Origin of the sequence: Nocardioides sp. NPDC023903, assembly GCF_040639295.1 — a bacterium.
Taxonomy (GTDB): domain Bacteria; phylum Actinomycetota; class Actinomycetes; order Propionibacteriales; family Nocardioidaceae; genus Nocardioides.
Genome location: NZ_JBEZZS010000032.1, coordinates 1 through 57,671, shown reverse-complemented (window position 1 = coordinate 57,671; position 57,671 = coordinate 1). Strand labels below are relative to the sequence as shown.

At 65.3% G+C, this 57,671-nt stretch carries 48 protein-coding genes; 12 read left to right on the top strand and 36 right to left on the bottom strand.

The features are described from left to right. Positions 1 to 279: 279 nt before the first annotated feature. Positions 280 to 975, top strand: coding sequence for a FadR/GntR family transcriptional regulator (locus AB0F44_RS24560; protein WP_357359283.1), 696 nt, complete (start codon positions 280 to 282; stop codon positions 973 to 975). Positions 976 to 1,076: 101 nt separating this feature from the next. Here AB0F44_RS24560 and AB0F44_RS24555 read toward each other — a convergent pair whose 3' ends face one another. The 6 genes from AB0F44_RS24555 to AB0F44_RS24530 form a co-directional block, all read right to left on the bottom strand. Next, positions 1,077 to 2,327, bottom strand: coding sequence for a multidrug effflux MFS transporter (locus AB0F44_RS24555; protein ID WP_357359282.1), 1,251 nt, complete (start codon positions 2,325 to 2,327; stop codon positions 1,077 to 1,079). A gap of 189 nt (positions 2,328 to 2,516) precedes the next feature. Next, positions 2,517 to 3,467, bottom strand: coding sequence for an aldo/keto reductase (locus AB0F44_RS24550; RefSeq protein WP_357359281.1), 951 nt, complete (start codon positions 3,465 to 3,467; stop codon positions 2,517 to 2,519). A gap of 51 nt (positions 3,468 to 3,518) precedes the next feature. Beyond that, positions 3,519 to 4,031 (bottom strand): lytic murein transglycosylase, encoded by a 513-nt coding sequence (locus tag AB0F44_RS24545; RefSeq protein WP_357359280.1) that lies wholly within the window; start codon positions 4,029 to 4,031, stop codon positions 3,519 to 3,521. 251 nt (positions 4,032 to 4,282) lie between these two features. Then, positions 4,283 to 4,699 carry a cyclophilin-like fold protein gene (locus AB0F44_RS24540; RefSeq protein ID WP_357359279.1) on the bottom strand — a complete coding sequence of 139 codons (417 nt, stop codon included), beginning with the start codon at positions 4,697 to 4,699 and terminating at the stop codon, positions 4,283 to 4,285. Between the two features lie 124 nt (positions 4,700 to 4,823). Next, positions 4,824 to 5,939 (bottom strand): PQQ-dependent sugar dehydrogenase, encoded by a 1,116-nt coding sequence (locus AB0F44_RS24535; protein WP_357359278.1) that lies wholly within the window; start codon positions 5,937 to 5,939, stop codon positions 4,824 to 4,826. Further along, positions 5,936 to 6,601: an SDR family NAD(P)-dependent oxidoreductase gene (locus AB0F44_RS24530; protein WP_357359277.1), complete on the bottom strand. Its 666-nt coding sequence runs from the start codon at positions 6,599 to 6,601 to the stop codon at positions 5,936 to 5,938. The genes AB0F44_RS24535 and AB0F44_RS24530 overlap by 4 nt, the downstream gene beginning before the upstream one ends. Positions 6,602 to 6,892: 291 nt before the next feature. On the opposite strand from AB0F44_RS24530, the gene AB0F44_RS24525 reads away from it, so the two are divergent. Next, positions 6,893 to 8,131, top strand: coding sequence for an MFS transporter (locus tag AB0F44_RS24525; protein ID WP_357359287.1), 1,239 nt, complete (start codon positions 6,893 to 6,895; stop codon positions 8,129 to 8,131). Between the two features lie 102 nt (positions 8,132 to 8,233). On the opposite strand, the gene AB0F44_RS24520 is transcribed toward AB0F44_RS24525, so the two are convergent. The 12 genes from AB0F44_RS24520 to AB0F44_RS24465 all read right to left on the bottom strand — a co-directional run bounded on the left by AB0F44_RS24520 (position 8,234) and on the right by AB0F44_RS24465 (position 24,480). Then, positions 8,234 to 10,693, bottom strand: coding sequence for a transglutaminaseTgpA domain-containing protein (locus AB0F44_RS24520; RefSeq protein WP_357359276.1), 2,460 nt, complete (start codon positions 10,691 to 10,693; stop codon positions 8,234 to 8,236). A 4-nt stretch (positions 10,694 to 10,697) separates the two neighbouring features. After that, on the bottom strand, positions 10,698 to 11,891 hold the full coding sequence (locus AB0F44_RS24515) for a DUF58 domain-containing protein (RefSeq protein WP_357359275.1): 1,194 nt from the start codon (positions 11,889 to 11,891) through the stop codon (positions 10,698 to 10,700). Further along, positions 11,888 to 12,940 (bottom strand): MoxR family ATPase, encoded by a 1,053-nt coding sequence (locus AB0F44_RS24510; RefSeq protein WP_357359274.1) that lies wholly within the window; start codon positions 12,938 to 12,940, stop codon positions 11,888 to 11,890. Before AB0F44_RS24510 ends, AB0F44_RS24515 begins: the two co-directional genes overlap by 4 nt. Positions 12,941 to 13,158: 218 nt before the next feature. Next, the gene (locus tag AB0F44_RS24505) at positions 13,159 to 14,397 is read right to left on the bottom strand and encodes an asparaginase (RefSeq protein WP_357359273.1); all 1,239 of its coding nucleotides are present in this window, start codon (positions 14,395 to 14,397) and stop codon (positions 13,159 to 13,161) included. Between the two features lie 59 nt (positions 14,398 to 14,456). Further along, entirely contained in the window at positions 14,457 to 16,967 is a 2,511-nt protein-coding gene (locus AB0F44_RS24500) for an amidase family protein (RefSeq protein ID WP_357359272.1), read from the bottom strand. 258 nt (positions 16,968 to 17,225) lie between these two features. Continuing rightward, positions 17,226 to 17,528, bottom strand: a complete 303-nt coding sequence (locus AB0F44_RS24495) for a MarR family transcriptional regulator (RefSeq protein WP_357359271.1) — start codon at positions 17,526 to 17,528, stop codon at positions 17,226 to 17,228. Next, on the bottom strand, positions 17,515 to 18,945 hold the full coding sequence (locus AB0F44_RS24490; protein WP_357359270.1) for an APC family permease: 1,431 nt from the start codon (positions 18,943 to 18,945) through the stop codon (positions 17,515 to 17,517). Before AB0F44_RS24490 ends, AB0F44_RS24495 begins: the two co-directional genes overlap by 14 nt. A 187-nt stretch (positions 18,946 to 19,132) precedes the next feature. After that, positions 19,133 to 21,340, bottom strand: coding sequence for a xanthine dehydrogenase family protein molybdopterin-binding subunit (locus AB0F44_RS24485; RefSeq protein ID WP_357359269.1), 2,208 nt, complete (start codon positions 21,338 to 21,340; stop codon positions 19,133 to 19,135). Further along, positions 21,337 to 22,317, bottom strand: a complete 981-nt coding sequence (locus AB0F44_RS24480) for a xanthine dehydrogenase family protein subunit M (RefSeq protein WP_357359268.1) — start codon at positions 22,315 to 22,317, stop codon at positions 21,337 to 21,339. Before AB0F44_RS24480 ends, AB0F44_RS24485 begins: the two co-directional genes overlap by 4 nt. A gap of 4 nt (positions 22,318 to 22,321) precedes the next feature. Continuing rightward, the gene (locus AB0F44_RS24475) at positions 22,322 to 22,939 is read right to left on the bottom strand and encodes a (2Fe-2S)-binding protein (protein WP_357359267.1); all 618 of its coding nucleotides are present in this window, start codon (positions 22,937 to 22,939) and stop codon (positions 22,322 to 22,324) included. A 79-nt stretch (positions 22,940 to 23,018) separates the two neighbouring features. Further along, positions 23,019 to 23,426: a cupin domain-containing protein gene (locus AB0F44_RS24470; RefSeq protein ID WP_357359266.1), complete on the bottom strand. Its 408-nt coding sequence runs from the start codon at positions 23,424 to 23,426 to the stop codon at positions 23,019 to 23,021. Between the two features lie 25 nt (positions 23,427 to 23,451). Then, positions 23,452 to 24,480 carry a zinc-dependent alcohol dehydrogenase family protein gene (locus AB0F44_RS24465; protein ID WP_357359265.1) on the bottom strand — a complete coding sequence of 343 codons (1,029 nt, stop codon included), beginning with the start codon at positions 24,478 to 24,480 and terminating at the stop codon, positions 23,452 to 23,454. 140 nt (positions 24,481 to 24,620) lie between these two features. On the opposite strand from AB0F44_RS24465, the gene AB0F44_RS24460 reads away from it, so the two are divergent. Further along, entirely contained in the window at positions 24,621 to 25,505 is an 885-nt protein-coding gene (locus tag AB0F44_RS24460; protein ID WP_357359264.1) for a helix-turn-helix transcriptional regulator, read from the top strand. 424 nt (positions 25,506 to 25,929) lie between these two features. Here AB0F44_RS24460 and AB0F44_RS24455 read toward each other — a convergent pair whose 3' ends face one another. From AB0F44_RS24455 to AB0F44_RS24440, 4 genes are read right to left on the bottom strand one after another with little or no spacing between them, the layout of a single operon-like run. After that, positions 25,930 to 26,760, bottom strand: coding sequence for a MaoC family dehydratase N-terminal domain-containing protein (locus AB0F44_RS24455; RefSeq protein ID WP_357359263.1), 831 nt, complete (start codon positions 26,758 to 26,760; stop codon positions 25,930 to 25,932). Beyond that, on the bottom strand, positions 26,760 to 27,962 hold the full coding sequence (locus AB0F44_RS24450) for a CaiB/BaiF CoA-transferase family protein (protein WP_357359262.1): 1,203 nt from the start codon (positions 27,960 to 27,962) through the stop codon (positions 26,760 to 26,762). The genes AB0F44_RS24455 and AB0F44_RS24450 overlap by 1 nt, the downstream gene beginning before the upstream one ends. A 15-nt stretch (positions 27,963 to 27,977) precedes the next feature. After that, positions 27,978 to 28,856, bottom strand: coding sequence for a CoA ester lyase (locus AB0F44_RS24445; RefSeq protein ID WP_357359261.1), 879 nt, complete (start codon positions 28,854 to 28,856; stop codon positions 27,978 to 27,980). Further along, the gene (locus AB0F44_RS24440) at positions 28,856 to 30,025 is read right to left on the bottom strand and encodes an acyl-CoA dehydrogenase family protein (protein ID WP_357359260.1); all 1,170 of its coding nucleotides are present in this window, start codon (positions 30,023 to 30,025) and stop codon (positions 28,856 to 28,858) included. The genes AB0F44_RS24445 and AB0F44_RS24440 overlap by 1 nt, the downstream gene beginning before the upstream one ends. 122 nt (positions 30,026 to 30,147) lie before the next feature. Here AB0F44_RS24440 and AB0F44_RS24435 point away from each other — a divergent pair, with 122 nt between their 5' ends. Both AB0F44_RS24435 and AB0F44_RS24430 read left to right on the top strand, forming a co-directional pair. Continuing rightward, positions 30,148 to 31,134 (top strand): LysR substrate-binding domain-containing protein, encoded by a 987-nt coding sequence (locus AB0F44_RS24435; protein ID WP_357359259.1) that lies wholly within the window; start codon positions 30,148 to 30,150, stop codon positions 31,132 to 31,134. A 176-nt stretch (positions 31,135 to 31,310) separates the two neighbouring features. Beyond that, a complete protein-coding gene (locus AB0F44_RS24430; protein ID WP_357359258.1) occupies positions 31,311 to 32,423 on the top strand; it encodes a zinc-binding dehydrogenase in 1,113 nt (370 codons plus the stop codon). A gap of 246 nt (positions 32,424 to 32,669) precedes the next feature. Here AB0F44_RS24430 and AB0F44_RS24425 read toward each other — a convergent pair whose 3' ends face one another. The 10 genes from AB0F44_RS24425 to AB0F44_RS24380 form a co-directional block, all read right to left on the bottom strand. Continuing rightward, entirely contained in the window at positions 32,670 to 34,082 is a 1,413-nt protein-coding gene (locus AB0F44_RS24425) for an aspartate aminotransferase family protein (RefSeq protein WP_357359257.1), read from the bottom strand. Positions 34,083 to 34,161: 79 nt separating this feature from the next. Further along, entirely contained in the window at positions 34,162 to 35,253 is a 1,092-nt protein-coding gene (locus tag AB0F44_RS24420) for a class II histone deacetylase (RefSeq protein ID WP_357359256.1), read from the bottom strand. A 195-nt stretch (positions 35,254 to 35,448) separates the two neighbouring features. Further along, positions 35,449 to 38,436, bottom strand: coding sequence for an FAD-binding and (Fe-S)-binding domain-containing protein (locus tag AB0F44_RS24415; protein ID WP_357359255.1), 2,988 nt, complete (start codon positions 38,434 to 38,436; stop codon positions 35,449 to 35,451). Further along, on the bottom strand, positions 38,385 to 39,833 hold the full coding sequence (locus AB0F44_RS24410) for an aldehyde dehydrogenase family protein (RefSeq protein ID WP_357359254.1): 1,449 nt from the start codon (positions 39,831 to 39,833) through the stop codon (positions 38,385 to 38,387). The genes AB0F44_RS24415 and AB0F44_RS24410 overlap by 52 nt, the downstream gene beginning before the upstream one ends. A gap of 14 nt (positions 39,834 to 39,847) precedes the next feature. Beyond that, positions 39,848 to 42,004 (bottom strand): NAD(P)-binding protein, encoded by a 2,157-nt coding sequence (locus tag AB0F44_RS24405; RefSeq protein ID WP_357359253.1) that lies wholly within the window; start codon positions 42,002 to 42,004, stop codon positions 39,848 to 39,850. Further along, entirely contained in the window at positions 42,004 to 43,443 is a 1,440-nt protein-coding gene (locus AB0F44_RS24400; RefSeq protein ID WP_357359252.1) for an aminobutyraldehyde dehydrogenase, read from the bottom strand. Before AB0F44_RS24400 ends, AB0F44_RS24405 begins: the two co-directional genes overlap by 1 nt. Then, positions 43,443 to 44,588, bottom strand: coding sequence for an ABC transporter ATP-binding protein (locus tag AB0F44_RS24395; RefSeq protein ID WP_357359251.1), 1,146 nt, complete (start codon positions 44,586 to 44,588; stop codon positions 43,443 to 43,445). The genes AB0F44_RS24400 and AB0F44_RS24395 overlap by 1 nt, the downstream gene beginning before the upstream one ends. Further along, positions 44,575 to 45,393: an ABC transporter permease gene (locus AB0F44_RS24390; protein ID WP_357359250.1), complete on the bottom strand. Its 819-nt coding sequence runs from the start codon at positions 45,391 to 45,393 to the stop codon at positions 44,575 to 44,577. The genes AB0F44_RS24395 and AB0F44_RS24390 overlap by 14 nt, the downstream gene beginning before the upstream one ends. 5 nt (positions 45,394 to 45,398) lie before the next feature. Then, positions 45,399 to 46,235: an ABC transporter permease gene (locus AB0F44_RS24385; protein WP_357359249.1), complete on the bottom strand. Its 837-nt coding sequence runs from the start codon at positions 46,233 to 46,235 to the stop codon at positions 45,399 to 45,401. A gap of 233 nt (positions 46,236 to 46,468) precedes the next feature. After that, complete coding sequence (locus AB0F44_RS24380; RefSeq protein WP_357359248.1) at positions 46,469 to 47,563, bottom strand: extracellular solute-binding protein; 1,095 nt, start codon at positions 47,561 to 47,563, stop codon at positions 46,469 to 46,471. Positions 47,564 to 47,859: 296 nt separating this feature from the next. On the opposite strand from AB0F44_RS24380, the gene AB0F44_RS24375 reads away from it, so the two are divergent. The 3 genes from AB0F44_RS24375 to AB0F44_RS24365 are packed head-to-tail and all read left to right on the top strand — an operon-like array spanning position 47,860 to position 51,052. Beyond that, complete coding sequence (locus AB0F44_RS24375) at positions 47,860 to 49,074, top strand: M24 family metallopeptidase (protein WP_357359247.1); 1,215 nt, start codon at positions 47,860 to 47,862, stop codon at positions 49,072 to 49,074. Positions 49,075 to 49,091: 17 nt separating this feature from the next. Further along, positions 49,092 to 49,955, top strand: a complete 864-nt coding sequence (locus tag AB0F44_RS24370; RefSeq protein ID WP_357359246.1) for a carbon-nitrogen hydrolase family protein — start codon at positions 49,092 to 49,094, stop codon at positions 49,953 to 49,955. Continuing rightward, positions 49,952 to 51,052, top strand: coding sequence for a Zn-dependent alcohol dehydrogenase (locus tag AB0F44_RS24365; protein WP_357359245.1), 1,101 nt, complete (start codon positions 49,952 to 49,954; stop codon positions 51,050 to 51,052). Before AB0F44_RS24370 ends, AB0F44_RS24365 begins: the two co-directional genes overlap by 4 nt. 72 nt (positions 51,053 to 51,124) lie before the next feature. Here the strand turns inward: AB0F44_RS24365 and AB0F44_RS24360 are convergent, their stop codons facing one another. Further along, a complete protein-coding gene (locus tag AB0F44_RS24360) occupies positions 51,125 to 51,886 on the bottom strand; it encodes a GntR family transcriptional regulator (RefSeq protein ID WP_357359244.1) in 762 nt (253 codons plus the stop codon). A 103-nt stretch (positions 51,887 to 51,989) separates the two neighbouring features. Between AB0F44_RS24360 and AB0F44_RS24355 the strand changes: the two genes are divergently transcribed. From AB0F44_RS24355 to AB0F44_RS24345, 3 genes are all read left to right on the top strand, one after another. After that, positions 51,990 to 53,306, top strand: a complete 1,317-nt coding sequence (locus tag AB0F44_RS24355; protein WP_357359243.1) for an aminotransferase class III-fold pyridoxal phosphate-dependent enzyme — start codon at positions 51,990 to 51,992, stop codon at positions 53,304 to 53,306. Then, on the top strand, positions 53,303 to 53,725 hold the full coding sequence (locus AB0F44_RS24350; RefSeq protein ID WP_357359242.1) for a RidA family protein: 423 nt from the start codon (positions 53,303 to 53,305) through the stop codon (positions 53,723 to 53,725). Before AB0F44_RS24355 ends, AB0F44_RS24350 begins: the two co-directional genes overlap by 4 nt. A 149-nt stretch (positions 53,726 to 53,874) precedes the next feature. Beyond that, a complete protein-coding gene (locus tag AB0F44_RS24345) occupies positions 53,875 to 54,555 on the top strand; it encodes a hypothetical protein (protein ID WP_357359286.1) in 681 nt (226 codons plus the stop codon). A gap of 154 nt (positions 54,556 to 54,709) precedes the next feature. On the opposite strand, the gene AB0F44_RS24340 is transcribed toward AB0F44_RS24345, so the two are convergent. Continuing rightward, entirely contained in the window at positions 54,710 to 55,477 is a 768-nt protein-coding gene (locus AB0F44_RS24340) for a glucose 1-dehydrogenase (RefSeq protein ID WP_357359241.1), read from the bottom strand. A 137-nt stretch (positions 55,478 to 55,614) separates the two neighbouring features. Next, entirely contained in the window at positions 55,615 to 56,736 is a 1,122-nt protein-coding gene (locus AB0F44_RS24335; RefSeq protein WP_357359240.1) for an alpha/beta hydrolase, read from the bottom strand. A gap of 280 nt (positions 56,737 to 57,016) precedes the next feature. On the opposite strand from AB0F44_RS24335, the gene AB0F44_RS24330 reads away from it, so the two are divergent. Continuing rightward, positions 57,017 to 57,184 carry a hypothetical protein gene (locus AB0F44_RS24330; protein ID WP_357359239.1) on the top strand — a complete coding sequence of 56 codons (168 nt, stop codon included), beginning with the start codon at positions 57,017 to 57,019 and terminating at the stop codon, positions 57,182 to 57,184. Positions 57,185 to 57,392: 208 nt separating this feature from the next. Here AB0F44_RS24330 and AB0F44_RS24325 read toward each other — a convergent pair. After that, the coding region (locus tag AB0F44_RS24325) for a hypothetical protein (protein ID WP_357359238.1) at positions 57,393 to 57,671 on the bottom strand (279 nt) is incomplete at its 5' end.

Below are 57,671 nucleotides of genomic sequence, written 5' to 3'. Positions count from 1 at the left end.
CTTTCTCAAAGAACCCGGGAATCGGTGATGCGGTGGGAGGCGTGGCGGGCCAGCGTGGCCTCGTGCCCGCATGAGCCTCACCAGAGAAGACCACAAACCTGACATTGCGACAAGTGTCGGACATTTAATCACCAGTCGACATCAAGCGCCTCACCCGTCGAGTACGAGATTCGCAGGAAACAGTCTGGCAATGGAGTGCCTGTTAGAATCTCCTTTCCCGACGATCTGGAGCAAGACATGGCAGCGTCAGCTTCCCAAGGCTTTGTGGTTCAGCAGGTCATGCGTCCACGTGAGCAGGTGCAGGCGCAGATCAAGGCGGCCATCTACGACGGCACGTTCGCCCAGGGCGAGAAACTGCCCTCCGAGAATGCTCTCGCCGACATGTTCGGAGTCAGCCGGCCGACCGTACGGGAGGCCCTGGGTGCATTGGCCACCGCAGGCCTCGTACGCAAGATCCCAGGCGCCAGCGGCGGATCCTTCGTCCGCGAGGTCGACACGAACGCGCTCGGGCGGATGCTGCAGGACTCGCTGAGCCACGTGCTCCAGCTGGGGTCGGTCGAGATCGATGAGGTCAGCCAGGCCCGCGAGGTCCTCGAAGTCCCCTGCGCGCGGCTGGCGGCGCGTCATGCCGATCAGGCGCAGATCGATGCCGCCCGCGACATCGTGTCGCAACAGAAGCGGATCGATCTGAGCTCACCGCAGGTCTCTGAGCTGGACCAGCAGTTCCACCGGATCATCGCCGAGGCGTCGGGCAACCGGCTGCTGGTCGCCTTCGTCGGCGCCCTCCACGCCTGCACGGCGCCCGTGACCTACCTCAACCTCACTCCCGAGGTGGGGCACGAGACCATCCTCCAGCACGCCCACATCATCAAGGCGGTGGAGGCCGGCGACGAGTTGGCGGCAGCAGAAGCCATGCGTGACCACCTTGCTTACGTTCGACAGTGGAGTCGTGACCGCCCGGCGACCGAGTCCTGACCTCGCCCAAGTGAGAAGTCCCGACGGCTATTGCCGTCGGGACTTCTGTCGTACAGCGAGGACTGCGGAGTCGACCGCCGAACCAGAAAGTTGCTAGGTCCCTAGCAGACGGGGAGCCCGGCTGGCTCACGCTCCACCGCAGGGGCCAGAGCAACGGTCGGATCGGCGGCACCCGCGTCGTGCTCGCTGGCTGTGCTGGTGCGCCTGACCAGCGCTACGTGGGCGACCGCGGCGAGCGCGACCGACGCGACGGTCACGATGCCCAGCGGCAGGACGGCCTCCGCGCCCCCGAGTCCGACCAGCGGCGCGGAGATTCCGCCGAAGCCGAATCGGGCCATGCCCAGCACGGAGGATGCGGTTCCGGCGAGCTCGGGATAGTCGGCGAGGGCCAGTGAGGTGGTCGGCGGCGCCGCGACGGCGGTGCCGGAAGCCAGGACGAACAGAGAGACGAGGACAACAGGCAGGGCAAGGTCGAACAGGCCGGTGGCGAGCAGACCCAGAGAGCCGCCGCCGGACATGACGATGCCGATGACGAGCGTGCCGCGCTCGGACCAGCGCTCGGCCGCGCGACCGCCGAGCCAGCCGAAGGCCATGAACCCCAACGAGTTGGCACCGAATGCGATCGAGTAGCCCTGCGGGGAGAGACCGTAGGTGCCCTGCAGGATGTACGTCGCACCGCTGAGGTAGGCGAACAGGGCAGCGTAGGTGAGACCACAGATCAGCACGGCGCCGACGAACAGCCGGTCCGAGAGCAGCGTACGGAAGTCACGACCGGTCTGACGCAGCCCACCGGTGGTGCGCTGCTCGACAGGAAGAGTCTCGCCGAACAACGCGGCGGCAGCGACGAGGAGAACGACGCCGATCGCGGCGAGGAAGAGGAAGAGCCCACGCCAGTCGGTGACGTTGGCCAGCTGACCACCGACCACGGGTCCGACGATGGCCGCGAAACCGCCGATGACTGTGAGCCGTCCGTAGAAGCGAATCAGCGCGCCACCCTCGTACACATCGCGTCCCGCGGCTTGGGCAATGACGATGCCCACGGCTCCGGCGAGACCCTGGACCAGACGAGCCAGGACGAGGGTCTCGATCGTGGGGCTGAACGCGCACAGGGCCGAGGCGACCACGTACGCGGTGATGCCGGCCAGCAGCGGAAGTCGACGTCCGAACCGGTCGGAGAGCGGCCCCGCGATCAGCTGTCCGACGGCGAGGCCGACCAGGCAGGCGGTCAGGGTGAATTGGGCGGCGGATGTGGCAGCACCGAGGTCGTCGGTGAGCGCCGGAAGGACCGGGAGGTAGAGGTCCATCGAGATCGGCCCGAACACGGTGAGCAGCATGAGCAGCGTGGCGAGCACAAGACCGACCCTGCGTGTGGCGGGACGGTCGGAGGGTGTGGATTGCACAGGAGCCTTCCTGGGATTGACGTCGTCTTCTCGTACACCACTACGACACCACCGTTCCGGCCCGCGCGAGAGTCCCGCCTGATGGGTGTACTCGCAGGGTGTCCCTCACGCGCGGCATCGCCAGGGAGCACCCGGGCGGGGTCAGGGAACGTTGTGGCCGGCGGCCCGGATGAGGCCGTACCACTCGCTGCGGGTGAGAGGGATGTCCGAGCCGGCAGCGGCGTCGGCGACGCGGCCCGGCCTCGTGGTGCCGAGCACGACCTGGATGCCCGCGGGGTGCCGCGTGATCCACGCGACCGCGATCCCGGTGGGCGTGACGTCGTACTTCGTCGCCAGACGCTCGAGCTCGGCATTCAGCTCCGGGTAGTCGGGCGAACCCAGGAAGACACCGTCTTGGAAGCCCTTCTGGAACGGGCTCCACGCCTGCAATGTGATCCCGTTGATGCGGGCGTAGTCGACGATGCCGCCGCCGTCGCGGGTGATCGAGTCCTCCTGACCCGCCATGTTCGACGACAGTCCCTGGGCGATGATCGTCGAGTGCGTGATGGACAACTGCACCTGGTTGGCGAGGATCGGCTGGGTCACAGCGGTCTTGAGCAGGTCGATCTGGCGCGGCGTGTGGTTCGAGACGCCGAACGCACGAACCTTGCCGCTGGACTCGAGGTGGTTGAACGCTCGGGCGACTTCCTCGGGCTCCACCAACGCATCCGGGCGGTGCAGCAGCAGGACATCGAGATAATCGGTGCCCAGCGCTTTCAGCGACCGCTCTGCGGAGGTGACGATGTGCTCGTAGGACTGGTCGTAGCCCCACGGGTCATCGATGATGCTCGTCTTCGTCTGCAGCCTGACCTGCTCGCGCTCGGAACTGCTGAGCTGCAGTGCCTCGGCGAACCGGCGCTCGCACAGGTGGGGGCCACCGCCGGGATGATTGAACCCGTACAGGTCGGCGTGGTCGAAGAAGTCTATGCCCACCTCGCGCGAGGCCGTGTACAGCGCGCGGATCTCCTCGTCGGTGTTGCCGGCGATGCGCATCAGGCCCGTGACGACGTTGGGCACCGTCGTGCCGTTGGCTCCGAAGGGAACGGTCTTCATTGGTTCTCCTGCAATCAGCTGGTTGTAGGTCTTCTCGGTCGGTCGAACTTGTCAGGCGCCGGTAGTCGATGGCTGCGTCAACGCGGCCGCGTGGTCGGCGACGTCGCGTGCGTAGGGCAGGGACCGGTTGTACGCCGCGATCGCTGCGTTCCAACCGTCATCGGTAGCGAGGTCCTCACCTCGCACACACAGGTAGGTCGCCGCGGTGAGGACGGCGTCATCGATCTGGTGCGGGTCGGTCTCGCCGTCAGCGTTGCCGTCCTGGGCGTATCGCAGCCAGGTCGTCGGGATGAACTGCATGGGGCCGACCGCGCGGTCCCACTCCGCATCGCCGTCGAGTGCTCCCTCATCGGTGTCTGGGATCGCCATCACACCATCGCTGCCGTTGAGCGGCACCCCGGTGATCGGTGGCGTCACCGTGCCGGCCGAGCCGACGGTGGCGCCGTTGTAGCTGCCATGGAGCGACTCGACGGTGCCGATCCCGGCGAGCGTGTTCCACCCGATGCCGCAGCCGGGGCGGTCCACCGAGACCCTCAGCGAAGCCCCGCCATATGCTGCGAGCACGCGTTCGGGGATCCCGGTGCGTTGAGCCGTACGAGACACCCAGGCCGGATCCGGAAGTCCGGCTATGGGTCTCCCGGTGAGAGCGGCGCCCGCGCGCCCGGTGTCAGCCAAGTCCTGGGCGGGTGCGGCGGGATACGCCCGTTCGACATACGGGGCTGGCTCCTCGGCAGCGGAGCTGCACCCCACGGCGAGAATCGCCGTGAGCGAAGCGGCGGTCGACGCCAGAATTCGGCGTGCGGCGATAGTGATCATTAGTCCTCAAGACTCGTAGCGTGCTGTGAAACTCGGTCGAGGATCGTGACGGTGACCTCGCCGTCCTCGAGCGCCTCGAGCTGCTTACGGGACGCGTCATAGACACCCAAACGGACGATGTTGGCCGATGGCGCCCCACGCTCGCCCCTGTAGAAGAACGCGATGTCGCCCCAGGGGACGTAGATGGCCAAGTCCCCGGCTCCGGCACTCGAAGGCGGCGACCCGGCGGTTCGGATCTCGCGCGGCGGATAGGCGATCTTCTCCACTCCCTTGAAGTCCTCGAACGAGAGCGTCAGCGGCAGCATCGTCAGCAGGTCCTGGACGGCGGGGTTGTCTTCATCGACGTGCACGTCGATCGAGCCGCCGGAGGCGGTGGCAAAGCGGATGACCGTGCCCGGGCGCGGGGATGGTGTCATCGAACCGGCCTTTCTTTGTTGTGAGACATCAGGACCAGAGGTGAATCGCGCGGCAGATCGAGCGGTGCGCTCGGCGCCTCCCCGCCGGTGATCGGGATGCGCGACATGGGATCTCTCCGACCATCTACGCCGCGGGGTCGAACCGCAGGACGCGGTCGTCGTCGGATCCGGGGTCACCGCGGCCGTCGGTGTTGCTGGTGAGCACCCGCAAGGACCCGTCGGGCGCGAGAACGACATCTCGGAAGCGCCCGTACTCGCCGGCAAGATGTTCCGTCGAGGACGCCAAGTCATCCAGCGGGACCTCGCGGAGCCGCTCGCCACGTAGGTTCGCGATCCAGATCGACCCGTCCGCGATCGTGATCCCGCTGGGGCTGGCGTCTGCCGGAGCCCACTGCTGCACCGGGTCGATGAACCGGCTGTCCTCACCGATGCCCTCGACCTCCGGCCAGCCGTAGTTGCCGCCGGCCTCGATGACGTTGAGCTCGTCCCAGGTGTCCTGACCGAACTCGCTCGCATACATCGTCCCGTCCTCGCTCCAGGCCAGGCCTTGCGGGTTGCGGTGCCCGTAGCTGTAGACGAGGGAGTCGTCGAAGGGGTTGTCACGGGGCACGTCTCCGTCGGGCGTAAGGCGCAGGATCTTGCCCGACAGCGAGTCGCGGTCCTGCGCGGCCTGGGCGTTTCCGGCGTCCCCGACGGTGACGTAGAGCATCCCATCGGGGCCAAAGGCGATCCGCCCGCCGTTGTGGTAGGACGCCGCGTCCAACCCGTCGAGGAGCACTTCGGGCTCGCCAAGGCCGAGCGACCCGGGCGCACCGCGCAGCTCGTACCGTTCGAGGCGGTTCTCGTCGCCCGAGGTGAAGTAGGCGTACAGGTGCTGCTCGCGCACCGCGATGCCGAGCAGGCCTCCCTCCCCCATCGGCGATGCACCCTCGATCACGCCGACCTCACGGGACGTTCCGTCTCTGGCCAACTCGAGGATCCTGCCGGAGTCGCGCTCACTGAGCAGCGCGGCGTTGCCGTGGAAGGCGATTGACCACGGAACGTCGAGGCCCGACGCAACGGTGTCGACATTCCCGCTGGACGACGCCGTGCCACCCGGCTGCGCCGTTTCAGGCGTCTGACTCGGATCCGTCGAAGGCGCCTGATCCGGCGAGGCCGCGCAGCCGGCCAGCACCGCTGCGGCGAGGACCGGTACCAGCAGCGCGGGCAGGCTACGTGCGACGACGGGCGGGATTCTCATGCCGCCCATTCGCCGACGAAGGATCGGAACGCGCCGCGGTCACGGTGGAGGGACCAGATGCGGTCGGCGAGAGCGTCGGGTTCGTGGTCGGGCTCGCCCCCACCGATGCCGTGGGGGATGATCAGCTGCGCGACATGGATACCCTCGGGCGCGAGGGCCTCGTGCAGCATCTGGCCGTAGGCGCTCTCTCCGGCGAAGGCGACCGAGGTGCCGGCCACGCCCCCGCTCGGACGGACAGCACTGCCGCCGTTGATGAACAGGATCGTCCCGCGGCCAAGCTCCCGCAGCCCCGGCAGCACGTGCTGCACCGCGGTGACCGGTCCGTACACCGACTGTTCGACGGGTCCGACAAGATCTTCCGCCGTCGTCTCGAGCACCGGCTTCATGAACTCGCGCGCGGGGACCGGGCTGTACTGGAGCACCTCGATCGGGCCGAGATCCGCCGCCGCGGCGTCGAGTGCAGTGCGTAGCGCCTTCGGATCGCGGACATTCGCCGCGTACCCGCGCGCGGTGACGCCGTCGTAGGTCAGCTCGGCGGCCAGCTGGTCGACATTGGACTGTGTGCGGGAGATCAGCGCGATGGAGAATCCCTCGCGACCGAAGCGGCGCGCAGCAGCCTGCCCGAGCCCGGCGCCGGCACCGATGATGGCGACTGTGGTCATCGTGTTCCTTTCGTCATGAGATCCCGGGTCCCGGTGATCTTCACGCCGTCAACGCTAGGCGTTCGGGTGGCGCCTGAGGGAGACCCTGTGAGTACGTCCATCAGCGGGGACTGCCCGCCGACAAAGAACACCGCATCATGTACAGCAGCGAATCGTGCGACTCCGTCCAGGCCGATCGCAAAGGGGTTCTCGCAATACCTGCACTGAGCGGGTAACCCTCCCGGGAGACATCAGCGGTTACATGGGAGCGAACCAGAAGCACAGTGCGTTGAGGAGACGGCCACGTCCAGCATCGAAAGCACCATCCTGCAGCCCGCCAAGCCCAAGGGACGCCGGCTCGGCTTCGTTGGCGCGACCGCGTCCTTGGTGGCTGTGTTCGTTGCCTCAGGCGCCCCGATCCCGCTCTATGAGCGCTACCGGGTCGCCGACGGTCTGGACACTGGTGATCTCTCGATCGCCGCCGTGACCTACTTCGTCGCGGTGATGATTGCCCTCGTCGTGCTCGGTCGCCTCTCCGACCACGTCGGGCGCAAGGCCCTCGCTCTCACCGCGGTGAGCCTGGCCGCCGCGGGGTCGCTGGCGCTGCTGGACGTCACCGGGCTGCCCGTGCTGATGGCCGGCCGCGCGCTCCATGGACTGGCCTGCGGGCTGGGTTCCTCGGCCGTCGCCGCGTACATCGTCGACCTCGCCCCGGCCAAACCCCGATGGCTGGCCGCGACTCTGGTTGCGGGGTCCCCGCTGATCGGGCTGACCGTCGGCGCGATCGGCTCGGGTGCCCTGGCCGAGTACGCCCCCTCGCCGGAACAGACGCCCTACCTGACGGCGACGGCCCTGCTCGCGGCCTGCGCCGTGCTCTTGATGGTCTCTCCCGAAGCAGTTGCGCGCCGTCCAGGCGCGTTGTCGTCGCTGCGCCCGCACGTACATCTGCCACACGGGATCCGCCCCCTGCTGCCCGCCGCGATCGCCGTGTTCTGCGGGACCTGGGCCTTCGGCGGCTTCTATCAGGCCTTCAGCCCGACGATCTCCGCCCAGAGCCTCGGAACCACGAACACGTTGATCGCCGGCGTCGTCTTCGCGTCCTTCATGGCGCCCTACGTCGTCGGTGGTCCGCTCGCCGGCGCCCTCTCACCGGTCCGAGCGCAGCGCGCCGGCATGGTCATGTTCGCCTTCGCGGTGGTGGGCGTCGTCATCGGTCTGCGCACCGGCGAGATCGTCACCGTCATCCTGTGCGGCGTCGTCGCAGGAGCCGCTCAAGGCGCGGCGTTCACCGGATCCATGCGGAGCCTCCTACGACGAACTGGTCCCGCCGAGCGCGCCGGGCTCATGGCGACTGTCTACCTGTTCTCCTATTGCGGTGCCGCAGTGCCGAGCCTGATCTCCGGCCAGCTCGCCGCGGAGGGACTGACGCTGGAGACGATCGCGCTCGGGTACGCCGGGCTCGCGATCATCGCCGCAGTGGTCGTGCTGGCCGGTTCGGGCAGACGTGGCGCCAGGCCCGGCGACGGGACCTCGCTGGCGCCTCCCGATTGACGCCCGGTGCCGTCGCCTACGTGTACCGCATTGACCCCGATGTCGTCGGTCGCCTCCATGACCAGCCATCGCTATTTCACGCGAGCTCCGTCGGTACCACTCTTACTTCAACCCTCCGTCCATTGGCATCCTCACGTACGGCATCTTCGCGCCGCGGTCGCGCCACAGCGATCTGGGAAGGAGGGTGGCGCGGATTCGAACGGGGCGGGTGCTGCGCTGTACGAGCCAGGCGGCGGCGCATTCGAAGAGTGGTCGGATCTGTGTGTCCGGTGCCGAATGGGTCGCTCCGCCGTACCTCTCGGCTGATGCCGCCTCGGCCAGTCGATGAGAAGCAGCAGCTGGTTCGGTGGTCATGGAAACTCGAGCGTGAAGGTACTCGGCGAGAGCTTCGGCCGACATGGCTCGCGGGGCCGGTGTGTCCGCCGCCGGGGCGAAGAGACCGAGGTCGGTCGCGGTGTCGACCAGCTCGGCCCACGCGTTCTGCGCCGGCGCGTTGCCACGTGCCATCGCGTACCGTCGTCGGCGCCGCCTCAACAGTCGTACGGCGGCGGGAAGAAGCAAGATCAAGAGCACCGGCACTGTCCACGCGGCGCCTCGTTGGAGATCCGTGCCCGGGCCACCTTCGTCACCAGCATCACCCGATGCATCAGGCGTCGATCGGTCTGTGCCTTCGCCGGGCGTCGTCTCCTGGGGTGTAGGCGTCGTTTCAGCCGAGGATGGCGTGTCTTCCGCGATGGGCTCGGGCGGAACCGGTTGATCCTGCACTGCGCCGGCGGAAGCGCCTACCGGCGCGCTTCGGGATCCACCACGTCCCGGCGTAGGTTCGAAGGCCACCCAACCGACGTCGTCGATGTAGATCTCGGGCCAGGCATGGAGGTCTCGCCCCAGAACGTCGGTCTCGTTGTCGGTCGAGGCGTAGCTCGCGTAGCCGACCGCAAGACGAGTCGGCACGCCGAGCTCACGTGCGAGGACCGCGAACGCCGAGGCGTAGTGGACGCAGAAGCCACGCCGCTCGGTCAGCAACGCCTCGATCACAGCGTACGGCTCACGGAGGTCGGCACCAGGCTGATAGGGCGCGTCCAAGTCGTAGGCGAACTCCCCGCTCTGGAACCAGTCCTGGAGCGCGTACGCGACATCGAGGCGATCATCTGTCCGCGCCCCCACACGTTGAGCAGTTTCGGCGAGCGTCGGGGGTAGCTCTGCGGGCAGCTCTAGGTATGGGTCGAGCTCGTCGGGAGCGTCGCCAGGACCGGAGAAGAGCTGCGTAGAGGACGCTGGCACGTCATCGCGCGACAGGTTGTCGACCAGCAGCGAGGTAGCGAGGGCTGTGTACCGATCACCCCGTCGGGTGAGCGCGTCCTCGGTCCTCGCAGTGCTGGCCTGAGAGGACCATCGCCATTGCTCGAGATCGAGGGCACTGTCGTTCCCCTGCCCGGGGTCCGGCTGGACCTCAGCAACTTGGACGGTTGACTGCGGGAGAGGAAGCCAGCTGCTGAGCAGCCCGTCGATCTCGATCGTCACAGATCGGTTCGGGACTCCAGACGCCCCCGCTGCTGATGGCGTGGGTGCTGGGGTGACCGAGGTGGTTGAGCGTGGGTCGGCGACGGTCAGCTCGTTCTCGTCGAGGTCTTCACGAGGCTGCCACTCGCCGCCATCGAAGTCCGCGAGGGTCGCGAGGGTGAACCGATGGGCGCCGGGCACGTCGCTGGTGTAGCTGAACGCGCGAGTCTGGCTCCGATCGCGCAGGTCTCTTGCAAGCGTGACCGTGACATCCGGGACCGCGTCCGAGACGGGTGATCGAAGAAGCGAGCTGTTCCACACACGGTCCTGGACAGGCGGCATCAGCGCGACCGCCGTGGCCGCGACCACCACCGCGACCCCGGCACTCAGCACGCCGGTCCACTGAGGATGGGGTGATGCCGCCCAAGCCAGAAGCGCCAGAATCAGCCCCACGCCCAGCAGGGAGAGCCCGCTGACGGATGTCCCGTTGACGGCGACCGGCACGAGCAGGAGAAGAGCTGGGATCACGCCGGCCGCCAATGGGTGGTCGGCGCCGATGAGCAGGGCGGCCGAGAGAGTCACGGTCACGACGACGGCGAACAGGAGCACATGCGAGAACGGCTCGCCGGGGGCGAACGGCGGCATCTGTCTGATCGTGAAATCGACGAGCTCGGTGAACTTGGCGGCCGGGTCACGCAGCCAGCCGCCCAACTCCCCTGACCTCGTTGTCCACCACAGCCAGCACGCCAGCCCTGCCGCCGCGCCACCACCGACGGGGATCGTCACGGCGATGCGCTTGCGTCGCACTTGTGTGCGCGTGAGCACGCGCAGAAGGCACCCGACAGTGATCGTCGCGGTGCAGATCGTCAGGGCACGCGACAGCCACGCATTGGGCGTGAGTACGTCTGTCAGGTCGTCCAGGACGAGAGCCCACAGCGCGATCAGCAAAAAGCCTGTGAAGACGAGTCGGCCGACCGATGGTGCCGCCGCTTCTGGATTGTGGTCGATCACGTGGATGCCAGGTTGCGGCTGGATCTCACCAGTCTGTGGCGTCCGCCTCATGCCTCTAGCCATGATCGCCGACCTTCACGCCACGGCTGCCCGCAGGCACCGGTGAGGAGATCATGACCTGAGACCAGCCTGCCGAGCCCACGTACTCTGCCGTGGGACAGGTGGTGAGCAACGTTCCGCTGGACCGGGTCGATTCCAGTTGGCGGGCCAGCTGACGCGAGACGGTCCCGGAGACCACCACATCGGCCGACCCCTGTCCGCCAAGAGTGGAGAGCATCGGCTCAGCTGGGGTTCCCGCAGCCTTGGCCGGTGCCAGTGTGATGTGGGCGGTTGCGAGATGCCGCAGCATCTCGCTTCGCCTGGTGCACAGATTCGGATGCCGATCACCAAGGTGCAACTGCACCGGCTGGCCGTTGTCCAGCCATCTGGCAGCGACGGCGGCCGTCGCGGAGACCGCAGTCTCGAACTCGGCACCGTCCGAGTACGCAGCAGGGTCGGTCACGAGCAGGATCGAACGCTGGGCAGCATCACCGGTGTCGTGCACTTTCACCAGAAGCTCGCCTTGCCGGGCACTCTGCTTCCAGTGCACCTGACGCATCGAGTCACCCGTCCTGTACTCACGCACAGCGCCGACGGTGCCGCCCGAGTCGGCGGAGCGACCTCGGAGCGTTGCACCCGCCTCCGCGCGCGTCATGGCGTCCAACTCGTCGGGGAGGGTCTCGAGGAGACGTGGAAGCACCAGCAGTTCGGCAGAAGTGTTGTGACGGAGCCTTCGCGCGACAAGCCCCAATGGGTCGGGAACGACGAGCGCGGTGACACCGACTCTCTGCGGCCCACGGTTGTGCGCGACGAGACCCGTCCGAACCACGACTTCGCTTGCTCGTGGCACCACCAGCGACACATTCGTCCGCTCGGCAGACTTCGTGGCCGTCTGCCCTGTCGTCTCGGCGGCTGTCTCCCACACGACCCGGACGGGGAGCGTCACGGGGAACCGATGACCGACGACGAGGACGAACGTCGACGGCTCGCCGACGGTCGGTGTTGGACTGGGAACCGAGAGCCGCAGGTCGAAGCGGGCGAGCGCCGAGAGCACCAGTGACGATGGGAGCGCGACCAGCACCATCGCCAGCAGCAACGCTGCCAGATAACGCAGATCGCCAAGACCAACGACCCGCGAGCACACCCACAGTCCCGCTGCGGCGATCACGAAGGCCCAGCCCCGGCGCGTCAGCGCGAAGGGCAACATCATCGAATTCGGGTGCTGGCGACGATATCGGCGACGATGCCGGCTGCTGCCGTGTTGGCGTCGTCAGCCGTTGCGAATCGACCGCTGAGCGTCAGCCGGTGCGGAAGCACCGTGCCGGCGATCGCTGCAACGTCGTCCGGGGAAACGAAGTCTCGTCCACGTACGGCTGCCCTCGACTGGGCCATTCGCGACAGGTGCAGGGTCGCACGTGGACTGCCGCCGAGGGACACGCTGGGATGAGCACGTGTTGCGGCGACGATCGCCACCAGATAGCGGGCGACTTCCTCGCCCAATCGCACCTGTGCGACCTGCCGCTGCGCAGCGACGACGTGCTCCACGGTCGCCACCGGCCTGATTGCCTCGACGGGTTCGGACGGCCCGCGAGACAGGAGCATCGAAACCTCAGAGGTCTCGCTCGGGTAGCCGAGCGAGATGCGCGTCATGAACCGGTCACGCTGCGCCTCGGGCAGAGGAAACGTCCCCTCCATGTCCTGCGGGTTCTGAGTCGCCACCACGACGAACAGCTCCGGCAGCGGATGCCTCGACCCGTCAACGGTGACGGCACGCTCCGACATGGCTTCCAACAGAGCCGACTGGGTTTTCGGCGTGGCCCTGTTGACCTCATCGGCGATGGCGATGTTCGCGAAGATCGGCCCCGGGTGGAAGCGAAACTCGCGGCTGTCCTGGTCGTAGATGGACAGCCCGGTGACATCCGTGGGCAACAGGTCAGAGGTGAACTGAACACGTCGCACCGTTGCATCGATCGATGCTGCCAGCGCCAATGCGAGTGTCGTCTTGCCGACACCGGGCACGTCCTCGAGCAGCATGTGCCCTCCGGCGAACAGGGTCGTGATCGCTGCTTCGATCGCATCTGGCTTCCCTTGCAGCACATGCTCCAGGGGGGCTTCGAGTCGTCGAGCGATGTCCGCTGCCTTGACGTTCGTCCCGTCGACCGCCTCGTTCGGAGTGCGAACGTTCGCACCGCTGAAACCCAGCCGAGTGTCCGGGTCCGACGTCAAAGGGTCGGTAGAGTCAAGATCTGCCAGCTTCATGCCGTTGTGTGTCCCATGCGGTCGTGTGTCATGTGCTCTACACCGACGGTAAGCGGTGTCGGCTGGGGGAAACAGGCACTGTCAGTGCATCCCTTGCCGCGACACCCCAGAGGCTCCTCGGTTCCTGCACGTCGAGGTCTCCCAACGAAGCGTTCTGCCGCCGAGCGAGAGCTCGGCGGCAGAACTGGACGGCTCGATCCGTTGGCCCAGACCCGGCCTCAGTCCCGATAGGTGCTCAAGTCGAACTCCGGGTTGCCGATCGTCGTGAACCAGTCCCGAATCTGCTCCTGGTCGTCGCCGAAGGTGAGGCCGAGCTGCAGCAGCATCCGTGCCTTCTGCGGCAGGAGGTCGCCGGCGCCGATGACTCCGGCAGTGCCCGTGTCATAGGTGCCCTCGCCGCCGGTTCGGGTCGCGGAGACGAAGAGGACACCGTCAGCGATGGCGGCCCGTTGGGCGGGCGACTGGGCGTAGGAGATGTTCCCGGGGCCGTGCCCGGCGGTGACGACGCCCCGCGCACCGTCTGCCACAGGACCGGCGATCGTCGCGGCCGAGGCCTCGACGTACCCACCCACGATGTCTACACGGGCCAAGTCGTCGGGCGTGGTCCCACGCAGGTCGAACGGCGTCCGCCAGGCCTTGGTCCCGCAGTCCATGACTCGGGCGGGGGCCCGCATCGTGCGGACGTTGTCTTCGTTCACAACACCCAGAGCGCCGTAGGCACGTGACTCGAAGGTGTCCATCCGGTACCCGTCGGTCTTGGTGACGTCGCGGGCCGCGAAGAACTGGTCGTTCAACAGGACGACCGTGCCGAAGCATGTCGTCTTGCCACTCGCCGCCAGGCGGATCGAGCTGAACAGGTTGGTGTACGCGTCGTAGGTGAACGTCCCGTACTGATGCATCGACCCGGTGACCACGACAGGCTTGCTCGACTGGACCGTCAGGTCGAAGAAGTAGGCGTCCTCCTCCAGCACGTTGGTCCCCGCTGTCACCACGACACCATCGACCCGGCTCTTGCGGAGCTGCTCGTCCACGGTGCGCGAGACGTCGTACAGGGTCTTGTTGGTGACGGCGCCCGACGACCCCAGGGACGACGTGCGCACCACGGTGAGATTGGCGACCTGGGCCAGCTCCGGATACATGTCTTCCAGGATCGTCTGCACACCGCCCTCGACCGACCCCTGGTAGTGCAGGTAGCTGATCCGATCGCGCGCTCGGGAGGTCAAGGTCCCGCCGGCGTCGATCACCACGATGTCCGGTTTCTTCGGGTCGCGCTTCGGCCCGATCGGCGTCTCCGGGAAGTCAGGCACCGTGTATCGGGCGACGATGCTGGCCACCGAGGGTCCGGTGGCCGACGGCGCGGTCTTGGCTGCCGCCGACAGCGGTGCCACGAGTGCGACGAGCGCCGTGGTGGCTGCAAGGGCGGTGACGAACGGTCGCCGCTTGTGTAGGCGTGACATGTCTTCTCCTTGGCTGTTGCTGTTGATCGACGTGCTGACGGCACGGTCGATGGTGTGGGTCACGACACTCGCGCTTCGCGAGTGCGATCGCGGACGGTGGCGTGGCGGTCCGCCAACGGATCCATCGGGGCGATCGCGCGGGGGCTGGCGTGCTTGTCGTACTTCAGGGCCGGGGCGATGGACGGGAGCACCCGACCGTTGTCCACCGCCTCGTAGGCGTAGGCGAACCCGAGCAGCTCGGCGTCCTGGAATGCCTTGCCCTGCAGCTGGAACCCGACGACCTGGTCATGAGTGTTCACCCCGGCGGGGAAGATCATCGTCGGAACGCCCGCGTCAGAGGACTGCGGGTCTCGACGACCGAAGCTGTTCCCGGAGCTGTCGTTGAGGTGCACGTCGCTCAGCTCGGTCGGGTAGAGCACCACATCGACGCCGTTGTCGTCCATCCAGGCGGCGAGTCGGTTGCGGTAGTCCACCCGCACAGCCTCGACCGCTCGCTGCTCCTCCTCGGTCCAACCGGAGCTTGCTCTGGTCAGCTGGTCGAGGCCGACCGGAGAGTCAGGATGGGCCTCGAGCCATTGCTTCCAGCCTTCGTAGTTCCCCTCCGACCAGACGCTCCCGAGATCACCCATCGAGGGCGCGGCGGGGGCAACGGGAATGTCCTTGATCGTGGCCCCGGCCTTCTCGAACACGGCGAACTTCGCACGCAGCGCGTCACTGGTCTCAGTGGAGCCGAACGGGTCGTCGAAAGCGTGCGCGGGGACACCGATGACCTTGCCGCGCAACGCGTCCTTCGACAGCTCCGCTGTCCAGTCGGCCGGGCGGTGGCCGTTGGCCACGTTGTCCAGCACGTCCTCGGGGTTGTCGACCGCAGCGACGTCGAGCAATGAAGCCAGGTCACCGACGGACTGCCCCATGAAGCCGACGTAGTCCTGGATCAGCGCCAGTGGCATGGTGCCGGCGCTGGACTGCATGCCGTCGGTACCGCGCAGCGAGTACAGGCTCGCCGCACCGGCCGGACCCCACAGCGAGTCACCGGACTGGGTGCCCATGACCGCGGCCGCGAAGCTCGAAGCCAGCGCGACGGCGGAGCCACCGCTGGAGCCGATGGAGCTGCGGGAGTTGTCGAAGGCGTTCCAGACCTGGCCGTAGTCACTCTCGCTGAAGTGACCACTGTTCGCGAACTTCGACAGGTTGGCCTTGCCCAGGATGATCGCGCCCGACTCGCGCAGCTTCTGGACCTGCCACGCGTCGTTCTGTGGGGTCCAGCCGTCGAACAGCAACGAGCCGCCGGTGGTCGGCATGTCCTTGGTGTCGATGATGTCCTTGACCAGGATCGGGATGCCGAGAAGCGGACGCTTGTCGCCACGCTTGCGAGCGGCGTCAGCGGCCTTTGCCTGCCTCATCGCGTCGGGGGCGACCGCCAGGACGGCATGGAGCCCGAACGGGCCGCGGTCGTAGGCGGCGATGCGGTCGAGGTAGGCGCGGGTGATCTGCTGGGCGTCGGTGGCGCCCGCCTCCATGTCAGCGGTGAGCTGCTCGATGCTCTTGCCGACGACGTCGTACGGCGACGTCGTCACCAAGGACTCGGCCGGCGTTGCTCCGGCGACGGGGACGCGGATCGCGTTGTACGTCGTCCGAGCGCAGGTCTTCGGACGTACCCCGAGGGCTCGGGGGTCGAAGTTGACCACCGAGCAGACTTCACCCGTGCTGAGACCGGCGAGGTCCGGGGAAACTGCCAGGTCGGCCGCCCTGGACTGAACCGCCGCGACCTCGGTGCCGGCCGCAGGGATCGGGTTGCCTGCGAGGGCGCGCACCTCGGAGCGTCCGGTGACCACGAAATGAGCCAGGGAGGCGGTCTCACCCGGCTTGATCACCAGCTGGCTCACGAGCCCTGGGTGGTTGGCCTCGTCGCCGGTCGTCGGCAGTGGGTTGCGGAACGGGTCGCGTAGGAAGTTGCCGAGCGTCTTGAATGCTTCGGCACGGCCGGGCGTGCCGACCACCGTGGCCGAGGGACCGTTCTGGCTGGCAGACCCGCCGCCGGAGGACGGGGAATACCAAGATGCCCAGGAGTCGGCGTCAGTGATGGTGTCATCTCCCGACGACGTGCCGGCGAGGACGGCCCTGTTGACACCGGTGCCGTATCCGAGCTGACCACCGAAGGCGATGTCGATCTTGATAGGCGTACGCCTCGTGTTGGTGAACGAGTCAAAGAAACGCCCATAGCTCTCCGAGCCGTTGAGCCTCAGCTCACGCTGGACGACTACGCCGTCGACCTCGACGCCGCGGGAGGTGGTGAACGTGTCACGCCCGTCGTTGGTGATCCCGAATCCGCGCAGGAGGATGCCGTTCAGCGGGCTCTTCCCTCCGCGGACCCGCACCCGCAGTCCGCCGAAACCCTGAAGGGCATTGGCGGCCGTGTTCCGTACGCTGCCAGTGTCGAGTCCTGGAATGGCTGAGTCGTGGACGTTCCAGCTGTCGCCGGTCGTGGTCGGGACAGAGGTGAGGCCTTGCGCAGCGGGGGTGGTCAACAGCGTGCCGGCTACGACGACCGCCGCCAGCGTTGGGGCCACGAGTCGCTTGTGGAACCGGCCCCTTCGACTTTGCTTCATGGAGTGTCACTGCCCTTCCGTGTGCGGACGTCGGCAGCGCTCCGAGTGCGCTCATGAACGTTGAGCCCACGTCCGACCGTCCACGTGTTCGCGGCAACCCGGTCGGGTTGCCGCGATCAGTAGATCGAGCGCGAGTCACCAAGCCGTTGCACGGAGGTTGAGTCCACGTGGTTCCAAATGAGAACAGGACCATCGGCACCGGATCGCAGAGGCCGGCGCCTACGCCTCAGCAGGAAGGCTCACATCCGTAGCCTGGCCCGGGCGGGGCAGCGATGTCCCCAGCACGCGCACCCGCTCTCCGATAACGAACCCGCGAAGGTCCGGGGTACGCACTAGATACTCGTTTGCGACCAGATGCTTGATGATCCGATAGACACTCGCCTGCGACATCGGCAGCGCTTCGACCAGCTGGCGAGCCGTCACCCCCGGCCCGATCCGATCCACCGCCTCGAGCACCGCGAATGCGCTGTCGACCGCACCTGGCTGACGCGCCAGGAAGCCATGGGCATCAGACCTCGGCATGCTCACAGTCCCGCGCGTCGGGTGGCAGTCGCACCGCGGAGGCGAGCGCTTCATCGTGCATTCCGACGTAACGGCCATCATCGCCGCAACCTGCACCCGGGCTGGTGCCCCACTTCAGCAACAAGCCGACGACGAAGGCGACGACCAGCATCCCCGCCCCGAGGTAGGCCCCCTGACGCACGTCCGTCACCAACTCGTTGACAGCGACGGCGGCAGCGGCCGTACCGGCCACGACAGCGGCGATGACGGGGAGCGCGGAGACCTCGTCGATCGCCTTGAGGAAGGCAACCAACGACACTGCCGTCAGTGTGTACGCGGCGCAGATGACCACGCCGGTGGCTTCCTTCAGCTCCCAGGAGAACGCTCCGGCCCCTTCGCCGGCGAGCACTGCGGCGATCGACGGGAGGAACGCGAGCGGTGTCACCGTCAGAGCGGCCACCATCGGAATCCCGCGAGCATTGACCCGTCCGAGCACTGCGGGGAGGACACCTTCGCGGGCGAGAGAGAACAGAAGTCGGGCAAGGGAGCACCACATGCACAACGCCAGTGCGATCAGAGACCAAGCCAGCACGAGCAGAACCAGCGCGTCGATCACCGAGCGATCGTCACCCGGCGCGAACCAGCGCCAGGTCCACACCGAGGGCGCGTCGTCAGGTCGGGCCGATGCCACCACGTTCGCCAATCCGAACAGCAGCGCGGCGAGTCCCAGGCCCGAGCGCAACGCAAAGGGCACCTCGATGAACGGGCGCTTCGACTCCAGACCGAGCGAAGCCGAGCTCTCGAACGCCAAGGTGAGCACCACGATGAACCCTGCGCCCATCAGAATTCGGGTGACCGAGGCCCCCTCGAGCGAGAACTCCGCCGACGACGGGAACCCGTAGCGCGCGGTCCAGGTGCACAGCACGACACCCAGCATCACGAAACTCACGATCTCCGCGAGCAGAGCGGCGCGCGTCGACCAATGGATTCCGCGACCGATCGCGTACAGGCACATGACGGCACCGATTCCCAGCAGAATCAGCTCACGTCCCGGACCGCCAAGCACGCCGATCCCGGCGGAGCTCAGCGCGGCATCGGTCCGTCCCGCAGCATCCGACAGACCGAACCCGATCATCCCCGAGTACCCGATCACGAGACCACCGGCGACAACCAAGGCTGGCAACGGTCCCAGTCCCTTGGCAACGAACGTGTACAGCCCTCCAGCAGACTTGAACCGTGTTGCGAACTGATTGAAGACCAGGACGAACAGTCCCACGATGGCAAACCCCAGCAAGCTGCTGACCCAGAACCCTGGTCCGATCATCGAGGGGAACGCCAGTCCCGAACCGAGAGCAGTCAGCGATGGCACAAGGACCGCGACAGAGTGGGCCGTCAGGTCAAGACCACTGACCTGACGGCGGGCCACCCCTTCGAACACCGAACTGTCCCGGAAGCGTAACGAGGGGCGCGGCCGCCCTGATGCGGACGACCCCGACGGCTTGTTGCTTGTCGACACATGAGGACCGTACGCGGGAGATGTTTCACCCCAGTGTCGACGAGCACGTGTGATCATCGACCTCGCTCCCGAGCGGGCGGGGCCGCCGGCCCCGCCCGCCTGAGGTGGCTCACAAGAGGCTGTCGATGGTGATCGGCAGATCCCGGACCCGGCGCCCGGTGGCGTGGAAGACCGCGTTGGCGATGGCCGGAGCGACGCCGCAGATGACGACCTCGCCGAGTCCCTTGACGCCGATGGGGTCGGGGTAGTCGTCGCGGCCGCCGAGGTAGATCGCCTTCAGGTCCGGTACGTCCGCGTTGACAGGCACCAGGTAGTCGGCGAGGTTCGCGTTGACGATGCGCCCGTCGCGGTGGTCGGTGACCGTGTGCTCGAGCAGTGCCTTGCCGATGCCGCCGACCATGCCGCCCAACGCCTGGCTCTCGGCCAACCGGGGGTTGATGATGCGTGCGGCATCGTAGACGCCGAGCATGCGGCGCACCCGCACCAGGCCGAGCTGGGCGTCGACGCCGACCTCGGCGAAGACAGCACCGTAGGCCCAGGCCGACTTCGTCGCCTCCTCGCGCGGGGAGAAGAGACCGGTGGCCTGGATCCGGGTCCGGCCGTTACGCGCCATGAGCGCACGGTAGGTCTCGCCACGGCTGGCATCGTTCCGCAGCTGCAGCCGACCCCGGCGTACGACGATGTCGGCCGGGTCGGCGCCGTTCAGCGGTGAGACGGGGTCGTTGACCGCGAGGTCGATCGCCTCGCGGCGTAACTTGTCGGCGCCGTTCTGGACCGCTGAGCCGACACTGGCCATGGTCATCGAACCACCATGTGGCGGGGTCGCGGGCATGACGGAGTCCCCGAGCCGGAAGTCGACGTCGTCGAGCGTCAGGCCGAGGGCGTCGGCCGCAATCTGGGTCATCGAGGTGTACGTCCCCGGACCCATGTCACTGGTGGCCGACTCGACGAGCGCCGAGCCGTCGATCCGGAGCCTGACGCGCGCACGGGCCGGCGCGACCGAGGTGTGGTAGAGGGCGCTGGCCATGCCGATGCCGACCTGCCAGTCGCCGTCACGGGTCGAGGCCGGCTCGGGGTTGCGCCGCGACCAGCCGAACTCACGCGCACCGACGTCGTAGCACTCCAGCAGCCGGCGGGTCGAGAACGGCAGACCCGACGACTCGTCCTCGGTCGGCTCGTTGCGGCGGCGCAGCTCGATCGGGTCGATGCCCACCTCGTAGGCGAGCTCGTCCATCGCGGTCTCGATCACATGGTCACCGGTCGCTGCCCCGGGGCCACGCATCCAGATCGGGGTGTTCACGTCCAGCGGCACGGTGCGGTAGTCCTGGCGTACGTTGGGCGTGCTGTATTTCATCTGGCCCGCCGAGAGCACCGCCTCGGAGAACGTCTCATAGCTCGACGTCTCCGCGCGCACGACGTGGTCGGTCGCCAGCAGACGGCCATCACGGTCCGCGCCCACCGTCAGCTGGTAGCGGTATGCGGGCCGGAAGCCGGTGTTGAAGTACATCTGTCGCCGGGCCAGCACCAGCTTGACCGGGCGGTCCACCTCGCGCGCCGCCACCGCGGCGATGACGGTGTTCGGCCAGGTGCGCAGACCGCTGCCGAAGGCCCCGCCGACGTAGGGCGACAGCACGCGGACGTCGTCCTGAGCCAGGCCGAAGACCGCTGCCAGCTCGACCTGGGTGCCGTCGCCGACCCACTGGGTCTTGTCCCACACGGTGAGCTTGTCGTCCTCCCAGCGGGCGATGGTGGCGTGCGGCTCCATCGGGTTGTGGTGGTTGCGCGAGAGGTTGTAGGTCAGGTCGAGCCGGACCGGAGCGTCGGCCAGCGCGGCCTCCACGTCACCACGCGAGTAGTTGGTCGGCTCGTCGGGGGTGCCGTCCTCCAGCTCAGTGGTCGGCGACTCCTCGTCATAGCTGACCTCCACGAGACGAGCACCGTGCTGTGCCGCCTCGAGGGTCTCGGCGACCACTACGGCGATCGGGTGGCCGAAAAAGAGCACCCGGTCGTTCTGGAAGACGCGGATCCGCTCACCGGGAAGGTTGTTGGAGCCCGCGTTCTCCCGGTAGGGCAGCTTCGGCGCGTTCTCGTGGCTGACCACTCCCAGAACGCCCTCATGTGCTTCGGCTGCTGAGGTGTCGATCCCGGTGATGCGGCCGCGACCGATGGTGGCGTCCACGATCGCGGCGTACGCCATGTTCTCGATGCCGTGCTCGTGGCCGTGGTCGGCAGCGTACGGTGCCTTGCCGGTGACCTTCAGGCGCCCGTCGATGCGGACCTTCGGCTCACCGACAACTACCTCGGGCTGGCTGCTCATCGGCGTCCTCCTACCACTCGCAGCTGTCGCTCGACCGTGCGCTCGAGCAGGTCGACCTTGAACTCGTTGTCAGAGAGCGGCTCCGCGCCCTCGGCGGCACGAGCCGCCGCCGTACGCCACAGCTCATCGCTGAGGCGTTGCCCGACGAGCGCCTTCTCGACGCCGCGGAGCCGCCACGGCACCGTCCCCACTCCCCCGGCAGCGACCTTCGCAGACTCGATCACCCCGCCGCGTACGCTCAGGGCGACAGCCGCCGAGGTCAGCGCGAACTCATAGCTCTGCCGGTCGCGGACCTTCAGATAGCCCGAGCGCAGCGGCTTCGGCTGGGCCGGGATCTCGATGCCGGTGATCAGCTCGTCCTCGCCCAGGTCGTGCTCGCGCTCAGGATGACGCCCGGGGCGGAGCAGGAAGTCCTCCAGCGTCACGACCCGACGTCCGCGCGAACCCTGCAGGTGCACGATGGCGTCCAGCGCAACCAGAGCGACGGCGAGGTCGGACGGGTGCGTGGCCACGCACGAGGACGACCCGCCCAGGATGGCGTGGGTGCGGTTGTGGCCCTCGATGGCGGCACAGCCCGAACCCGGTTCACGCTTGTTGCAGGCCGCGGAGACGTCGCGGAAGTAGGTGCAGCGGGTGCGCTGCATGATGTTGCCACCGATGGTGGCCATGTTGCGCAGCTGAGCCGACGCGCTCAGCTCCAGGGCCTCAGAGACGACCGGGATCTCGTTGCGGATACGGCGGTCGGCCGCGGCCTCCGACATGGTCACCAGCGCGCCGATCATCAGGCCGCCGCTCGGCGTCGGGCTGATCCGCTTCAGCGGCAACGCTGAGATGTCGACCAGCGTCTCGGGCCGCTCGACCTCCTCGCGCATGAGATCGACCAGGGTCGTGCCGCCGGCGATGAACCGGCCACCGCTCCGAGCGGCCGCGATTGCCTCACGCGGACTCTCGGCCCGCAGATACTCGAACGGGTACATCGCTTCACGCCCCCTTGCCTGCGGCCTGCTGCACCGCATCGACGATCTTCACGTAGCAACCGCAGCGGCAGATGTTGCCGCTCATCCACTCGCGGATCTCGTTCTCGGAGCCGGTGTGGCCCTCCCGGATGCACCCGACGCCGGACATGATCTGACCCGGCGTGCAGAAGCCGCACTGCAGGGCGTCGTTGTCGATGAACGCCTGCTGTAGCGGGTGCAGCTGGTCGCCGTCGGCGAGCCCCTCGATCGTGGTGACCTCGGCACCGTCCATGCGCACGGCGAGCGTCAGGCAGGCGTTGACCCGCCGCCCGCCCACCAGGACGGTGCACGCGCCGCACGCGCCGGCGTCGCAGCCCTTCTTCGTACCGGGCTGGTCCAGGTGTTCACGCAGCAGATCCAGCAAGGAGGTGCGGTTGTCGACGTCAACGACATGCCGCCGGCCGTTGACCCGCAGCGTCACGGTGCGGCTCGGTCCGTCGGCCGCCGCCGGGCCCGCCGCGACGGACACCCCCGCGGAGACCGCTACCGCACCCGCGGTCGTGGCGCCAGAGGCCGCGATGAACGTACGCCGCGACAGACCTCCTCGACCTGCTTGCTCTTCGGCGGTGGGTTCTGTCGACATGCATGCTCCTTCACGAGTTTCGGGCAAGGGGTGATCACTGTGGCGGCGGGCCGCGAAAGCCGGCCGAAAACGGACGGGATCAGACGGGTAGTGCGGCGGCGTACTCCTCGTCGGTCACAGGCGTCAGCCAGTGCACGACCGGGTGGTCGTCGTCGCCCTCGTTGATGGCGATGTGCACCATCAGCCGGTTGGGGGCGGCGCCGTGCCAGTGCTCCTCGTCGGCCTCGAAGAGCACCCGGTCGCCCGGACGGATGACCTCGATGGGACCGCCGCGGCGCTGGCACAGGCCCACGCCTTCGGTGACGAAGACGGTCTGGCTCAGCGGGTGCCGGTGCCAGTGGGTCCGTGCGCCGGGCATGAAGTGCACCAGGCTGGCGGTGAGCCGCGACGGTGCCGGGGATGCGGCGACCTGGTCGACGTAGACGTCGCCGGTGAACCAGTCGGCCGGCCCCTTGAAGGTGTCGATCGAGCTTCGGGTGATCTGCATCTGTTTCGTTCTCTCTCAGGCTTCCTCAGGCGCCGGTGGTGAGCAGGACCTTGGTGGCCTGGCGCTTGTCCATGGCGGCGTACGCCTCGGCCGCGGACTCGAGCGGGAGGGTCAGGTCGAAGACCTCGCCCGGGTTGATCTGGTCGCTCATGATCAGCTCGACCAGGTCGGGCAGGAAACGGCGTACGGGCGCCGGGCCGCCATGCAGGTGGATGCCCGAGAAGAACAGCTCCAGACCGTCGAGCGAGACGTCGTGGGAGACCCCGACGTAGCCGACATGGCCACCGGGGCGGGTGGCGCGGATCGCCTGGTTCATCGACTCCTGGGTGCCGACGGCCTCGATCACCGAGTGCGCCCCGAGCCCACCGGTGAGCTCCTTGATCCTCTCGACTCCGGCGTCGCCGCGCTCCTCGACGATGTCGGTCGCACCGAACTTCCGGGCAAGGGCCTGCCGGTCGGCGTGCCGGCTCATCGCGATGACCCGCTCGGCACCGAGCCGCTTGGCGGCCAGGATCCCGAGGAGGCCGACCGCGCCGTCGCCGACCACGGCGACGGTCTTGCCGGGGCCGGCCTCGGCGGCGACGGCCGCGAACCAGCCGGTGCCGAGGACGTCGGAGGCGGCCAGCAGGCTCTTCGCCTGGGCCTCGGTCGGCTCGCCGGGAACGACCACGAGGGTTCCGTCGGCCAGGGGGATGCGCGCCTTCTCGGCCTGGGTGCCGATGCCACCGTGCACGAACTCGGCGTGCACGCACCGCGACTGGTAGCCGGCCTGGCAGATCTCACAGGTGTTGTCCGAGATCACGAACGACCCGACGACGAAGTCGCCCGGCTGCAACGTGGTGACCTCGGCGCCGACCTCCTCGACCACACCGACGTACTCATGCCCCATCAACAGACCCTCGGCAGGCTCCTGGCCGCGGTAAGGCCACAGGTCCGAACCGCACACACACGCCGCGGTCACCCGGATGACCGCATCGGTCGGGGCCTCGATCTTCGGGTCTTGGCGGTCCTCAACCCGTACGTCGCCGGGTCCGTGCATCACTACTCCACGCATGCTGCTCCTCCGTCAAAGTTCGTCGTGGGATTCATCCCACGAGATAAGTCAACGTCGCTTCAGTCGAACACGAAAGGCACTGTCGAGGGGTGCCCCACGAGGGCACCCTTGGACGAAGAAAGCCGTTCTATTCTTGGGGAATGGACAACCGAGCAGAGGTACGCGAGTTCCTCATCACCCGCCGGGCCAAGGTGACTCCGCAGGACGCCGGGCTCCCACCCGGGCCCAACCGACGGGTCCCCGGGCTGCGCCGCTCCGAGGTGGCCCTGCTCGCCGGCGTCAGCGTCGAGTACTACGCCCGCCTCGAGCGCGGCGCGATCGGCGGCGCCTCCGCCTCCGTCCTCGACGCCATCTCCAACGCGCTCCAGCTCAACGACACCGAACGGGCCCACCTGCTCGACCTCGCCCGCACCGCCGACGGCATCCCCACCTCAGCGCGAGCCCGACGCCGGACCTCGAAACCCGCTCCCCCACGGCCGTCGCTGCAGTGGGCGCTCGACTCGATCACCGATGGGATCGCGTTCGTCCGCGACACCCACCAGAACCTGCTCGCCACCAACCCGCTCGGACGCGCCTTCTACGCGCCGCTGATCGGCGACGGCGGGCGCACGCCCAACCTGGCCAGGTTCCAGTTCCTCGACCCGGCATCGCGCGACTTCTACCCCGACTGGGACCTCTTCGCCGAGATGTGCGTCGCGATCATGCGTACCGAGGCCGCCCGCGACCCACACGACCGCGTCTTCCAAGACCTCGTCGGTGAGCTGTCCACCCGCAGCGACACCTTCCGCCGCCTGTGGGGCGCCCACGACGTACGCCAGCACGGCGCCGGCACCAAACGCTTCCACCACCCCGAGGTCGGCGAGGTCACCCTCGCCTACGAAGAGCTCGCCGTCACCGCCGAGCCCGGCCAGGTCCTGATGGTCTACACCGCCGAACCCGGCTCACCCTCAGCCGACCGCCTCAAGCTGCTTTCTTCGCTGGCCGCCGACCTCCCGACGTACGCCGCTGGAAGCAGCTCTGCCTGAGACTCGGCCGTTCATACTCGATCGGGGCTGGGTTATCTCGTCGCCATACGTCCGCCCACGCGAAGGAACCCGCCTCTAGGCATGCCCTGTCTGCGGTCTTCAGGGCAGGCGCCACCGCCTAAATGAAGGGCCTCGCCCGCGAAGTCGCTCCGCACGGCGTGACCGCCAACTGTGTGGCGCCCGCCCTCATCGAAACACCCCATCGGACGGGAAGTGCGGTGACACACAACGGATCAAGCGAGACAGCGTGCGGCCCTCTCGCCGCTCGGGCGCATGGGCACTCAGGAGTAGGTCGCAGCGACGGTTGCGTCTCTCGCCTCTGAGCAGGCCGTCTTCATCACCGGCACCTCCGTCTTTGTCGACGGCGGTCTGGGCGAGTCGTTGTTCTGACGTCGAGGGGTTTATCGAACGCCAAGATCTGTTGTCAGACGCTGATCACGGTGCCCGATGCCGTCCGGCGGCCCGTGACATCGCGCGCCGTCGTGGTCCACGAGCCCAATCCTGGGTCGGCTCGTACTATGAGGCCTTGATGATCGAACAGGGGCGCGATCAAGGTGTACTCGAACGTGGCTGAGAAGCCCACTGGCATGGCACCCTGCGCCCTGGCACGCTCCGCCATCGCCATTGCTTGCAATGGCCCATGTGTAACCAGCCCTGGGTAGCCCTCGACCGTGCCCGCATAGTCGCGGTCGTAGTGGATACGGTGGGCGTTGTAGGTCAATGCGGAGAAACGGAACAGGAGTGTGGGACTGACCGGAATGCTCCAGTCGCCTTCCCGGCGTTGTACCACTTCCGGAGACGGTTCATCGGCATCGTCGGCACCTCGGGCAGATGGCTCACGGTAGACGATGTCCTGCCTCTCTCGAACTGCTGTGTCGCCGCGCTGCACGACTTCGTGTTCGACGGTGACGAACATAAGCGGGCCAGTGCGACCCTTCTTGCGTACGACGCGGTCAATCTTGCTTCGTCGGGACGCCAGTTCGCCGACGCGAAGCGGCCGCACTGATTGCACCATTCCCCCGGCCCACATCCGACGCAGACCGGTAGCCGGCGGCGTAGGAAAGGCATTGCGCACAGGATGTCCGTCATCTCCGAGGTCTCGCTGGTGAGGGCGGTCGAGCAGGTAAAGCCAATGCCACGTCAACGGCAGAGCTTCGCCGGACTCGAAATCGGGACAGGAGACGTCGAGAAGCTCCGAGAGTGCCAGCGCCGGACCTGGCATCAGGATCTCGGCGATTTCACGGATCTCGGTCATCACTCGTTCTCCAGGTTCCGGTTCGCAGTACCCGCAGGCACCCGACGGGCGGCGCCGTTGCGGTCTCCGCCCACCGCGAACTCCTTCCGAAGAGCCTCGGAGTGCTGTCCGAGTGACGGAACCGCTCGCATGGGCGCCTCTTGCCCGTGCACCTGCACTGGCGGTAGAAGTGCGCGCACGGGACCGCTGGGCGTGGCGACCTGGCGCCACCTTTCGCGAGCCTCCAGCTGTGGATGGCTGAAGAACTCCTCCGGCGTCCGCAGACGCGCGCACGCGATGCCTACCTCCTCCAACTGGCCTATCACCTCGTCGACCGAGCACTCCGCCAGCGCCGTTTCGATGACCGTCGTGATGTCAGCCTGGTGGACCACACGTTCTGAGTTGCGGGCATAGCGAGGGTCATCGACCATGTCGGGACGGCGAAGCACTTTACGACACAGAATGCCCCACTCACGATCGTTCTGAATTCCGAGAAAGACCGAGCCGTCCTTGACCCGCTGCGGCCCGTACGGAGCGATCGAGGCGTGCCGGGCCCCTGTGCGCACGAAGGGCTGGCCGCCATAAGCACTGAGGTAGGTCGGCTGCATCATCCACTCACCGATCGCGTCCAGCATCGCGACCTCGAGCGTGGCGCCCCGGCCGGTGCGCTCCCGATCGTAGAGCGCTGCCAAGATGCCGGAGTAGGCGTACATGCCGGTGGCGATGTCCACGACAGAGATGCCTACTTTGGCCGGCTGATCGGGGGTACCGGTCACCGACAGCAGCCCGGACTCGCACTGCACGAGCAGGTCATAGGCCTTCTTGGCTGCATACGGTCCATCGGAGCCGTAGCCGGAGATCGAACAATGGATGAGCCCAGGGCATCGAGCCCGCAGAGTCGCGGCGTCGAGGCCGAGGCGCGCAACAGCTCCGGGCAACAGATTCTGGACGAGCACGTCTGCTTGGTCGATGATGCTGAGAAGCAACGCACGGTCTGGTTCGTCCTTGAGATCAAGCTCAATGCTCTCCTTGCCGCGATTGAGCCAGACGAAGTAGCTGGCTTCGCCATGAACGGAGCGGTCGTACTGACGCGCGAAGTCGCCGGACGCCGGACGCTCTACCTTGATCACTCGGGCGCCGAGGTCGGCCAGATGCCTCGTCGCGAGCGGTGCAGCCACAGCGTGCTCAAGTGCAACAACGGTGATTCCTTCGAGGGGCAGCATGGGAATCCTTCATGGTTAGCGGCGAGGTGAGTCGGCGGCGCCGGGCACCCTCGCCAGGATTGAGTGGGCACGAGCGAGGACGGGCCTATCGATCATGGCTCCCTGCCACTGGAAGGCTGCAGCAGATTCACCAGCTGCCTCGCGCGCGGCGACGGCGTCAAGCAGGCCCCTAGCCCAAGAGACTTCAGCTGGATCGGCAAGAAAGGCAGCGTTGACTGCGCCTAGCTGCCGTGGGTGGATGCACATCTTCCCGGCGAATCCCAGGGACTTGGCTCGTCGCGCCTCTCGGCCTATGGCATCGGTGTCGTCGGTGACAATCGTGACGCCATCAAGCGGCCCTGGTAGTCCCCCGGCACGCGAAGCCGTCACGAGCAGCGAGCGAGCCATCAGCATCGCCTCGTCAGTCTCCGAAGCGGAGATGTCGACGGCGTAGTCGATGGATCCGAAGGCGAGCCGCCCGACGTACCCCGAGGCGGCGATCTCGTTGGCCCGCACGATGCCGACCGCAGTCTCGATGAGGGCGATGACGCCGACCGTTTCCGGGATGTGTCGCTTGACGAATGCCAGGTGATCAGGGTCTTCCGACCTGGGCAACATCACCCCCTCGAGACCAGGAAGTGACGAAATTGCCTCGAGGTCGCGTGCATGCCACGTCGTGCCAGCGCCGTTCACCCGCACCCAGGTCCGCTCCTGGCCATCATCGAGCCACGAAACCACCTTGGTGCGCGCGTCCGCCTTGGCCCCCGGGGCAACCGCATCCTCTAGATCGATCACGATACGGTCTGCCGCGGAGGCTGCAGCCTTGGCGAATCTATCGGGCCGGTCACCTGGCACGAAGAGCCAAGTGACCGCCTGCCGCCAGGCCGGCGTACCCAGCGAGCGCACCTCGGTCATCACCGGATCGGGTTGCGGGTGATGAGCTGGCGAGCGATCACGTTGCGTTGAATCTCGTTGGTACCTTCGCCGACGATCATGAGCGGAGCATCACGGAAGTAGCGCTCGACGTCGAACTCCGTTGAGTACCCGTATCCGCCATGGATGCGCACCGCGTCGAGAGCGATCTTCATTGCGGCCTCGGAAGCGAACAACTTGGCCATTCCGGCCTCCATGTCAGCGCGCTCGCCGGACTCGTAGCGGCGCGCGGCGAACATGACGAGCTGACGGGCCGCTGTCAGGCTCGTCGCGTTGTCGGCAAGGTAGTTTCCGATCGATTGGTGCTTCCAGATCGGCTTCCCGAACGACTCCCGCTCTTGGGCGTACCGGATGGCGTCTTCCAGTGCCGCCCGTCCGACTCCGAGCGCGCGACTGGCCACCTGGATCCGTCCGATCTCCAAGCCCCGCATCATCTGACTGAAGCCCCGGCCCTCTTCAGACCCGAGGAGGTTGCCGGCAGGCACCCGGAGATCTTCGAATGAAAGCTCGCAACTTTCAACGCCCTTGTATCCGAGCTTGGGCAGATCCCGTGAGACCTGGAATCCGGGCCCCTTCTCGACCAACAGGATGCTGATGCCGCGATGGGCCGGGACGGCATCCGGGGCTGTCTTGCACAGCAATGCGATCAGGTCGGAACGTCGGGCGTTCGTGATCCAGGTCTTGGATCCGTTGACGACGTAGTCGTCACCCTCCCGCTTAGCTGTTGTCCGGATGGCCTGAAGATCGGAGCCCCCACCAGGCTCGGTCAGAGCCATGGTCGCTCTCACCTCACCGGTCGCCATTCGAGGCAGATAGCGGTTCCTCTGCTCTTCTGTGCCGAAGGCGATCAGGAGTTTCGAAACGACGGTGTGTCCACCCATCGCACCCGCAAGGCTCATCCATCCCCGCGCCAGTTCCTCGGTCACAGCCGCGTAGCAGGGTGCCGACACACTTGCTTCGCCCCATGGCTCCGGGATCACCAGCCCGAAGATCCCGAGCTCCTTCATTTGCTCGATCAACGCCTCCGGATAAGCATTTGCATGCTCGAGCTCCTGCACCGTCGGCCTCACTTTGCGTTCGACGAAGTCGCGGACAACCTCGACAATCGCCGTCTCCTCGGCGTCGAGCTCCAGGTCACTGATGTCCAGCATGTCACTCCAGTCGTTCGGTTCCGCTCGGACTCGCTCCATGACTATCAGTGATCTGATAGCCTCGCCAATGCCAATCCGTGATGACAACATGGCTGCAATTGATGGCCACGAGGGGAGCGACCATGGAACTGAAGCAGCTCACCGCTCTGGTGACGGTCGCCGAGGCAGGCAGCGTGACAAAGGCCGCCGAACGCCTGCGTCTGGTGCAGCCAGCCGTCACTAGACAGATCCAGATGCTCGAGGACGAACTCGGAGTTCCCCTGTTCGTGCGGAGTAGGCAAGGAATGCGGACCACCGACGCAGGGGCCGTCATGGTGGAGCGAGCGCGTCGCGCGCTCATCGAACTCGAGCGGGCACGCGCAGAGTTGCGACAACGTGAGACCGGCCCAGTGACGGGGATCGTCACCATCGGACTACTGGAGTCGGTCATCGATCTCATCGCAACCCGCCTAGTTGCCCGCATGAAGGCCGCGCATCCCGAGGTGGACCTACGGGTGATGACGGCGTATTCCGGACATCTGCAGCAATGGCTCGACCAAGGAGACCTGGACCTCTCCCTGCTCTATAACCTGTCCACCTCCCCCTCCATCCACGTGGTGCCATTGCTGGAGGAGCAACTGTGGGCGACCGCGACGAGAGAAGCAGGGCTGAGCCCCGACTCACCGGTAACCTGGACAGATCTGTGCGCGCGACCTCTGGTGCTACCTGTTTCTGGACACGGACTCCGTGTGTTGATCGACCAAGCACTCCCACATACCGGTCCCGAAATCCGGATTGCCGTCGAGACCAACTCGCTCGCACTCCAGAAGAAGTTCGTCGCCGATGGGCACGGGTGGACCGTTCTTCCAGCCGCGGGGATCGCGCAAGACATCGCCAGCGGCCACCTCAGCGGAGCCCCCATCTCTGACCCCGCACTATCGCGCCAAGTCGTGCTCGGCCTCCCCCTGACCGCACGGACACCACCAGCAGTGGAAGCCGTGGCCGGGGTACTTATCGGTCTTATCGACAATTTGGTCCGATCCGGTGAATGGCCGTCCACTCGGCCCTTGGACTGGAACGCCTCACTCCCGCGAGAACAACACCGCCGACCCCAAGACAGTTCAGCCTGACCTACGCCAAGACGCTGCAGGAACGGCCCATGCTCGACGCTTCGGCAGCGCAGTACGCCATGCGGCACCTCGAGTCAGGCTATTGTCGACAGTCGACTAAGCGACTATGGTGATCGCTTCGAGACCCGCTGTCGACGGGCTCGCGGCCACCTACCTCTTCTCGCAGAAAGAGACTCATGATTCCCACTCAGATGGCTGGTGTCGTTCTGGTCGGCCACGGCGGACTGGACAAGCTCGTCTATCGAGACGACGTTTCCGTCCCGAGCCCCGGCCCCGGCGAGGTGCTGCTCCGCGTGCGCGCGTCAAGCATCAACAACACCGACCTCAACACCCGAACCGGCTGGTACAGCCCTAGTGTCACGACCGGTCTCACTGAAGACCTCGGCGCACGAGGGCTCGAAGGCGAACGCAACGAGCGGCTTGCCAGCGAAGCCCGGGTTGCAATCGGATTCCCTCGCATTCAAGGCGCCTCAATTGCCGGTGACGTCGTCGCCGTCGGCGCGGACGTCGACCGAGCCCGGATCGGCGACCGCGTCGTTGTAGACCCCGTGATCCGAGACTACGCCCTCCCGGAATGGGGCCGGGGCGTCCAGTTTGTCGGAAACAACACCGACGGCGGATACGCCCAGTTCGCAACAGTTCCCAGCGTCAACGCACGGCGTGTCGAATCCGACTTGTCGTACGCCGAGCTCTCCTGCATTCCTTGCGCCTACAGCACCGCCGAAGAGATGCTCGTCCGCATCGACCTCAAGCAGGACGAGCTCGTCCTCGTCACGGGCGCCTCTGGCGGCGTCGGCTCGGCATTGATCGAACTAGCCCGGTTGCGTGGTGCACGAGTCATCGGTGTCGCCAGCTCGTCAAAGGAAGAGATGGTGCGCTCGCTCGGCGCAGAATGGTTCATCCCTCGTACCGTCACTGACCTCGAGGAGGCAGTGGCACGTATCATCGCCGACACCGGGAGGGTCGACGCTGTCGCAGATGTCGTCGGTGGCGACCACACCCTCGCGCTTCTTCGGGTCCTCCGGCGTGCGGGTCGCTACGTGACCGCCGGGGCCATCGCGGGCCCCCTCGCAACCATCGACCTGCGCGACCTCATCTACAAGGACCTGACAATGATCGGCGTTGCCAATCCCGAGGCCGAGAGCTTCGGAAACCTGGTCGATTACCTCAACCAAGGGCAACTCAAGCCGCTGGTCGACAAGTCCTTCCCACTGGCTGAACTCCGCGAGGCGCAGACATACTTCATGCAGAAGTCGCACATCGGCAACGTCTCCATCGAAATCCCTTGATCCGCCGCTGGATTCCTGAGCAGCGCTTGAGTTCGGCCTCCGGCAATCGGACCCAACCGATCGCCGGCCAAGCGCGGTCCTCGACGGGGCCAACCCGTCATCTCGGCGTCCATTTAGGAGTCGAGCGCGGGCTGCCCATCTACGGGACCCTGGGGCGACGACCTTTCCGGGTCATCGGCCCCAGGGTCTCGGTATACTGGCTCTCGGCACCCTGCATCTCGTCTGCGCCCACTGCAAACGTATAGCTCAGAGGCGTTCGCTGGCCTCGGTGAGTACGGAGTCCAGAACCTGGTAGATCTCATCGAATTGTTTCTGGTCGCAGATTAGCGGCGGTGCCAACTGAATCACCGTGTCGCCTCGGTCATCGGAGCGACAGTAGAGCCCGGCCTCGAAGAGAGCCTTCGACAGGAAGTCACTGAGATCATTGGACTCGGCAGGCCCAAATGCTGCTCTGGTGATTTGGTCCTTGACCAGTTCGATTCCGTAGAAGAATCCGTCGCCACGCACGTCACCGACGATTGGCAGGTCCTTCAGCTTCTCCAGCGTCCTGCGAAACTCGCCCTCGCGTTCGACCACCTTTCGCAGCACACCTTCGTTTTCGAACGCATCCAGATTGGCCATCGCCACCGCCGTCGAGACCGGATGGCCGCCGAAAGTGTAGCCGTGCAGGAACTTCGTGTGCCCCTGAAGGAAGGGCTCCATCAGCCGGTCGGAGGCGACCACCCCGCCAAGTGGTGAGTAGCCGGAAGTGATGCCCTTGGCGAAGGTGATCATGTCGGGCTCATAGTCGTAACGGTCGGCGCCGAAGATGTGGCCGAGCCGACCGAAGGCGCAAATCACCTCATCCGATACCAGCAGGACGTCGTACCTGTCGCAGATCTCGCGCACCCTCTGGAAATAGCCCGGCGGAGGCGGGAAGCAACCCCCAGCGTTCTGCACTGGCTCGAGGAAAACTGCAGCGACGGTGTCGGCACCTTCGCTGAGGATCGCGACCTCGATCTGGTCCGCTGCCCAGCGGCCGAATGCTTCGGGGTCAGAGCCATCCAGAAGGCCGCCAGTGATCGAGTCTGCACGGTAGACATTCGTGTTGGGGACGTGAGCCGTAGATGGAACCAACGGCTCGAACGGCGCCTTGAGGGAGGGAATCCCCGTGATCGAGAGAGCGCCCTGCGTAGTTCCATGGTAGGAGATTGAACGCGAGATGACCTTGTGTTTGCCGGACTTCCCGGACAGCTTGAAGTACTGTTTCGCGAGTTTCCAAGCGGATTCGACCGCTTCCCCGCCGCTCGTCGTGAAGAACACCCTGTTCAGGTCTCCGGGCGCATAGCCTGCGATGCGATGTGCCAACTCGATCGCGCCTGGGTGCGCGTAGCCCCAAAGCGGAAAATACGCCAGCTTCTTGGCCTGTCGCGCTCCCGCTTCGACGAGATCCTCGCGGCCATGACCCAACTGGCTGAGAAAAAGTCCGGACAGCCCGTCCAGATACCTCTTACCGTGCGCGTCGTACACATACGCACCTTCACCACGAACGATCACCGGGACCTCGGAGTCTTGGAATACTCCATGCCGCGTGAAGTGCATCCACAGGTGATCACGGGCAGCCTGCTGCAAACCATCAAGGTTCACGACGGTCGACACTTGACTTTCGACACTTGTCATAATCAGTTCTCCTGTCAGGGGCGTTTTGATGCGCCGAGTTGCGACGTCTCAACTGAAGTTCGAGGACCCATTGACGACGTCAATTCCGTGGGACCAGTTCAAGGTTGCGCGCGGCGGCCGCGATAGCAGAAGCCTGGGTCTCAGTGCAGTCCTGCCCTGGCAAGCGATCGTGGTAAGCCGCGTAGGGGTGATGGATCCCAGTGGATCTCCCTGACAAGGCCTCGATCATGGCGAGCCCGCAGAACGGCACATACTCTGACGAATAGCCACCTTCGTGACTGAAGACGAGCCGACCACCGCAGAGGTTTTCAGCTTCCTCGAGCAGGGCACGCGTGAGCTGCCGGAATCCACTGCTGGTCACCATCATCCGCCCGTGCGGATCGGAAACGCTCGCGTCGAACCCGCTCGCCACCATGATGAGTTCTGGCCGAAACCTTCGAAGGGCAGGGACGACTACCTTGTCGAAGACTTCGACGTAGGCTCCGTTTCCAGATCCAGGCGGAAGCGGAACATTCAGGTTCGCTCCGGAGCCGGCACCAACGCCCAATTCATCCAACCCGCCAGAGTCGGCCGGGAACAGGCCGTCCTGATGGACGGACAAAGTAAGAACGGCGGGATCGTCGTAGTAGATGTCCTGCGTGCCGTTCCCGTGATGCACATCCCAGTCAACGATCGCAACCCGCTCGATCCCGTGGGCCTCGCGTGCATACTCGACCGCAATCGGGATGTTGGCGAACATGCAATAACCCATGCCCTGATCTGGAAGGGCGTGATGACCTGGTGGCCGGACCAACGCATACGCGTTGGCGCAGCGTCCAGTCAGAACCGCCTCTACCGCGGCGATTGTGCCGCCTGCGGAGTACCTGGCAATGTCGTAGGAACCGCGCCCGAACGGGGATAGTCCGTCACCCGCATCCCCGCCTTCGGGCCGCCGGCTCAATTCTTCCATCTTGGAAACGTGGTGTTCAGTGTGGACGCGAAGAAGGTCATTCTTCGATGCGGGCCTCACTGATAATCGCTCAAGGTGCTCTCCCACCCCGGAGACTTCTACGAGACTCGCCAAGCGTGCCTTGGAGGCTGGACTCTCAGAGTTCGGCAGCGGCTGCGAACCAGAATAGTTTCCAGTGTCATGCCAGGAATATCTTTCGAGCCATACGAAACCGGTGATCACTCGTCACCTTCTTGTTTTGAAGATCTATTTGTCCATGCTCATTCGCAACAAAGGTCCCGTCCAATGACATTCGATGATGCCGCCATGCGCAATATTGATGTCGTTGCGCTGGCAGACCTGAGATGCGCCACGCCACTAATCCGTCATCGAAAGAGATGATCGGCGCCAACGGGTTCCCAGAGCTCGTCACCCGCTCTAGTTGAGAGGTGTGCCGAACGCGGAAGGACCGGTATCGAGCAGTTCCGCAAGATGCACGGTCGTCCTGTGGGCGAGCGCGTCGATCTGCGTTCGGCAGGAGAATCCATCCGCCAACACGACGGTGTTCGGCGGCGCCTGCCGTACGGCGGGAAGGAGGTGGTCTTCTGCGATCGCGACGGAGACGTCGTAGTGGCCGCGCTCCACACCGAAGTTTCCCGCCAACCCGCAGCAGCCGTCCACCGTCGTCACGCTGGCGCCAGTCGCCTCCAGCAGCGCGAGATCCGCGGACCATCCGAAGATTGCTCTATGGTGACAATGCGGTTGTGCAAGGATCTCGACGCCCGCAAGGCGGGGTGCCTGATAGTCAGGATCGGACTGGAGCAGTTCGGCGAGGGTGCTGACCGCACTTGCCACCTCCCTCGCCTCTGGAGTGTCGACCAGTTCCGCGAGGTCTGACCTGAGTGCTGCTGTGCAAGAGGGCTCGAGGCCCAGCACTTTCATCCCTCTTTCGACGAATGGGTGCAGCACCTTCGCTGTGTCGCGTAGCCGACGGCGAGCCCCCGTGAGCTGACCGGTCGAGATCCAGGTCAGCCCACAACAGATCCTGCGGTTCGGCACATGGACCCGATAACCCGCGGCCTTCAGCACCGACAGCACCGCCGCGAGGCTCCGTGGGGCAAAGCTGTCCGAGAAGGTGTCAACGAAGAGCACGACATCCTTGCTCGTTGTCGCCGGCTCCCCATGACCGCTCGACCTCCGCACTTCTGAGTTCCGGGACCACTCGGCGCGGGCGTGGCGCCCCGCTAGTGCTGGGATCGATCGCCGTTCGTCGATCCCGGCGAGCCACGCAAGCAGGGACGGGGTCCCACGCTTGCTGACCGCGTTGAACAGCGCTGGCGCCAACCCCGCCGCACGGAGCCAGAGCGGTAGGAAGCCCAGAGAGTAGTGTGACCTCGGGCGGAGGCGTCGCCGGTACTTCTGGTGTAGAACCTCCGCCTTGTACTTCGCCATGTCGACGCCTGTAGGGCAGTCGCTACGACATGCCTTGCAACTCAGGCACAGCTCGAGGGCGTCGGCGACCGCTGATGATGCCAGGCCCGCCGGACCGAGGTTTCCTGAGACGGCGTCCTGCAGGACACGCGCTCGGCCTCTAGTTGAGTCCTTCTCCTCCCGGGTAGCACGGAACGAGGGACACATCGCCGTGCCAGAGTTCGCAGTGGGGGCGACGCATCGACCCACGCCGGTGCATCGATGCACTGCCCCGACGAGGTCTTCGGAGTCGTCAGGATAAAGGAAGGCCAGTGCGTTTGATGGCGACTGAGGTTTCGAATAGCGGACATCGGCAATCGCCGCCGCGGGGTCGACAATCACCCCCGGATTGAAGAGGCCATTCGGATCAAAGTGGCGTTTGACCTCGGCGAATAGATCGAGAACCTCTGGCGCGTACATGTATTTGAGCAGTTCGCTTCGCGCACGCCCGTCACCGTGCTCGCCGGACATCGAGCCTCCGTACTTGGCGACCAGGTGCGCCGCATCCGTGAGGAAGTCCCCGAAACGCTGTCGTCCTGCGTCGTCTTCGAGTTCGAAGTCGATGCGAACATGCACGCATCCGTCGCCGAAGTGGCCGTACGGCACGCCCTGGTATCGATGTGAGCCGAGAAGGTCCTCGAATTCCTCCAAGTAGGAAGCCAGCTGGCTCGGAGGGACCGCGGCATCCTCCCACCCTGCGTGCGCTGGTCGACCGCTCGACGTTCTCGCAACGAGTCCAGAGCCATCCTCACGGATCCTCCACAGCGCCGCCATCTCGGAAGCGGAGCGCACCACTCGCGAACCGACGGCGTCGCTGGACGCGGCGACACGAGCAGCGGTGTCATTGACCTCCTCCGGCACATCTCCGACGATCTCCACGAAGAGCCACCCAGAACCGCGTGGTAGATCGGGTACTGCGCCGGCACCGCGCTTTGCTCGTACAGCGTCTGTGATGCGCCGGTCGAGCCCTTCACATGCAGTCGGTCCGAATGCGAGCAGTGGAGGCACCGCGGCGGCCGCCGCGATCATGTCTGCGAACCCGAGCACCACCAAGACCCGGTGCGCAGGCTCCTTAACGAGACGGACGTCCGCTTCGACAACGACGCCGAGTGTGCCTTCGGTCCCGACCAGCGCCTTAGTCAAGTCGAAACCGCGCTCGGGGAGCAAGTGCTCGAGTGAATATCCGGAAACTTGTCGGCCAAACCGGCCAAGGTTCGTCCGGATGGTCGCCAAGGACCGCTGCGCTGTTGCCCGCAAGGCTTCCTCGAGAGGCGAAGGGACAAATCCTGCCCTAGCGAGACTTCCGACACCGAGATGTTCGCCGGATGCAGTCAGCAGATCCAACCCCAAGACGTTGTCGCTCGTCCGGCCGTATCCCAGGGCGCGGGATCCACAGGCGTTGTTCCCGATCATCCCGCCAATCGTGCAGCGACTGTGCGATGAAGGATCTGGACCGAAGCGAAGTCCTTCAGCCAGAGCGGCACGCTGCAGGGTCGCGTGCGCTACGCCGGCCTGTACGCGTGCCGTCCTACTCGCAGGGTCGATGGCAAGGACAGAGTTCAGGTACCGGCTGTGGTCGATGACCACGCCAGGGCCGACGGCATTGCCAGCGATCGACGTACCAGCGCCGCGACTCGTGACTGAGACGCCGTTGGCTCGGCATGCCTCCACGATCGCGTCGATCTCGTCGATGCCGCGAGGGAACGCGACCGCTGCGGGAGCGACCCGGTAGATCGAGGCGTCAGATGCGTACAACGACTTCGTGAGCGCGCTGTCATCAATGGACACGCCCTGACGCGTCAGTGTCGTGTTCACCTGCTGGATCGCGTCGAACGACCCTCCTTCAGTTGAGCACTCGCCTGATGACGACACCGACGAGGTCTTCCGCTGGTGATCGGGCCGCATCACTTCGAGAGGATGCAGAGTCGGTTCACCGTCAGTTCGGCCGCGGTCCATTCAGGGCCTTCCTTGGTGTTACCTGAATCGCGAACGCCCCCATACGGCATGTTGTCGGTGCGGAATGCCGGGGCTTCGTTAACTAGGACGCCGCCGAAGTCGAGTCGCTCGGTCGCACGGAGCGCCTTGGAGATGTCGGAAGTGAAGATCGCTGCCTGGAGCCCGTATACGGAGTCATTGGCGAACTCAACCGCTTGGTCGAACCCGTCGACGGCGAGAACACTCAGGACGGGCGCAAACGCCTCCTTCTGCATCAGGTCGGATCTCTGCGACACACCGCTGAGGATGGTTGGCGGCAGCACTCCGTCAGAGCGCCTCTCGCCGCCGGTGTGAACGGAGGCGCCGAGTTCGGTCGCCTGCCCGATCGCGTCCAGGGTCCGCTCGGCCGCCCCGTCGTCGATGACGGGCCCGCAGGTGACCTCGGCATTCCGAGGGTCACCGACACCGATGCCGCCCGAGCGCTCGATGAGCTTCTCGACCAGTGCGTCGTGGATGTCGGCGTGCGCATAGACCCGTTGCACCGAGACGCACGTCTGGCCGGCGAAGCCGAACGCGTTCGGCGTCAGGAGTGCGGCTGCGCGGTCCAGGTCGGCGTCAGGTTCAACGATGGCGGGGCTCGCGTTTCCGAGCTCAAGAAGAACCTTCTTCCTCGGGGCGGTCGAGGCGATGTGCCAACCCACAGCCGCCGATCCCGTGAAGCTGATCGCGGCGACCCGCGGGTCCTCGATGATCGCGGCGCTGATCTCTCGCGGGTCGCCAGGAACGACCGACAGATAGCCTTCGGGGAGGCCCGCAGCCTCGCATATATCGGCGAGCAAGAAGGCGCTGAAGGGCCCCTGAGGTGCTGGCTTCAGCACCACAGGGCAACCCGCTGCGAGGGCCGGCGCCAACTTGTGCGCAACGAGGTTCAGGGGGAAGTTGAACGGGGTGATCGCAGTGACGACCCCGATAGGGCGACCCACGAGGTAGCCGAGCTTGCCCTCCCCCGCCACCGTGGCATCCATCGCTACCGTCGAGTTCGAACGTAGGCGCGCGACCGCCGACGAGAGCTGATAGGTGGTAACCGCGCGGTCGACCTCACCCCGAGCCATGCTGATCGGCTTACCGACCTCGGTGCAGATCATCGCCGCGAGCTCTTCACGCCGCTCCACGAGGCCGTGCGCGATCCGGTCCAGGATCGCCGCACGCTCATGTGCGGGAATCGGCTGGTCGAGTGCCTGGTAGGCCGCCGAGACCGCGTCCAGGGCCTGGTCTGCGCTCGCTTGACTCACCCGGCCGATCACTGTGCCGGCATACGGGTCCACGACCTCGGATGTCACCGTGCTTGTGATTTCGCGATTCCCGATTCGGATGCCGCGGTCGAGGGCGGTACTGGGGGTGGCTGCCACGTTCGTCATATGTCTCTCGTCTCTTACTGGATGGGAGTTGGATTCGCGCGGAGGATCGCGTCGTAGTCAGCGTCCTTCCAGCCCAACACCCGATGTTCCCGGATGTAGGGTGCGGCGACGTCGGGGGTCGCAGAGTCGATTTCCCGGCCGAGCCGATGGGCGTCGAAGATCGTGTCGGCGAGGTGCATGCGAGGGGCACGGGCGTCTCCGACGTGGAGAACACGCTCCACGTCGTGTGACTGCAGTAGTGCGGGGTAAGCGACGAGACCGCGGTAGAGAATGTCGTCGGAGACTCTCTGAGTGACCCACACAACGGCGTCGACGCGCACGGTGGTCGGCTCAGCGGCGAGGCCGCCCCCGACGAGTGAGACTTGGCCTCCATCGACCCGAGCTACCTGCGTGCCGGTGACGATCATGGCGCCTGCCGCCTGAATCCGGTTGATCAGTTCACGCTCGCCAGTGTGGGCGAGCCACCTTCCCAGTTCTGTGTAAGGAGTGACGACGGTGACATGCTTCCCCTCGAGCAGCAGTTTCTCCGCCAGACTCGGCGCCATGTAATAGCCGTCGCAGTCATATATCAGGACCTTGTCGGCGTCCACCGGATCGCCTGCCATTATCTGTTCCGGCGTGAACTGCCACGACGACGCGATGGCGTCGGCTCCGGGTATCGCCTGCCGTGACCATCCGTTGAGCCCGTTGCTCGACCACTGCGAGCCCGTAGCTGTGACCACAACAGCAGCGCCGTAGTCGAGGATCTCTGGGACGGTCAGTCTCGTGTCAGTGATGACTTCTACGGCCTTGTGCTGCTGCAGCACCTGCTCTCGGTAGTCGATGATCCGCACCCAGGCACCGAGGCCCGGCAGCTTCGAGACCCATCGGTAGTGACCACCCACCATTGGTGCTGCGTCCACCACGTGCACAGCTTCGTGTCCTCGGCGGGCCAGGACCGATGCCAGTTCAAGACCGGCCGGACCGGCGCCGACGATGAGAACAGGCTTCTCAGAGAGTGCAGACTTCGTGAATCGCTCCGGGTGCCACCCCCGCCGGTACTCCTCGCCGAGCGTGGCGTTCTGGGTGCAGACGATTCGACCCCCGTGGTCGTAGCGCGATACGCAGACATTGCAGCCGATGCATTCACGGATGCTCTCGAATTCGCCCGACCGGATCTTGGCGGGAAGGAAAGGATCGGCGATGGAAGGGCGCGCGGCCCCGATCAAATCCTGTTGGCCGGAGGAGATCACCGACGCCATGGCATCGGCAGAGGTGAACCATCCGGGAGCAACGACCGGCTTGTCCGTCAACGACTTCACCTGACGCACCCATGCACTGGCATAGTTCTCCACGCCGAAGCGCGCCGCCGGCGAACTCGACGCCGCGAGCGGACCTGGTCGGCCGACCTGGATGTCCCAGAAGTCGACCAGATCGTCTGCCATTTCGATGAACTGGAGACCTTCTGGGTCGAGATCCACGGCAGGGGTCCGGCCATTGCCCTGACAAGGGTTGAACCTCGCTGTGATGCTCAGGTCACTGCCGACGGCGTCGCCGACCTTTTCCAGAACCTCGAGCCAAAACCTCGCGCGGTTGCGCAACGAACCGCCGTAGCCGTCACTGCGCCGGTTGTACCAAGGCGAGAGGAATTCCAAGGGCAGACCGGCACCCTCGGCGCCGTAGATGTTGATGATGTCGAATCCCGCGTCACGGGCCAAGAGAGCCGCATCGACGTACCGCTGCTGGGCACGTGCGATGTCGTCAAGATCCATCTCGTAGTAGCCGGCGTTGAAGTCACCCGGGTTCTGGATGGCGCTCACCCGCCCGGCGGGCTCTCTAGCGCCGAAACCCGAAGACTTTGATGCGGTGATGAGCAGCTCGATCCCGATCAGGGACCCGTGCTCGTGTACCTCCTCGCACGTGCGCCGCCAGTTGCTGGCGTCGGATTCGTCCAGGAGCCAGGACATGACGCGGAATCCGCTCATGTCGGACTCATAGCTGATCTTGACGGCCTCGGTGTTGACGACTCCCCAACCGCCCTCTGCCTTGGTACGGCGGAGCGCCGCGCCGGCCGCCGCGGATTCGCCGAGGCCGGTTGCGTGCGGCGTCTGGTAGAAGCGGTTTGGCGCGGTCTTCGGACCCAACTGAATGGGGGTGAAGAGGATGTCGTGGCGGGGATCGGGATTACCCATCAAGTCTCTAGGCCTCCGATCATCACGTGCCGCGCCTCGGTGTATTCGTGGACGACAGCCATGGATAGGTCCTTACCGCCCCCGGTTTCCTTTCCACCACCGTGGGGAAACTCAGGCGTGACGCTGAGGTGGGTGTTCACCCACACGCAGCCGAAGTTCAGTTCTCGGCTGAATCGCATCGCACGACCAATGTCCCGGGTCCAGACCGAAGCGGCCAACGCGTACCTGGTGCCGTTCGCCAAGCCCAGCGCCTCCTCGGGCGTCTGAAACTCTTGGACAGTGACGACTGGGCCGAAGATCTCCTCTTGGACCACCTCGTCGTGCTGTTCGACCCCGACGAGGACAGTCGGATCGACGTAGTAGCCGGGCAGACTATTGGCATTGTCTGGGCTGATCCGTTCAATGTGTTCGGGGCAGCGATCGAGGAACCCTCTGACTCTCTCGTTCTGGCGCGCGTTCGTGACTGGGCCCAGGTTCGTCTTCATTGACGAGGTTGGGCCCATCACATATCCGGCGGCTGCGGCGGTAAGCGCCTGGACGAATTCCTCATAGACGTTCTTGTGGACGATCATGCGCGTCGCCGCCGTACAGTCCTGGCCTGCGTTGTAGAACGCCGCACCGGCGATCTTCTGAGCGGCGAGGGCAGGGTCTACATCATCGAAGACAACCACCGGCGCCTTGCCCCCGAGCTCCAAGTGGGCTGGCTTGAGTTGGCGAGCGCTGAGTTCTGCGACACGGTGTCCAGCTGCGGTGGACCCAGTGATGGACACCATGCGCACTAGAGGGTGCTCGACGATGGCCTCCCCAGTTTGCGCAGCACCGGTGACGACGTTGAGTGCGCCGCGCGGCAGGAAGTCAGAAGCGACCTCCGCCAACAGCAGCGTCGTGAATGGCGTGGTCTCAGCAGGCTTCATGACCACGGTGTTGCCGGCCGCCAGCGCAGGTCCGCATTTCCATACAGCCATGAGGAGTGGATAGTTCCAGGGCGCAATTTGACCTACGACCCCGATCGGGTCACGCCGCAACATGGAGGTGGTCCCTGGGATGTACTCACCGGCCGTAGGTCCAGACAATGCCCTTGCGGCACCTGCGAAGAAGCGGAGATGGTCCACCGCGAGGGCGATCTCGCCGCGAACCGAGCTGATCGGCTTCCCGGCGTCACTCGACTCGAGGGCTGCGAACTCATCCAGACGATCTTCGACGCCCTGGGCGACGCGTAGTAGCGCCGTCGCGCGCTGTGATGGTGAGGTGTGACGCCACGTTTCCTGCCATGCGCGGCCGGCGCTCCGGACCGCGAGGTCGACGTCCTCAGCCGTGGAACGGGCAGCAGTTGCGATCACCGTGGCGGTGGAGGGATCGTAGATCTCGTCGACGGCATCGGTCCTGGGCCTGTGCTCCGCACCGTCGATGAATGGATACAACATTCGCGTGGTCCCCATCAGACGCCCACCTCGACATCCACGCTCGGAGAGGCGCCGAGGGCGTCGGTTCCTGGCTTGATGAGGACCCGTGAGTCAGTCACCTGCCATGCGACGGTGATCGGCGATCCGATGTCCGGCAGGGCGGCGCCGGTGTCTTCCATGACGGTGACCGTGACATCGCTGCCTTCGACGGCGACGATGATCTTCTGGAACGAACCCATGTATACGGTCTCTTTGACGCACCCCGAGATGCAGTTCTCGTCCTCACTCACGGGCTTTCGCTCCGTGACCATGCGCACCTTCTCGGGACGCACGAAGAGCGTTGCCTCGCCATGACCCTGGCTCGACGCCGGGTCGGTACGACAGGTTCCCGACGGGTGAACGAGGACACCTTCGGCGTTGGCCTTGATAACGCCAGGGATCGCATTGGTCTCACCGAGGAACCCGGCAACGAAGGGGGTGGCTGGCGTGTCGTACAGCTCGGTTGGGCTTCCGACCTGCTCGATGGCGCCGCTGTTGAAGACCGCGATCCGATCAGACATCACCAAAGCCTCCTCCTGGTCGTGCGTCACGTAGATGAACGTGATGCCAAGCTGTCGGTGCAGCCTCTTGATCTCCAGCTGAAGGGTCTGCCTGAGATGCTTGTCCAGTGCTCCGAGCGGTTCGTCCATCAGCAGGACGCGAGGCTGAAATACGAGCGCTCGAGCGACTGCCACCCGCTGCTGCTGACCGCCAGACAGCTCTCGCGGGTACCGGTTGGCGTAGCCAGACAGTCCCACCGAAGCCAATGCCTCCTCGACGCGCTCGATCCTCTTCCCCTTGGGCACCTTGCGTTGCCGCAGCGGGTAAGCCACGTTCTCTCCGGCCGTCATGTGGGGAAACAGAGCGTAGTTCTGGAAGACAATTCCGAGCTCGCGCTTGTGGGGCTTGACGTCCTGCAATGGCTTGCCGTCCATGAGGATTTCGCCCGAGGTCAGGTCCTGGAACCCGGCAATCAGGTTGAGCGTCGTGGACTTGCCCGATCCGCTCGGGCCCAGGAACGTGACGAACTCACCTGCCTCGATCTCAAGGGACACGTTCATAAGCGCCTCAACCTGGCCGTATCGCTTCGCCAGGGATCGAAGTGAGAGGCTGCCGCCCGTCGTCAGATCAGGACTGGACATGGTGGTTCCTTGTCTGTAGCAGGGCGATGAACGGGATGACGACGACTGCTGCCACCAGGATGACCGTCGCCGCCGCTGCAACTGTGGTGTCAACCTCACGCCGCATGCTGATGAACATCAGGACGGGCAGTGTCTGCAGACGGGGGCTGGCGAGGAAGAGGGAGATGACCACTTCCCCAAAGGACTCGATGAAGGCCAGAACCGCACCGGTAGCCACGCCAGCACGAATCTGAGGCAGCGTGACCTGGAAGAACGTCTTCACCGGTCCAGCGCCAAGACTCGCTGCGGCGCTCTCCTGATTGCGGTCGTACACCCGAAGGCTAGATGTCACGGCGACCAGAACCATGGGCATTGCGACGACGCAGTGCGCCATGATGAACCCCAAGTAGGTGCCAGTGAGATTCCACTCGAGAAAGGTCGCGTAGACGCCGATGCCGACTACGGCAGTCGGGATGATCATGGGTGCGAACAACAGCGCTGTGATGCCGCCCTTCGCTCGAAACTTCGAACGGTCCAGCGCCAACGCCGCAGCGGTTCCGACGACGGTGCTGATGCACATCACCACGGCTGCGATTCGTAAGGAGTTCATGGTGGCGTTGAACCAGACGGGTGACGCGAGGTTCCGGTAAAGGTCCAACGACCATCCCGGGGGCGGGAACTGGAAACTGGCATGTGAGGACGAGAAGCTCAAAGGAATGATGACGAGGGTGGGCAGGAGCATCCAACCTGCGACAAGGGCAGCAACGAATCCCAGAAGGAGGCGAGCCGGCTGGATTGATCGGCTGAGCGTGCGTCGGGTGTTCATGCAGCTCACCTAATTCCGTAGGCAGCGCTGACCGCACCGCGCGCGAAGCGCATCGCGACAGCGAGCAGAAGAAGCGTCACGACCACTAGAACCATGCCCATTACAGCGCCACGCCCCCAGGCCAGCAGGTCCTGCACCTGGGTGACGACCTGTTGCGCGAGCATCGAATTTTGCGGAGAACCCAGGACCGCCGGCGTGAGATAGAAGCCGAGGCCGAAGACGAACACGAGGACGCTGCCCGCAAGCATTCCCGGCAAAGCCAGCGGAAGGTAGATCCGCGTGAACGACTTGAGGGGCGAGGCTCCGAGGCTCTCAGATGCGCGCAGTAGATTGCGGTCGATTCCCTGGAGTACAGAGTAGAGCGGAAGGATCATGAGCGGCAGCAAGGTCTGAGCCATTCCAATCGCCACCGCGAACGTACTGCCTATGATCTCGAAGGGCCCGATACCGAAGACACCTGCCAGCTTGTTGACGAGGCCGTTGTCCTGGAGTAGGACCACCCAGGCGAAGATCCGGACCAAGTAGTTGGTGAAGAAGGGGAGAAGGACCGCGGTCATCATGACCACGAGCCACCTCCGGGACACCAGCGTCATCAGATATGCGAACGGAAACGCCATGATTAGACAGATGGCCGTCACCAGCAGGGAGACGGCGAAGGTTCGGACCAGGATCCTAATGTTGACGGTGTTGGTGAAGAACCACGTGAAGTTGTCCCATCCGCCTACCTGGGGCGCCTGGTAATCGGTCCACGCCCGCGACAGAATCGTGATCGCTGGCACGACGAAGAAGATCAGCATGATGGCCAGCGCCGGAAGGATCAAGAGCGTTGTCGGGCTGAACATCAATCTAGCCTTGATACTTCGACCTGGTGGATGCGATCGCCGGGGCGCATCGATTACGGTTGAGGTCATCTTCGGTACTTCTCCTGGCTTAGGTGCGACTCGCGACGGAATATCATGGGCAGTGGCGCTTCCATGAACGCTCCTGCTTTAAGGCACAAGAGGCATTCACCTTGTGCCCAATGCTCGTCCCGACCTTCCCACTGATGGTCTGGTCTCTTCGGAATCTGCGACCGTCATCCGACGAATGCTTCCTGCCACTTCATCGACGCGGCGTCCACGCCATCGGCGTACCAGTCGAAGTCGATGCTGGTGCCCTCGTCACGGTGGTTCGAGACGAGATACTCCGCGAGCAGCGGGTCCCCACGCCCTGTGCTGTCATCGGCTGTGGAGGCGAAGGCGACCTGTTCGGCCAGCTGGTCCTGGGCTTCGGGATGGTCCGACATCCAGTCCAGGAACGCCTTGGCATCCTCGTTGCTGGCCGAACCCTTCAGCACCACGATGTTGTCCCAGTTGCGAATGACCGTGGGCCAGACCGCCTGCCAATTGGCGCCGCCCTTGACGGCGTCATAGACACGCGACGAGTAGGCGATGCACATCGCAGCGCCGCCCGAGATCATCGTGTCGACCTGCTGGGTCGACGACTCCAGGAAAGCAGTGTCATCCGCGATGGGACGCCACCTCTCAATCGCGCGGTCTACGTCCAGAGGGTAGAGCTCATCTGGCGCTACCCCGTCCGCCAGCAGCCCTGCCTCCATGTTGAACTGTCCCGGAGGACTAGACGCCGGCGCGCACCGCTTGCCTGGGTACTTCTTGGTGTCGAAGAAGTCTGCCCACGACGTCGGAGGATCGTCGCCGAACTTGCTCTTGTCGTATGCCAGCACTGCTCCCCACCCGAGCACCGGAACACCGCACTTGTTGGTGACGTAGCCATCGCTGAACTTCGAGGCATCGAGCGTCCCGGGGTTGAGCTCCTCGAACTGCTTCCCGCACTGCTGATTCGCAAGCCACGTGTCAACCTCTGCCAGGTCCCACTCCACGTTTCCGGTCTCGACCTGAATCCTGATCTTGGCAGGATCCATGCTCGGGTCCTGGGTGAACTTCGCGCCCGTCTCCTCACTGAACGGCTCGAGCCAGGACGAGTTCATAGCCTCGCTGAGGTCGCCGCCGTAGTCAGCGAAGGTCAAGTTGGCCTGAGCGAGGTCGGCCGACTCCTGACCTTCATCTCCGCTTGCACCAGACCCACACCCACTCAGCACCACTGTGCTGAGCGACACGAGCGTGAGTAGTGCACTCCCTCGACGCGAGAGGTTCCTTCGGCGATCAGACATCTGGGGCTCCTTATGGGTTCGGCCTGGTCAGCTCCGGCCTCCGAGGCCGACGCGTCTGACATTCCGTCGATTGTCGACAGTATGCGACGCCGAGTCAAGGGCTCCGGCGACTTTTTGCACGGAGCCCTCGGCCGCCCACACCAAGCAGGGCCCTACCCGACCCGCGACCGACGCGCGTACGGATCGGGCCACGGCGGATTACGGCCCTCGCGCAAATCGAGAATCTGTGGCAGCATGCACGATCAGTGCAGTCGACTGTCGACAACAAGCAATCGGTCTCGAATATGAGGTAATCAATGTCCTTTCAACCAGCTGATGAACTCGTCAACGCTGACGGGTGGGTCCCGGACTTCGCACCCGCCGAGTACGAGGACCGCCGTGCCCGCCTCACAAAGGCCATGAACGGCGCCGGACTCGACGCCATCGTGGTGAACAACGCGACCACCCATCGGTACCTGAGCGGCCATACAACCCGCCGATGGAACAACATGTCGCGGCCGATTCTTGCGCTGTACACGGCTGCGAGCGACTGCTACGTCGCCTGTTCCAGCGTCGAAGCGGGCATGGCACGGATCACTGGACATAACGTCACTGTCATCCCGTTCGGGGGGCCCGGTCTGTCCAATGATCCCGCCTTCGATGTGGTCGTTGACTTGGTCAGAGACGTCCTCGGCTCCTCCCCCACGATCGGTTACGAGGGCGGCAACTGGCTGCCGTATGAGGTGCCGGAAGCGGAGATGGCGAAGTTTCGCGGACGCACCTCGCACGCGTCGCACGTCGATGCCTCAGAGCTGCTCTGGGGCCTTCGACTCGTCAAATCCGAGGCAGAGATCGCACACTTGCGCACCGCCGCCAAGATCAACTCCAGTGCGTTTGACAAGCTGTACTCGGCATCACTGGTCGGTGTGCGCGAGGACGAGATCTACCGCCGCATGGCCAGTTATCTCTTCGAAGGGGGCGCCGAGGCTCTCGGCTATATCTCCGTGACCGCCGATCCCCGCGCAACGGTGTGGTCGGGAGGCTTCATGTATCGCAAGGTCGCCCCACGCACCGCCCTCTACGTCGACTCCGGTTGCCAGGTTGCCGGCTACTGGTCTGACTTTTGCCGGCTTGCCTCCAATGGCCCCGCGCCGCAGGTCTCCAAAGACATTGTCAGCAAGCTCGGCGACGTCATGGCAGTTACGTACGAGGAGGTTCGTCCGGGGCGCACATGGTCCGAGGCCTATACCGCAATCGAAAAGCGGGTAGTCAAGATCGTTCCGGAGTTCGCCGACCCCAGCAACGCGGTTCTCGGGCGGTTTGCCCACGGAATCGGCATGGCCATGCCGGAGCCTCCCTCGCTCGCACTCCAGGAGCACGCCGAGATCGTCGCCGGCACCGCGATGTGCGTCGAGCCCAGCCTGACGCATCCCGACATTGGCCAAATGATCACCGAAGAGATGGTCGTAGTCCGCGACCACGGCTGCGAGCTCATCTCCGACGGCACTGCCACCACGATCCGGGAGATCTGATGGGAACCGAACCGTTCATGACACAGAAGCTGACCAGCGACCTCGTGGTCGCCGCGGTACAGATGAACAGCGGGCCTGACGTCAGGGCCAATGTCGCCAAGGCCGTGGACCTCATCAACGTGGCCGCCACTGAGCATCACGCCGACCTGGTGGTCCTGCCTGAGTTCTTCAACACCGAGTACATCTTCACGCGCCACGACCCCTCCTTGGTGCGGCTCGCTGAGCACGAAGACGGACCTTCCATGCAGGCGGTGAAGGACGCCGCCCGCCGCCACGGCATCACCATCGTCGCGACTCTCCTGGAGGAGGACGGCCCCGGTTTGACGTACGACACCGCGATGGTGGTTGCTCCCTCCGGCAGCATCGTGAGCAAGTACCGCAAGACGCACCCCGCTGCAACAGCGTCCTTGGAGAAGGTCTTCTTCCGGAATGGCAGCTACTTCAACACCACTGCCGTCGGCGGCTTCTCGATGGGCATCAACATCTGCTACGACAACGAATTCTCCGAGTCCGCTCGCTGCAGCGCGCTCAACGGCGCCGACCTGATCGTGGCACCGTTCGCTACACCAGAGCAGTTCCCGATGACGACGATCATGTCGGCTCGTGCCTGTGACAACCAGCTCTACGTCTTGGCCGCCAACAAGGTCGGCCTCGAAGACGAGCTGGAGTTCTGCGGCACCAGTCTTGTAGCTGACCCAGAGGGCCGTCTGATGGCGGTGGCATCAAAGACCGAAGAAGAGATCATCTCCTCGGTCATCAACCGCCGCAACGTCATCGACACACGGCTGAGCCGTCCGATCTATCGGGACCGCCGGCCCGACCTGTATGGCGCGCTCACTACCGCGTCCGAGGACTTGCCACGATGGAGGACCGCGAAGTGAGCTCCATCGACGCCAACGCGCTCGTCTTCACCGAAGCTGCAGGCCTGGAACTCGGCACGGTCGATGTGGCTGACCCCGCCGTAGGTGAGGTGCGAGTACGCCTTCGGGCGAGCGGCGTATGCCACTCCGACCTGCATGTCGTCACTGGAGATTGGAAGATGCCCTCCCCCATGGTCCTCGGCCACGAGGGGGCCGGGGTGATCGAGTCTGTCGGCCCAGGTGTCGACCCGTCCAGGATCGGCGAACGTGTCATCCTCTCGTGGTTCGCGCCGTGCCTTCGATGCGAATACTGCGTGAGCGGTCGCCAGTGGGCATGCCGCGACACTCAGGCCAACAAATGCGTCATGGCCGACGGCACCACCCGGCTCCGTCAGGATGGTCATGCCGTGCATGCCTATCTGAACGTCGGAAGTTTCGCCGAGTACGCCGTCGTTCCCGAGACCGGCGCCATCGCCGTTCCTGACGAGCTCCCCTTCGAGGTCGCCGCGCTCATTGGTTGCGGCGCCACAACAGGGATTGGCGCTGCTCTCCATACCGCGCAGGTACCACCCGGTAGTAGCGCGATCGTGGTCGGTTGCGGCGGAGTCGGCCTGTCGGTTGTCATGGGGCTGGCAGTCTCGGGCGCCTATCCGATCATCGCGGTCGACATGTCGGATGAGAAGCTGGAAGCTGCTCGAGCGGTCGGTGCGACGCACGTCGTGAACGCACGAGAGCACGACCCAGTCGACGCGTGCATCGAGGAGACCCACGGAGGGGCGAACTTCGTGTTCGAGGCAGCCGGTCGGGTGGATACCGCCGAACAGTGCGTCGCGATGACGCGCGCCGCAGGGACCACCGTGCTGGTGGGCATGCCCACCCGTGGAGCGAGGCTGCCACTTGATGTCCTGGACGTCGCTTTGAATGGCAAGACGATCATCGGCTGCAGCTACGGCAGCGCGAACGCATCCCTCACATTCCCGATGCTGGCAGACCTGTATCTGGCAGGCAAGCTCCCGCTGGATGAGCTGATTGGAAGCCGGATCGGACTCGCGGATGTCTCCGCCGCGTTCGACGAGATGCGACAGGGCAAGGGACTCCGGGCCGTCGTCACATACTGATAGCTCTTCGGAAAGTTGTGAGTGCCTCCACGCCGCGCGGAGGCACTCACAACCTCGAGGATGGGAGCCGAATCAGTCGAGCTGAGCAGCCTCAGAGTTTCTGCTCACCGCGGAATCGGACATCGGCTCCAGCAGCAGTGAGGGATCACCGCCTAGCTCCTTGAGCAGGTCGATGACGGTGGAATGGAAGTGCCGCTCGAACAGCGCGACGGCCGTCTCGTCATCTGCCGCGATGATTGCTTCGCTGATTGCGTCGTGCTCGGACACAATGAACCCGAGTTCGGTCGAGAGCATGTCCTTCGACGAGGACGAGTGGAGCAGCCTGTCCTCAAGAAAGGCGACCAGACTGACCCTTCCCTCCAGCTCACCGAAGATGCGCCGAATCAGCGCGCTACCGGACGCCTCGACGATGTGACGATGCCAGTTCAGCTCAGCAGCGACGACGCCATCTACGTCAGCATTGGCGGCCGCAGACTTCATGTCGTCCATCAATTGGCTCAGCGGTGCTTTGTCGACCCCATTCGCGAGATAGAGCCGCAGGGCGGCCGTCTCGAGGCTGAGCCGCACGTTATACAAGTCGGCGACATCCTCAGCAGTAACCTTGAGCACCTGCGCGCCCAGATGGGCTTCGCGCACCACGAGTCCTTCACCGGCCAAGCGCTGGATAGCCTCCCGGACCGGAGCGCGACTCATCTGGAGCTCCTCGGCGATCTCAGTCTCCTTGAGTCGCTCCCCCATCTCGAGTGAGCCGTCAATGATCGACCGGCGCAGCGCTTGGTAAGCAAGGTCCGCCAATCTCAGACGAGCGACCGGAGCCAATGGTTTCGACGGCATGCTCTGAATGGTAGCGGAGACAGTCGACAATGAACATTCATTGTAAATCTGGTTGTGTTCTGGGGATTGTCGACAGTAGTCTGTCGGCAATCAAGGAGGAGTCATGAACACCGACAGCCGTTTGCTGTTCACCGGAATCAACAGCGGAGACGACAAGAGCAAGAAGGTGATCGGCGCCGAGGGCGTCCGGTTCCAGATGTCGGACGGCCGATGGCTGATCGACGGAAGCAACACTGGTGGCGCCCTCGGGCACAAGCATCCCGCCATCGTCGAGGCCATTCGCAAGGCCGCCGAGGCACCGGTTGTCAACGAGGGTTGGCTCTGGGTCGACCGCGAAGAAGCGGCGCGCGAGCTCGTCGAGACCGCCTTCGGTGACGACCTGGATTGGGTAGGAGCCGTCCGCTTCTTTCTGAGTGGCAGCGAGGCGAACGACTTGGCCCTCTCACTGGCCCAGTCGATCACCGGCCGGCAGACGCTCGCGACTCGGGAGCGGGCATACCACGGCATGACTGGCCTGTCCCGTGACATGACCGTCCAGCCTCAGTGGCATGGTGGGCTCTCGTCCCTAACGGGGGGCTTCCGTCCCGTCCCTCCGAGCGCTCACGTGGTGCAGGTCCCGGGACCTGGGAGATACCGCTTCGGCGAAACAAGCTCAACACCGATCACTGAGCTCCTGTCCGGCGTTCCCGAGGCTCTCTCGGAGACGGCCGCCGTGATCGTCGACTACACGCAGGGCGGCGTGTACTACGACTCTGACTACCAGGACGAGCTCGCACGCCACGCCAAGGCAGCTGGTGCCCTGTGGATCGCGGACGAGGTCGTGACCGGGCTCGGTCGCAACGGCGGATGGTTCGCATACCAGAACGGCAAGACCAAGCCGGACATCGTGACACTCGGGAAGCACGTTGGTGGAGGCGGAGCTCCGGCGGGAGCCGTGGTTGTCTCGCGGGAGTTGCTGGAGCGGATGGACGGTTGGACCTGGCAGACCTACAGCACCTTCCGCGGCCATCCTCTGACCATCGCCGCTGTTCGCGCCACCATCGCGACCATGGCAAGCACCGATCTGGTCAATCGCGCATACGCAATGGACGACTTGATCAGCGCAAGGATGGCCGTCATCGCAGCCAAGCATCCCAGCGTGTTGCGGATCGGCGGCCGGGGCATGCATTGGACTGTTGAGGTGCAAGGGCCTGACTGGCGCGAGTGGCGAGGCGATTCTGCTGTACCCCCGCTTGCAACCAGAATCGCGGCTCGAGCAGCGGACGCGGGAGCACTGATCGGTACGAGCGGGGAGCAGACGTCAGTCTTCATCTCCCCAGCCCTCGTTATGCCCGAAGGAGACCTTCACAGCCTGCTCGACGCGCTGGATCACGGTTTGACCCTTGCGGACGAAGAGCTCGACCGAAACAGCGTCCGGTGATTGAAGACATGTCTGAGGCAATTACGTTCCTGAGTCCCGACGGCACACCTCCCCCTGTGGGCCAGTACTCCAACGTCGTAGTGGTCGGGCCGGCCACCGCCACTCTTCATGTCGCTGGTCAACTCCCTGTCGATGAAAGCGCCAACGTGGTTCATCCCGGCGACTTCGCCGCGCAGGCCGAACTGGTGTGGGATCTTCTTGCCGCAGCACTCACAGGCGCCGGCAGCAGTTTGGATCTGGCGGTTTCGATTCGCGCCTACCTGACCAATGACGACCACTTCCCCGCCTTCCGAGACTCCCGCGCGGCTGCGTACGAACGTCACGGGGTGGTCGCGCCGCCCGCAGCGACCACAATCGTCGCGAAGTCGCTCTACGGCGGTGCGCTGATCGAGTTGGATGCCGTTGCGATCGCCGGATAGCAAGTTGGTGTTCGAGAAGCCGTGAGGATTCATGGACTCTGCACCGGTAATTCGACGCAGTCGGCTCGACCGCGGGGCCCAGCCCAAGTAGGTACCCTAGAGCCGTTTGCTATTCGGATCACGGCCCAGACGGTAGGGACTGCTGAAGGATCTGGGGACAACCTGGCACGCGGAGCATTCCGCCATCAAGATGTACGCCGCCTGCCGAAGCGGCCCACCCTGCCATCGACGCCGTCGTCGACGTGTTGGAAGCAGGCACGCTGGATCCGGAAGCGGTGCAGGGCATCCGCATCGAGGTCCCGCCCTTCCTACGCCCAATGATCTGCCCGGACCCCGTTTTGACTAGCGAAACCGCCCGGATGTGTTTCCCCGTTTCCATCGCCCTCCTGCTCGAGGGCCGGCCGTTGCGACCAGATGACTACCTCGACCACGGCACTTCGAGCGTTCGTAGACGCCTCGCGACCATGTCGGTTCACGAGATCCCGACACTGACTCGACCCCGGCTCTTGGTCGAAACGCCTGAACAGATCCTCATCTTGGAGCGCGAGTACGGTCGCGGCAGCAGCCCTCACCCTTTCACTTCGACCGATGTGCAGACGAAGTTTCGAGGCCTGACCCAGGATCGGCTAGACGACCGTACGGCGGATGTTGTGATCGCCTGGATCTCCGCTCTCGACGACCGGGTTGCCCCACCTCCGCCACGTTTGCACGCCGCGTTGGCGCGGACGTTCTCGTATTGTGCGCCGTTCCTTGCTGTCCATGCCACTAGCCATGACGCGCGAGCTCGTCACACGGCGTCGGTGGTCGTTCCAGGGATACGGCGACGGTAGTTCGACAGAGCGGTCAGCTGAGAGGGACGGGTATTACGTGGCACACCGTGGTCGCCGCCACTGGTTCGCCTCCGGGACCCGACAAACACCAAAGGTGCGCTGCGGTCTGGTCGCCTGGTCCGGTCATCTACGCCGAGGGGCATAGAGGCCTGCGTCAGAACCCGACGGTCTGGCCGCCGTCCATCACCAGGGCGTGGCCCGTGGCAAAGGCACCGAGGTCGGAGGAGAGCCAGAGCACGGCGGAGGCTATCTCCTCGGGGCTGCCCATCCTGCCGACCGGTTCCTGTCCGATGACACGAGCGCGGCCCTCCTCCGTACCACCGGAGAACCTGTCCATCATCGGCGTCTCGATGATGCCCGGGCAGATGGCGTTGACCCTGATCCCTTCCGCGGCGTAGTCCAGCGCCGCCGACTTCGTCAGCCCGATAAGCCCGTGCTTCGCGGCGACGTACGCAGCCTGGCCACGGATGCCGACGACGCCGGCCCCGGACGAGGTGTTCACGATCGACCCGCCGCCGTGCTCGAGCATGGCCGGGATCTCGTACTTCATGCAGAGGAACACGCTGCGCAGATCGATGTCGATCAGTCGCGTCCACTCGTCCTCGGTGATGTCGACGAGGGGCGCCGGCGGCTGCTCGATGCCGGCGTTGTTGAATGCGATGTCGAGTCGACCGAGCTCGCGCACCGCCTGCTCGACCACTGCCTGGATGTCGTCCGAGGACGACACGTCGCACTTCGCCGCGATCACCTGTCCCCCGTGTTCGGCGACAAGTCGCGCGGTCTCCTCGTTGCCGGCTGTGTCGATGTCAGCGAGCGCGACCGCTGCTCCTTCGGCAGCGAACGCGACCGCCGTGGCGCGGCCGATGCCGCTCCCGGCGCCAGTCACGAGGGCGACCTTTCCGGCGAACCTGCGATCAGTCATCTAGTGCTTTCTCCTTCTGTCTATGAGGTGGGTTGTATGTCGGCCGTGGTCGAGCACGATGAATCCCGAGAAACCACCACGGAGCCAAGCCGCTGCACAAGGATCGGGACCAGTGTTTCAGCGATCAGAACCCGCCATCACGCCGCAAGATGCTTGTCGAAGAAGCCCGTGAGCTTGTCGAACGGAATGCGCGAGGTGTCGTCGTACAGGTCGACGTGTCCCGCACCGGGAACCCAGTAGAGCTCCTTGGGCTCTGCGGCACGCGCAAATGCGTCCTGGCTGAATTCGCGGGAGTGCGCCTGGTCTCCGGAGATGAACAGCATCGGTCGAGGCGAGATGGTCTCGATGTCGTTGAACGGGTAGAAGTTGATGAACTTCGTCTCCGCCGACAGCTTGCGATGCGTCGTCGACTCCGGGGTGGCACTGTCCGGCGTGTACTCCCCACGCGGGGTGCGATAGAAGTCGTAGAACTCGCGCTCGATGTCGGAGGAATTCTCGTCAACCTCATGGGGCGTTCCACCGGCCCACGGCGTCTCCCCACCAGTGAACTCTGTGTAACGCTGCTCGGCTGCCTGCGCGAGGATCTGCTTGCGCTGCTCCACGGACTGAGAGTGGTTGAGGCCGCTGCGGTTGACCGAACCCATGTCATACATGCTCACCGTGGCAACAGCCTTCATCCGCGGGTCCAGCTTCGCGGCGCTGATCACGATGCTGCCGCTGCCGCAGATCCCGAGCGCACCGATCCGCTCACGGTCGACGAACTTGCGGGTCCCCAGAAAGTCCACCGCCGCCATGAACGCCTCGGTGTAGACATCGGGAAGGACGGCCTGCCGGGGCTGCCCCTCGCTCTCGCCCCAGAACGACTGATCGATCGCCAGCGCTACGAAGCCCTGCTCGGCCAGCTTCGTGGCGTAGAGGTTCGAGCTCTGCTCCTTCACCGCGCCCATGGGGTGCCCGACCACGATCGCCGGGTGCGCCTTGCGCTCGTTCAAGCCCTTGGGCTTGAACAGGTTCCCCGTGATGGACATCTTGTACTGGTTGTCGAAGGAAACCTTCTCCACGACCACCTTGTTGCTCGTGTACCAGTTGTCCGGACCGCCCTTACCGCTTCCATCGCCGCCCGCGGCGAAGGCCCCCGGAGCGCTGGCGAATGACATCCCGCCAACGGCCGCGGCACCGACGCCGGCGGCTACAAGCAGGCTTCTCCTGTCCATCACCGGGGAAGTACCTGCGGCTGGGATCTCGTTCTTGATACTCATGGTCTCCGTTTCCTGATAACAGCGAAAGTCTTGTCTCCGATATCGACGGTATGCGCCGCCTCAGCGATCTGGGATGCCCTGTCGGAGCACCCCTTGGGAGTACGCCTCTCAGGGACAAGCCATTCAAATGGCGCGACTGCCCCCGTTCAGAGTCGTGAAATCGCGCACATTTCTGCACGTTTATCGACCAGCTTCGCTCGGCCCGACGAACGGCAACGCTGGTAGTGGCACAGCTACGCCGATATCCCGTTCCATGGGCTGGTCAATGCTCGAGTCGTGTGTGGGTGAGGGGACGACCGCGCCGTACCTGGAGTCGGGCAGCAGTGGCTGGGCCTGGGCCCCTTCCGGCACCGCCGTCGCCGGTGACGAGCTGCTGGTCAGCGCGCTCGGCGAAGGGTCGCTCTACGTGCTACGAGTCCGCCACGCCGGAGGGCGTGTCCAGCTCTGACGGCCGGTCCGCACCGTCCTACTGGTCGGGGACGAGCTCTACTCTGACCACCACAAACATCTCCCCGAAGGGGCGAGAGAACCCGGACCGCCTGATCCGGCTCCGTTCCCGATGAGAACAGTCGCACTGATTGCAGCACATACGCCACCTCCTAGTGCCACGCGACGACGCTGTCGGTGCCACTGGGCCCGATGATCTCGCCGGCGTCCTAGCTGCCGGCGCCGACCTTGGCCAGCTCGGTCATCTGCACGGATCCGGGGTCGCTGTGCTGCATGGCCCAGTTCGTGAGTGCCGTGCGGCAGGCGTGGTCGAGGTGGTGCAGTCCGGTGAGGTCCAGCCGGATCGGGCGGTCCTGGGGCAGCGTCTCGAGGCTGTCGAGGATCTTCGGCAGTCGCAGGAAGGTGGCGTTGCCCGAGAGGTGGACTTGGATCGGTCCGGCTCCCTTGTCGATGACCTGGACCTTGAGGTGGGAGGCCTCCCAGGCGGT

Bases quoted from the DNA above. Each gene is read 5' to 3' on its own strand.
- AB0F44_RS24460 (WP_357359264.1), top strand. From the start codon at position 24,621: ATGGACAACCGAGCAGAGGTACGCGAGTTCCTCATCACCCGCCGGGCC.
- AB0F44_RS24340 (WP_357359241.1), bottom strand. From the start codon at position 55,477: ATGACTGATCGCAGGTTCGCCGGAAAGGTCGCCCTCGTGACTGGCGCC.
- AB0F44_RS24505 (WP_357359273.1), bottom strand. From the start codon at position 14,397: ATGTCACGCCTACACAAGCGGCGACCGTTCGTCACCGCCCTTGCAGCC.
- AB0F44_RS24475 (WP_357359267.1), bottom strand. From the start codon at position 22,939: ATGTCGACAGAACCCACCGCCGAAGAGCAAGCAGGTCGAGGAGGTCTG.
- AB0F44_RS24390 (WP_357359250.1), bottom strand. From the start codon at position 45,393: ATGAACACCCGACGCACGCTCAGCCGATCAATCCAGCCGGCTCGCCTC.
- AB0F44_RS24535 (WP_357359278.1), bottom strand. From the start codon at position 5,939: ATGAGAATCCCGCCCGTCGTCGCACGTAGCCTGCCCGCGCTGCTGGTA.
- AB0F44_RS24440 (WP_357359260.1), bottom strand. From the start codon at position 30,025: ATGCTGGACATCAGTGACCTGGAGCTCGACGCCGAGGAGACGGCGATT.
- AB0F44_RS24385 (WP_357359249.1), bottom strand. From the start codon at position 46,235: ATGTTCAGCCCGACAACGCTCTTGATCCTTCCGGCGCTGGCCATCATG.
- AB0F44_RS24360 (WP_357359244.1), bottom strand. From the start codon at position 51,886: ATGCCGTCGAAACCATTGGCTCCGGTCGCTCGTCTGAGATTGGCGGAC.
- AB0F44_RS24380 (WP_357359248.1), bottom strand. From the start codon at position 47,563: ATGTCTGATCGCCGAAGGAACCTCTCGCGTCGAGGGAGTGCACTACTC.
- AB0F44_RS24515 (WP_357359275.1), bottom strand. From the start codon at position 11,891: ATGATGTTGCCCTTCGCGCTGACGCGCCGGGGCTGGGCCTTCGTGATC.
- AB0F44_RS24470 (WP_357359266.1), bottom strand. From the start codon at position 23,426: ATGCAGATCACCCGAAGCTCGATCGACACCTTCAAGGGGCCGGCCGAC.
- AB0F44_RS24520 (WP_357359276.1), bottom strand. From the start codon at position 10,693: ATGAGGCGGACGCCACAGACTGGTGAGATCCAGCCGCAACCTGGCATC.
- AB0F44_RS24510 (WP_357359274.1), bottom strand. From the start codon at position 12,940: ATGAAGCTGGCAGATCTTGACTCTACCGACCCTTTGACGTCGGACCCG.
- AB0F44_RS24530 (WP_357359277.1), bottom strand. From the start codon at position 6,601: ATGACCACAGTCGCCATCATCGGTGCCGGCGCCGGGCTCGGGCAGGCT.
- AB0F44_RS24425 (WP_357359257.1), bottom strand. From the start codon at position 34,082: ATGACAAGTGTCGAAAGTCAAGTGTCGACCGTCGTGAACCTTGATGGT.
- AB0F44_RS24395 (WP_357359251.1), bottom strand. From the start codon at position 44,588: ATGTCCAGTCCTGATCTGACGACGGGCGGCAGCCTCTCACTTCGATCC.
- AB0F44_RS24485 (WP_357359269.1), bottom strand. From the start codon at position 21,340: ATGAGCAGCCAGCCCGAGGTAGTTGTCGGTGAGCCGAAGGTCCGCATC.
- AB0F44_RS24495 (WP_357359271.1), bottom strand. From the start codon at position 17,528: ATGCCGAGGTCTGATGCCCATGGCTTCCTGGCGCGTCAGCCAGGTGCG.
- AB0F44_RS24430 (WP_357359258.1), top strand. From the start codon at position 31,311: ATGATTCCCACTCAGATGGCTGGTGTCGTTCTGGTCGGCCACGGCGGA.
- AB0F44_RS24480 (WP_357359268.1), bottom strand. From the start codon at position 22,317: ATGTACCCGTTCGAGTATCTGCGGGCCGAGAGTCCGCGTGAGGCAATC.
- AB0F44_RS24370 (WP_357359246.1), top strand. From the start codon at position 49,092: ATGACACAGAAGCTGACCAGCGACCTCGTGGTCGCCGCGGTACAGATG.
- AB0F44_RS24445 (WP_357359261.1), bottom strand. From the start codon at position 28,856: ATGACCGAGGTGCGCTCGCTGGGTACGCCGGCCTGGCGGCAGGCGGTC.
- AB0F44_RS24375 (WP_357359247.1), top strand. From the start codon at position 47,860: ATGTCCTTTCAACCAGCTGATGAACTCGTCAACGCTGACGGGTGGGTC.
- AB0F44_RS24450 (WP_357359262.1), bottom strand. From the start codon at position 27,962: ATGCTGCCCCTCGAAGGAATCACCGTTGTTGCACTTGAGCACGCTGTG.
- AB0F44_RS24400 (WP_357359252.1), bottom strand. From the start codon at position 43,443: ATGGGGACCACGCGAATGTTGTATCCATTCATCGACGGTGCGGAGCAC.
- AB0F44_RS24405 (WP_357359253.1), bottom strand. From the start codon at position 42,004: ATGGGTAATCCCGATCCCCGCCACGACATCCTCTTCACCCCCATTCAG.
- AB0F44_RS24455 (WP_357359263.1), bottom strand. From the start codon at position 26,760: ATGACCGAGATCCGTGAAATCGCCGAGATCCTGATGCCAGGTCCGGCG.
- AB0F44_RS24550 (WP_357359281.1), bottom strand. From the start codon at position 3,467: ATGAAGACCGTTCCCTTCGGAGCCAACGGCACGACGGTGCCCAACGTC.
- AB0F44_RS24415 (WP_357359255.1), bottom strand. From the start codon at position 38,436: ATGGACCGCGGCCGAACTGACGGTGAACCGACTCTGCATCCTCTCGAA.
- AB0F44_RS24410 (WP_357359254.1), bottom strand. From the start codon at position 39,833: ATGACGAACGTGGCAGCCACCCCCAGTACCGCCCTCGACCGCGGCATC.
- AB0F44_RS24540 (WP_357359279.1), bottom strand. From the start codon at position 4,699: ATGACACCATCCCCGCGCCCGGGCACGGTCATCCGCTTTGCCACCGCC.
- AB0F44_RS24435 (WP_357359259.1), top strand. From the start codon at position 30,148: ATGGAACTGAAGCAGCTCACCGCTCTGGTGACGGTCGCCGAGGCAGGC.
- AB0F44_RS24560 (WP_357359283.1), top strand. From the start codon at position 280: ATGCGTCCACGTGAGCAGGTGCAGGCGCAGATCAAGGCGGCCATCTAC.
- AB0F44_RS24355 (WP_357359243.1), top strand. From the start codon at position 51,990: ATGAACACCGACAGCCGTTTGCTGTTCACCGGAATCAACAGCGGAGAC.
- AB0F44_RS24465 (WP_357359265.1), bottom strand. From the start codon at position 24,480: ATGCGTGGAGTAGTGATGCACGGACCCGGCGACGTACGGGTTGAGGAC.
- AB0F44_RS24335 (WP_357359240.1), bottom strand. From the start codon at position 56,736: ATGAGTATCAAGAACGAGATCCCAGCCGCAGGTACTTCCCCGGTGATG.